Here is a 47,502-nt window from a genome sequence, read left to right as displayed (position 1 = left end):
CGGAAAACCTCCTGAACCCACAGCCGGACACCATGAGTATCCATATGTACACTGAGCGTCACAGAACGAAGGGCCCACACAACCGTCACCGCGCGTGGCGGCACCGTTCACCTGGCTGCCCTGCACGCCATGCCGGCACGCATAATGCACGTGACCGGCGTAGTCGATGCCCTGCCGGTGTTCGCCACCCTCACCGACGCGCTGGAGACCATCCGAGCGAAACGATCCCGCGGACCCTAGCTCGCCGCCGGCAACCGATGCGAAATCGCCGGACACGCCGGGTCGGGTGCCCGCCCGGCTGCGCCGGAGAGACCGGGCGGCGTGGCGGCGGTCTCGCCGGCCGCTCCCGTCCGCGGGCGGGAGGTGCTCCGGGAAGTATCTGCTCGCGCAATGTCGGCCCGTACGGCCTGACATCACAGCGGCACTACGCAAGGATGGAGGGCGTCCGCCGTGTGACGTGCAGGCCGCCGGAGTCTCCTCGGCCTGGAACGGTGGCATGCCGTCCTTGACGGCACGGGAAGGAAGCACGCATGGACGTGGTGTCGGTCGAGGCGAGGAACGACGGAACGCTGCGGGTGGTGCTGCGCGGCGAGATCGACTTCACCAACGCCGCCTACGTGGATGACGTGATCCGGGCCGGCGTGGCCGAGCAGCGCCCGCAGATGGTGTGCGTGGACCTGGCCGCGGTCACCTTCATCGACTCCACCGGGATCGGCGTGCTGGTGCACGCGATGCAGACGGCCACGGCCGGGCATGCGCGCTTCCAGGTGGAGAACCCGACCGGCCGGGTGCTGGATCAGCTGCGCACCACCGGGCTGGCGGCCGCGTTCGGCCTGGCCTGACGAGCCGATGAGGTGAGCGCCGTGTCAACACCCCCTGCTGAGATGAGCGGTTGAACCCATGGACCCCGTGCAGGACTATCGGGACCGTCTGGCCGACCTCAACGCCCAAGTCGACCAGGCCAGGCCTGCTCCCGAGGTCGTGCTCGGGCGGGCGTGCGGGTTGCTGGCCGGGCAGACGGGTTGCCGGATCAGCGAGGCTCACGCCTACTTGACGCGGTTGGCGTCCGCGCAGCACCGCTCGGTCTACGAGCTGGCCGCCGAACTGCTGACGGCGGTGGAGGGGCAGGCGACAGGCCCGGTCTCATCGATCTCCTCGGCGGTTCAGGCGGCCGCGCCCGGCACAGGCGTCGCCGCCGCCAAGGTGCCCATGACCGGCTCTGCGCCGGTCGCCGAGGAGTGGGTGGGAGTCGTGCAGCAGCTGCTGGGCGCGCTGGCCGAGCCGCACATGCTGCTGCTGCCGCACTACGGCGACGGCGGCCGGGTCGAGGACTACATCGTCGCCGCAGCCAGCCCCGGTGTAGTGGATCTGTCCGGGCGCCGCGGGGCCCAGCTGGTGGGGCGGCGGGTGAGCGAGCTGTATCCCGCCGTCGTGGACGGCTCGATCTGGCAGGCGTGGAGCCAGACCCTCAGCGACGGCCGCCCTCGCGAGGTGGGACCGATCGCCTACACCAGCGCCGCGGAGCGGGCGTCCGCGGAGGCGATGCTGACCGTCAAGATGTGGCCGGTCGGCTCGGGGCTGTTCAACAGCTGGATCCGCCACGATGAAGAGACCCGGCTGGCCGAACGCCTCGCCCACACCGAACGGCTGGGCAATCTCGGCTGGGGCGAATGGGATCTGGTCACCGGGCAGATCATCTGGTCGCCGGAGCTGTATCGCATCTACGAACGTGATCCGGCCGACGGGCCACTGCCCCGGCACGACAGCGAGGCCCTCACCGTGGCCGAAGACCTGCCGGTGGTGCAGCAGGCGACCGAGACCTTCGGGCGTGGCCAGCCCGTCGACATCACCTACCGGATTCGTCTGGGCGAGCGGATCAAGCACATCCGCGCCATCATCGACGCGGCTCGCGACGGCAACGGCCAGCCGATCAAGATCTACGGCATCATCCAGGACGTCACCGCCCGGGAAATCAGCCGGGTCAAATTCGATGAGGTGGAACGGCAGCTGCGCGAACACCAGCACCGCCTGGCGGCCGAACATCGGCTGGCCATCCAGCTCCAGCAGATCGTGCTGCCCGTTCCGCAGCAGCCGATCGACCTGCCGGGGCTGCGCGCCGCAGTCCGCTATCTCCCGGCCGAGCAGGCCAGCCGGGTCGGCGGGGACTGGTATCACGCCGCGCCCGCCGGTGACGGCACCGTCCTGCTGGCCGTGGGCGATGTGGCCGGGCACGGCCTGCAGGCCGCCGCCGCCATGGCACAGCTGCGCCACGCCATGGCGGCGATCTGTCTGACCACCACCAACGATCCGGGCCGGCTGCTCGGCCACCTCAACCGGCTGCTGTGCACCGGCACCGTCGCCTCCGCTCCAGGCGGCGATCGACTGCCCGTGACCGCGACCGCGGTGGTGGCCCGCTATGAGCCGGCCACCGGCAGATTGGTGTGGGCCCAGGCCGGACATCCGGCACCGCTGCTGGCCCGCGACGGCAGCACCGTCCAGTTGGAGCCGCCCGAGGGCCCCTTGCTCGGCGCGTTCGCCACCGCGGCCTACCCAACCGCCACCGTCCGCCTGCACCCGGGCGACCTGCTGCTGCTGTACACCGACGGGCTCATCGAAAACCGCCGGCACAGCCTGGAAGAAGGACTGGCGCCCGTGCTGACCGCCCTGAACCGCATCACCGCCGCGCCCGCCCCGCAGCCCTTGGCCGACCTGCTCGGTCGGCTGCACCGGGCCAACCCCGATGACGACACCTGCGTCCTGGCCGCCCGCGTACTTTCCGCCACCGCCCCCGCCAGCGCGCCGGCCACCGTCTCCAGCACCGCGACCGCCACAGTGTCCGGGCAGGAGGACCGTGATGAGTGAGCCTTCCCGTCCCGCCTCTTCACCGCCACCGCATGCGCCGTCCACACCGCCTGCCGAAACTCTTCTCCAGTGCGATTTCGATCTGTCCACCCTGGTGGTCCTCAGACACCACCTCGAGCGCCTGTGTCAACGCCATGGCCTGACCGACCTGGCCTTGTACCGCTTCATCGTGGCCGTCAACGAGATCACCACCAACGCGGTCCGGTACGGCGGCGGCAGCGGACACCTGCAGCTGTGGCAGGCCAGTGGGCAGTTGTCCTGCCGCATCACCGACCGGGGAGGCGGCATCTCCGCCCCCGGCGACCAGGTGCTCGCACCGCCCGACCAGGTGGGCGGCCGCGGACTGTGGCTGGCCCGGCACAACGTCGGCCGCTTCACCCTGCACACCGGCGCCGCCGGAACCACGATCACCCTGCACGCACTCTGAATCCCTGTGAGGTCCGGCGGGTTGACTCACGGGCGCCGGTACGGGGCAGGCCGGCGCCGGTCGCCGTGGCGGGCACCGTTGCGACGGCCGGTTGCGCCGGGAGCAGCGCCGGCCGCGTCCGTGCCGGCGCGAAGGGAGTGGATGCTCGCCACGACCCGATAGTGCTGCAGGCGCGCAGCAGGGTGCCAGTGCACATTGTCGGCCCAGCGCAGGCGTTCGAACAGGCCGATGAGAGCGGCCGAGGGGTCGATCTGGTGTCGGCCTCGACCGTGACGGGCGCAGTTGGGCCGGCTGTGGTGACCGTTGTGCCAGCTTTCTCCGAAGGACAGCACGGCCAGCGGCCACAGGTTGGTCGAGCGGTCGTGCGCGCGGGTGGCGTGGGGCCGGTCACCGATCAGGTGGCACAGGGAGTTGACGCTCCAGGTACGTGCTGCAGCAGGGCGATGCGGACCGGGCCGGCCCACACCAGTGCGGTCAGCCCGCCGTACAGGCTGCCGCTGATCGCCCATCCGGCCACGAACGGCAGGAGCAGGGAGGCCGCGCACAGCGCGGGGAAGGCCCGCGTGATGCGTACCATCATCGGGTCGTCGAGCAGGTCGGGGGCATAACGCTCAGCCGGGACGGGCGGGCCGGTGAACAACCAGCCGAGGTGGGCATGGAGCAGGCCGCGCAACTGCCCGCCGAGGTGGGCGCCGTAGCGGTAGGGCGAGTGCGGATCGCCGGGACGGTCGGTGAAGGCGTGATGGCGGCGGTGTACGGCCACCCAGTCGATGACGTTGCCTTGAAAACTCATCGATCCGGCCACCGCCAGCGTGGCGCGCAGCCAGGGGCGGGCGGTGAAGGACCGATGGGTCAGCAGCCGGTGGAAGCCGACCGTGACCCCGAACCCGGTGATGATGTAGAAGCCGGCGGCCAGTAGCAGGTCGGTCAGAGTGATCCCGTTCCCCCAGGCCAGCCAGGCCCCCGCGGCCAATGCCGCAAACGGGATCAGCACGATCGTGGCCGTGACCACCACCTGCCTGGTGTGGACGGCGGGGTGCTGGGCGGCCTGGGGGAACGGGGAGTGCCCGTCGTAGGCCGGTACGTGGGGGGAGGGGCGCATGTGATCACGCCGCCATCAGGATGCTGTGATCCAGGCCGGTGATGCGCAGGATCCGGGCCATGTTCGGGCGCGGTGCCCTCAGCACCAGGGTGATGCCTCGTGCCTGGGCGTGCTGCTGGATGTCGACCAGGAGCGACAGCCCGCAGGCGTCGCAGAAGGACACCTCCGACAGATCCACGATGAGCAGGTCGGTGCTGTAGTGCAGGGCGCTGAGCAGACGGCGGCGAAGCGCTGTGCGGGTGAGAATGTCGATCTCCCCGGACAGGCGGATGGTGGTGGGAGCCGGCGAGCCGAGCCGGCGGGGCGGGGCGGTGGTGATGACGGTCATGGGTTCTCCGATCGGAGAAGAGAAGAAAGAGACATCGGGCAGCCGCCGACTGGGGCGCCCAGTCGCGACATCGAAGCCGCTGGAGCCGGCTGCGTGGTCAGGCGGGGGAAGTCCTGGGTAGTCCGAACGTGGCCGGATGATCGGCGGTATATCCACCCTTGTTCTTCCGGCCGACCGGATGCATGCGGCGCCGGATGTGTTCCCAGGCGGTCAAACGCAGGCCGACGCGCAGGGTGTTGCGGCCGAGCCGCCGGCCGACGCGCAGGGTGTTGCGGCCGAGCCGCCGGCCGACGGCGGCGATGAGCCTGGGCAGTTCGCCGGCGGCATCACAGGAGCAGGGCCACCGGGCTCCGTCCACAGCACCTCGCCGGCCCGGACGGGTGTTCAGGCTGATCCGAACCGGTGAATCGACGGTGGGGACTCTGCCGGCAGTGGTGCTGAGCGGCGCCGGAGGAGAAAGCGGTGTCGGCGTCATGATCGCCTGGCCTATCCGGGCCCTGCGCGGGCCGAAAACGCTCTATCGCCGTGGGCGACGCCGACCCGAATGCCAACGCACGAAATGTCCTCGGTACCCCCAAGCTACCGCACTCAGGGAGTTTTTCCGAGGATGGCTCGGCTTCGAACGAAGGCAACGGACCGTGGACTTCCGGGCCGTTGTGGTCCCTGCTGCGAGCACGTGCCGGCGCGCGCCGTTGACGCGACGGCCCCGCTCCCGGTCGGCGCCAAAGGCCACCTACGACAACGGGGTGCTCGAGGTGAGCATCGCGCTCGCCGAGGAGAAAACCGCCGGGCGCCGAATCACCGTCGAGACCGCAAGCTGGTCCCTCATGCCGGACCAGACCGTCCGGCCGAAGCCCGACACTGCCTTCAGCTCAGGTCCGGGTCGAGCATGATGGCCCGGACCTGCACGGACTCTCACGGACCGGTGACGGACCAGAGATCCGAAACGTGCCTCAGAGCCGGTTTGCAGAATCGGGCGTTCTCAGCGGACGGGCAGGCCGGTGACCGCTCGGCCGATGATGAGGCGCTGGATCTCGGAGGTGCCCTCGAAGATGGTGTAGATCTTGGCGTCGCGGTGGAAGCGCTCGACCGGGTGTTCGCGGGTGTAGCCGGCTCCGCCGAGGATCTGGATGGCCTGTTCGGTCACCCAGACCGCGGTCTCGCCCGCCACCAGCTTGCACATCGAACCCTCGGCCTGGTCGAAGGACCTGCCGTTGCGGGCCATCCAGGCCGCGCGCCAGGTCATCAGGCGGGCGATGTCGACGCGGGTGGCCATGTCGGCCAGGAGGAAGGCGATGGCCTGGTTCTCGCCGATCTTGCGGCCGAACTGCTCGCGTTCGCGGGCGTAGTCGCGGGCGTACTCGAAGGCGGCGCGGGCGATGCCGACGGCCATGGCGGCCACCGAGGGGCGGGTCGTCTCGAAGGTGCGCATGGCGGCCTGCTCCCCGGAGCGTCCGCCCTCGCGCACCCGGGCCAGGCGGGCGTCGAGCTTCTCCTTGCCGCCGAGCAGGCACGATCCGGGCAGGCGGACGTTGTCGAGGACCACCTCGGCGGTGTGGGAGGCGCGGATGCCGTGCTTCTTGAACTTCTGGCCCATCGACAGGCCGGGCGTGCCCGGCGGGACGACGAAGGAGGCCTGGCCGCGGGTGCCGAGGGCGGGGTCGACGGAGGCGACCACGACGTGCACGTTGGCGATGCCGCCGTTGGTGGCCCAGGTCTTGACCCCGTTGAGGATCCAGTCGCCGGACGCCTCGTCGTAGACGGCGCGGGTGCGGATGGAGCCCACGTCGGAGCCGGCGTCGGGCTCGGAGGCGCAGAACGCGCCGAGCTTGACGTCGTCGGGGGTGCCGAACATCTCCGGGAGCCACGTGCCCATCTGCTCGGAGGTGCCGCTGGCCGACAGGGCCGCGGCGGCCAGGCCGGTGCCGACGATGGACAGGCCGATCCCGGCGTCACCCCAGAAGAGCTCCTCGAACGCCACGATCAGGCCCAGGCCGCTGGGCTCGAACCACTGCTGGGCGAAGAAGTCGAGCGAGTACAGGCCGATCTTGGCGGCCTCCTGGATGACCGGCCAGGGAGTCTCCTCCCGCTCGTCCCATTCGGCGCCGGCCGGGCGGACGACGGTGCGGGCGAACTCGTGCACCCAGTCGCGCACCTCGCGCACGTCGCCGCTCAGCTCCGGGCAGAAGCCGGTGTCGCTCATTCGTCCACTCCTCCGAGATGCGTTACCAACGGTAACACCCTTACCTTACTGGGCGGTACGGCCTCCGGCGCAAGGCGGCGCCGGTCATTTCCGGCGGCCCGCCGCCGGGCGGCGGAACCATGAATGATTCTCATCTACCAACCGGTTGGTCCCCTACACTCGGTGCATGTCGCGGGAAGCCACCAAGGACGCCTTACTCGCCGCCGCCCGCAGCGAGTTCGCCGCGTACGGCATCGCGGGAGCGCGCGTCGACCGCATCGCCGACCGCGCCGGGGTGAACAAGGAGCGCATCTACGGCTACTTCGGCAGCAAGGAGAAGCTGTTCGACCAGGTCGTGGCCGCCGCCCTGGACGAGGTCGTGGAGGCCGTGACGACGCCCGGCGACGACCCGGCGGAGTACGTCGGCAGGCTGTACGACTTCTGCCTCGCCCACCCCGACCTGACCCGGTTGCTGATGTGGGAGTCGCTGCACCACCGCGACGGCGAACTGGACGGGCAGCGGGCGCGCACGGCCTCCTGGCGCCGGAAGGCCGAGTCGCTCGTCCCCGGTCCCGCGGGGTCCTCGCGCGACGCGGCGCGCACGATGCTGACGCTGGTCGGCCTGGCGATGTGGCCGGCGGCCATGCCCCGGCTCCGCCGTCTCGCGCTCGGCGGGGAGAACATGGGCGGGGAGAACATGGGCGGGGAGAGCGCGGACGGCCGGGCCGTGAGCGAGGAGGACAGCGCCGCGATGCGCGAGCACCTCACCGCGTTCGTGCGGGCGGCGCTCGGCGGCTGAGGCGCTCGGCGGCTGAGGCGCTCGGCGGCTGAGGCGCACGGCGGCTGAGGCGCACGGCCGACGGCCCAGACATCGGTGACACGTACGGCCTGCCATGACCGCACGGCCACGGCCCGCGGTCAGCGGGCGGGGCCGGACCGGTAGCCGGGGACGGTGATCATCGGGGGGCGTTCGGCCACGGCCACGTCCCGCACCGTCGCCTGGTGGCCGGACGCCCCGCGGCGGAACTGGGCCAGGGTGGCGGACGGCTCGTGCAGGGGGATCATCATGTCCTGGCGCTCCAGCCGGGACCAGGCGGTCTGCAGGATCTGCGCGGCCATCCCGCCCAGGGCCTCGGTGGACTGGTGGGAGTGCACCCGGCGGCCCAGGTCCACCTGGGCCAGGGCGTCCAGGCCCGACAGCTCCAGCAGGTCGATCAGCAGGCCCAGCTCCACGCCGTACCCGGTGACGAACGGGACCCGCTCCAGCGCCGAACGCCGTCCGGCGTACTCCCCCGCCAGGGGCTGGACGAATCCGGCCAGCCGGGGCCAGTGCAGGTTCAGCAAGGGTCGGGCGACCAGCTCGGTGACCCGGCCGCCGCCGTTCTGCGCGTCGCGCAGCGGCCGGTCGTAGCAGCCCTTGACGTAGACGACGCCCGGATCGGCCAGCAGCGGGCCGAGCAGACCGGTCACGAACGACGTGCGGAACTCGCGCAGGTCGGCGTCGATGAAGACCAGCAGGTCACCGGAGGTCACGGCCAGGGACTTCCACAGCGCCTCGCCCTTGCCGTCGAAGGGCTTCAGGTCGGGGAGGATCTCGTCCTGCGCGATCACCGTGGCCCCGGCCTCCGCGGCGCGGGCCGCGGTGTCGTCGGTCGAGCGGGAGTCGATGACCACCAGCTCGTCGACGAGCGGGACCGCCTCCACCAGCTCGCTCCGGATCGCGGTGACGATCTCCCCGACCGTCTCGCCCTCGTCCCTGGCCGGCAGCACCACGCTGACCGTCGTGCCGCCCTTGGCCTTCAGCAATCCGGGCAGGGGCCAGTCATCCGATGATGATGTACGGCCGCGCAGCCATGCCTCCACTTCAGGCAGCACAGACCATCCTTCCCATCACCCCGGAATTCACAGGTATCACCCTATGGTGCGTTGATTCGGGCCGAGCACCGCCTCCCGTCCCCGGCCGTCAGGTGGGAAGATCGGTTCAAGGGGCGAGCGGGAGGAGACGGCATGGACCCGGTGGCCGTACTACGGGCGGCTCGGACCGTCCGCGCCGAGCTCGACGGGCTGCTGGGCGACTCGGCCGGTGAACTGCGCGACCGGCTCGACCCGATCCTGGCCGAGGAGGGCAGACGGGACCCCGAAGGGCTCTCGCACGCCGCCGTGATGCTGATCGCCCAGTACGGCCCCGCCTGGGAACGGCTGACCGTGCTGCTGCACCTGGACGGACCCGCGGCGGCCCCCGCACCCGGCCCTCCGGCCGTCCACGACTCCACCCATGAGCCCGCCCACGACCCCGCCGGACGGCCCGCCGCCCCGGATTCCGGACCCGCGGGCGTCCCGAGCTTCGCGGCCTGGAGGCCACCGGAGTCCCCGGACCCCCCGCACCGCGGGGAACGCCCCTCTCCCCCGCTGGAACCGTGGGAGGTGCCCGAACCGTGGGAGGAGGCACCGGAGTCGAAGGTCCCGGAGCAGCGGTACGCCCAAGAGCCGTGGCACACGCAGGAGCCGTGGCAGGAGCCGGAGCAGTGGCGGGTTCCGGAGTCGTGGCAGGCGCCCGAGCATTGGCAGGCCGCCGGCGCGGCCGAGCAGTGGCAGGCCGAGCAGTGGCAGGCCGAGCAGTGGCAGGCCGAGCGGTACACTCCCCCGCCGGACTCCCCGCCGCCCGTTCCCTCCCCCTCCCCGGGCCCGGCGCCCACCCCGCCGCCCGACCAGGCCCCGCCGCAAGCCTCACCGCAGGCTCCACCCCAGTCCCAATCCCAATCCCAATCCCAGTCCCAGTCCCAGCCTCAGGCGCGGTCCCGCTCCCAGTCCTCCGGCAGGGGCCCGCTGCAACGCCTGACCGGTGCCCTGCGCCGGCGGCACAAGAAGCCGGCGGGCACCGCGGAGTGGGAGGCATTCCCGCTGATCGAGGCCCCCGAGGAGGTCGTGGCGGGCTGGGGCCTGGAGGTCCGGGTCGGGATCACCGGCGCCGCGGGGCGGGAGGCGGAGTCCGTCTCGATCAGCGAGCCGTTCGACCTGGACGTCCAGGTGATCGCTGAGGGATTCGAGGCGCCGGACGGCTGGCGGGTGCGGTTGCGCGTGGAGGAGGGCTCGCCGTACCCCGCCGCGGTCCTGCGCCTGCGCGCCCTGCCCCTGGACCGCCGTCACTTCCAGGAGCCCGCGCCGCAGGAGGCCGGGGAGTCCGGGCAGGACGCGCAGACGGCGGGCCGGCGGATCCAGGTGGTCTACTCGGTGGGCGGCCAGGCTGTCGGCTTCGGTACGCGCGCGGTCACGGTCCTCGTCTCCCCCGGCCTGATCGGCCGGGAGACCGCCCCGGCGGAGATCGCCGGCACCCGGGTCCAGCCTCCCGCGCGGGGACGGTCCGGCGGCCGGCACAGCGGACGGCACGAAGAACGGTACGGGGAGCCGCACGGGGAGGGAGGCGAGCCGGGCGGGTTCTCCGCGGACGTCACGGCCGTCATCGTCCACGGCGACCGTCCCGGACGGCTGTGGTGGTCCTACCTGTCGCCGCACTTCGTCACCCCGGACCAGGCCGAGGCGTGCGAGCTGGGCACGCGGGCCTCGGCGTTCGGCCGGGAGCTGGTCGGGGAGGTCACCGCGCGGACCGGCCACGCGGACATGTCCCTGTACCTGCGCAGCGCCGGCCGCCGGCTCGCGCTGAAGGTCCCGCCCGGGTTCTGGGAGCTGCTGGAGGCGGTGAGCGCGCGGATCGCGCCGCGTCCCCCGACGGTGCTGCTGCTGTCGCAGGAGCCGTACGTCCCGTGGGAGCTGGCGACGCTGGAACGGCCGATCGACCCGTCGGCGCCGGCGTTCCTCGACTGCCAGGCGGCGGTGGGCCGCTGGGCCCTGGGCGGGCGACTGCCGGAGCTGCCGCCGCCCCCGGTGGCGGGCAGTGACGTCGCCCGGCTCCGCGAGGCCCTGGCCGCCTCCGGGGAGCAGCCCCGGGTACTCGGCCTGACCGTGCCCGGCGGGACCGGCATCCTGATCAGGGCCGACCGGCCGGCGCTCCCTCCGCGCCTGGTCGCCGGCCTCCGGCTGGGCGGCGCGCCGTTCGTGTTCCTGGCCGGGGACGGCGGCCCCGATGTGGCCCAGGCGTTCCTGCTCGCGGGCGCGGGCGGGGTGGCCGCCCCGCTCTGGCCCGTCCCGGACGGGGCCGTGCAGGACATGGCGATGGAGTTCTACCGGCGCTGCCTGGCCGGCGAGCCGCCCGCGGAGGTCCTGCGCTCACTGCGCTGCGCGGGGTCGGCCGCGGCGACGGCCTACCGGTTCTCCGGTCATCCGTCGGCCGTGCTGCCGCCCCAGCCGAAGGCCTGACGCCCCCGGGAACCAGCCGGAGGCCTGAGGCCCCGGAAGTCAGTCGGTGGCGTGACGCTCCAGGAAGGTGTAGACGTCGGCCTCGTCCACGCCGGGGAAGGAACCGGGCGGCAGGGCGGCGAGCACGTGGGAGTTGGCGCGGGCCGAGGGCCAGGCGTAGCCCTCCCAGCGCTCGGTCAGCTCGGCGGGCGGGCGGCGGCAGCACTCGCCCGTCGGGCAGTTGGACCTGGTGCGGTTGGTCGTCTCCCGGCCGCGGAACCAGCGCGACTCGCGGTACGGCACCCCGAGGGTGATGGCGAAGTCCCGCTCGCGGCTCGGGTCCACGTGGGCGACGCAGAAGTAGGTGCCGGTGGGCGAGTCGGAGTACTGGTAGAAGACGGAGAAGCGGTCGGGCGAGGCGAAGACCTGGCGTCCCGACCACTGCAGGCACATGCGCTGGCCCTCGATCGCGCCCTGCTCGTCGGCCGGGAAGACGATGCCGTCGTTCTCGTAGGCCTTGTAGATGATCCCGCCGGCGTCGTTGCGGACGAAGTGGCAGACCAGGTCCAGGAAGTGGGTGGCCAGGTTGGTGAAGCGGTGGGCGGCCATCTCGTAGGAGACGGCGAACACGTCGCGCAGGTCCTCCACGCTCAGCGCCCGGTCCTGCTTGGCCTCCCGCAGGTACGGCACCGCGGCGGCCTCGGGCACGAGGACCGCGGCGGCGAAGTAGTTGGCCTCGGTCCGCTGGCGCAGGAAGTCGGCGAAGTCGCGGGGCTTGTGGTGGCCGAGGGCCAGGTGGCCGATGGTCTGCAGCAGGATCGTGCGGGGGGTGTGCATGCCCAGCTGCTCGTGTTTGACGTAGATGCGCCGGTTGCGCAGGTCGGTGATCGAGCGGACCGTGCGGGGCAGGTCCTGCACCGTCTGCACGGTGTAGCCGAAGTGGGTGACCAGCGCCTGGACGGTGCTCTGGGACAGCGCCCCGCTCCGGTAGCCGACCGCGGACAGCGCCTCGGCCGCCGCCTGCTCGATCTCGGCGAAGTAGTTGCCCTGCTCGCGCTGCTTGCGGCGCAGCTCGGCGTTGGCGGCCCTGGCCTCCTCGGGGGTGGCGGTGCCCTTGGTCTCGCGTGAGCGCAGCTCGCCGTACAGGCCGAGGATGTGTTCGAGCACGTCGTTGGGCACGCGGGCGGAGACCTTGAGCTTGGCCAGTCCCAGCGCGGCGTAGAGGGGGTCGCGCTGCGCCTCCTCCAGGGCCATCTCGAGCTGGGCCCGCCGGTTGGGGGGCTGGCGGCGCAGCAGTTCCTCCACCGGGACGCCCAGCGCGGAGGCGAGCGACTTCAGCAGCGACAGCTTGGGCTCGCGCTTGCCGTTCTCCAGCAGGGAGAGCTGGCTCGGCGCGCGGCCGACGCGCTCGCCCAGGTCGGAAAGGGTGAGTCCACGCTGCTTGCGCAGGTGCCGCAGACGCTGCCCGAAGGCGATGAGATCGAGCTCATGCGTCAAAGAAAGCGGTTCTTCCCCCACCAAGGATCCCATGACATCGATCCTAGGCGAAATTTCCTCTTATTTTCCAGCTGGAGACCGTGTCCTCGGGCACTCATGGGGGCACAAGACACGGATCACTCCCCGGACTCGACCCCACCCCGATGATCTTCCCGTAGAGCACTGATTGTGGTCTGGACCACACAGTCGATTGGTCTAGTCCATAGCGAAAACTCTGAACTTCTTCTCTTCTGAATACTCATCAGTATTGACTGAAACAGAAGAAGCGTTGTTCTTTCCGATAAATCGACCTTGTTTGACCGTTTCAGCCGGGCACACACTCAGTGCAAGGCACCCAGGGGACGACAAGGAGTGAAAAAATGAACGATCGCCTCAAGGGAGCCGCAGAGGAACTGCGGCGCGAGTGGGAGACCAACCCCCGCTGGAAGGGCATCGAGCGGTCCTACACCGCCGAGGACGTGATCCGGCTGCGGGGTTCGGTCCAGGAGGAGCACACCCTCGCCCGGCTCGGCGCCGAGCGCCTGTGGAACCTGCTGCACACCGAGGACTATGTGCACGCGCTCGGTGCGCTGACCGGCAACCAGGCCGTTCAGCAGGTCAAGGCGGGCCTGAAGGCGATTTACCTGTCCGGCTGGCAGGTGGCGGCCGACGCCAACCTCGGCGCGCAGACCTACCCGGACCAGAGCCTCTACCCGGCCAACTCGGTCCCGGCCGTCGTGCGCCGCATCAACAACGCGCTGCTCCGCGCCGACCAGATCACCTGGTCCGAGGGTGACGAGAACGCGCCGCACTGGCTGGCCCCGATCGTGGCCGACGCCGAGGCCGGCTTCGGCGGCGTGCTCAACGCCTTCGAGCTGATGAAGGGCATGATCGCCGCGGGTGCGGCGGGCGTGCACTGGGAGGACCAGCTGGCCTCCGAGAAGAAGTGCGGCCACCTCGGCGGCAAGGTGCTGATCCCGACCGGCCAGCACATCAAGACCCTCAACGCGGCCCGCCTCGCGGCCGACGTCCTGGGTGTCCCGTCTCTGATCATCGCGCGGACCGACGCTCAGGCCGCGACCCTGCTGACCAGCGACGTCGACCCCCGCGACCAGCAGTTCGTCACCGGCGACCGTACGGCCGAGGGCTTCTACCGCGTGCGCAACGGCGTCGACGCCTGCATCGCCCGCGGCCTGGCCTACGCGCCCCACTCCGACCTGCTGTGGATGGAGACCTCCACCCCGGACCTGGACGTGGCCCGCGAGTTCGCCGAGGCGATCAAGGCGCAGTACCCGGACCAGATGCTGGCCTACAACTGCTCGCCGTCCTTCAACTGGAAGAAGCACCTGGACGACTCCACCATCGCCAAGTTCCAGCGCGAGCTCGGCCACATGGGCTACAAGTTCCAGTTCATCACGCTGGCGGGCTTCCACTCGCTCAACTACTCGATGTTCAACCTGGCGCAGGGCTACGCGGGCGACGGCATGACCGCCTACGTCGAGCTCCAGGAGGCCGAGTTCGCCGCCGAGTCGCGCGGCTACACCGCCACCCGCCACCAGCGCGAGGTCGGCACCGGTTACTTCGACCTGGTCAGCACGGCCATCGCGCCGGACTCCTCCACCACGGCCCTGAAGGGCTCCACCGAGGAGGAGCAGTTCGAGGCTCACTAAGCCCGGAGAACGGATCGGAGCGGAGATCCTCCGGCGTCAGACCGCGGACCGACGGCAGCTCTCAGGGCATGCAGAGCCCGCCCGTCCCCTTCTGACCCGACCCTGCACTCGGATCTCCGCTCCGGCTCCCCCCGGACTCGGACTCTTCGACCAGGCCGAAAAGACCCCGCCGCTCTTCCCCCCGGAGAGGCGGGGTCTCCTGGTGTCCGGCACCGTTTCCCGACGGCCGCAGGGTCCGGATCATCCCAGGACGCACACGCCGCTCTGCCCGGTGTCGTGGACGACGCGGTAGCCGGCCTCGGTCAGCACGCCCGTCACGGCGGCGTACACGGCCATGCGGACGGCGGGATAGCGGCTGCCGACGCCGGTGATCGACTTCCCTTCGGGGTCGGCGGGGCTCCAGTCCACCACCACCCCCCTGTCGGGGTCGTGGCGGACTCGGACGCCGTAGCCCTCGCCGCCCTCCCCCCGCTCATCGGCGAGGCCGGTCTGGGCCAGCAGGCGGCGCACGCGCGTCATGAGCTCGGCCAGGGCGTCAGGGTCAGGGACGTCCACCACTTCAACGTAACCGAAAGGCTGCTGTGCGCTATGGCCTCGACAGCCAGATGGCGCTGCCGTCCGGGTTCGCACGACGAGCCTCCTCCCCCTCGCGGAGGCGGGCGGTGCCCGTGACCGGATCCGGTCACGCTGACAACCGCGCCGGTGGCAGCCGCGTCACACACGCACTGCCACACCTCGGAGATGCCGTGAGCCACCCCCCGCACGTCCCGCCCCAGGGTCCTCCGCAAGACCGCTCCCAGCAGCCGTACGGCCGGCCTCCGCAAGGCCACCCCCAGCAGCCGTACGGCGGGCCTGCCCAGGGCCCGCCGTACCCTCCGCCCCCGCAAGGCCCGCAGCAGGGCCCGCCTCCGCAGACTCAGCCCATGCACCCCTGGCAGTCCCACGGACAGCCGCCGCAACAGCCGCAGCAGCCGTACGGCCGGCCTCCGCAGGGCCCGCCGTACCCTCCGCCGCAGGGTCACCCCTACGCCCCCCCGAGGCCGGGACCGCCGCCCAGGAGCAACACCGGCGTGATCGTCGCCCTCGTCGCCGGGCTGTCCCTCGTGCTGGTCGCCGGGGCCATCGCCGTCGTCGTCGCCGTGGGCGGCTCCACCGACGCCGGGGGTGCGTCGCCGTACGACATCGACATCACCCTTCCGGGCACCGCCGCCCCGCCCACGGCCGAGACCCGGCCGAGCCGGGCCGCCTCACCGGAGGCGGCGAAGGTGGGACAGACCGTCACCGTCCAGGGCCTGCAGCCCGGTGTCCGGGTGGCCGCGACCCTCACCCGGGTCGTCGACGAGGCCACACCGGCCAACCAGTTCCTCAAGCCCTCGGAAGGCTCCAGGTACGTCGCGGTCGAGCTCACCCTGGAGAACGTCGGCCAGGAGGTCTACAGCGACTCGCCGATGTTCGGCTCGACGCTGATCGACTCCGAGGGACGGCAGTACCAGGCGACGTTCGCCGAGGTGAAGGAGGGCGTGTCGTTCGGCGGAGCGGTGACCGTGAGCAAAGGCGACTCCCGTAAAGGAGTGATCGTCTTCGAGGTTCCCACCTCGGCTGCACCCGCGAAGTTCCAGTTCGGGACCATTCTGGGGGAGCAGAAGGCCGAGTGGACGCTCAAATAGCCGTCATCCACGTTCCATGCTGATATGTCCGGATAGTTACCCTACGCTTACTTCGCCCTCCGTAGTCTCGATCTCATGGGGATCTGGCTGGGACCGGAGGGCATCGAGGTCGAGGCGATCGTCCGCGACGATCGCCCGTGCCTGCGTGTCACGCGAACGATCGGCCGGGAGCGGACGCTGTTGGCGTACTGCGCCGACGTGACCGAGGTGGGCAAGTACGTGGACCTGGCCGAGCTGGTCGCGGCGGAGCCGAGCGAGCCGTCGGGCGCGGGGCGCGCCCAGGCCTGATCGGGCCGGGCCCAGTCCCGATCGGGCCGGAAGGTGAACCTCCGCGCCCACCTGGGCGTCGGTGTAGGCAGGGAGGCCCGAATGGAAGTCCTGGACGGCCTCGCCGACGAAGACCTCCGTCTGGAGCTCGTGCTCGTCGAGGCCCTTTACCTGGAGGCGGAACGGCTGGCCGCCCAGTCTCCCCGCCTCTGAGCGAACGGCACCTGCCCGCCGCCTCCCCCGGTGGCGGGCACGTGTTCGCCGGTGGAGTTCTCAGGCACGATCCTTGCCCGTAGTGTGGGCTCTCCCGGGCACACACGAGGAAAGAACATGAACAAGCGCGAGCTGATCGAGAAGGCCGCGGCGGAGGCGGGCCTCACCCGGAGGCAGACCGCCGCGGCGCTGGACGCGATCCTCGACACCATCCAGCACGCCGTCGCCAGCGAGGAGAAGGTCGCGATCCCCGGCTTCGGCTCCTTCGAGATCGTGCACAAGCCCGCGCGCACGGGGCGCAACCCGCAGACCGGCGAACCACTGGAGATCGACGAGACCTGGACGGCCAAGTTCAAGCCGAGCCCGGGGTTCATGGGGCTGATCCGCCAGCGGAAGAAGGACTGACCGGGGCCCGTCCCAGAGGCCGGTCACCCGGGGATCCCGGGATCACACGCTCCGGGCGCCGGACCCGCGCAGCGCACGGGCCGACCAGCGGCCGTCCAGGTGGTCGATCCGCAGCGCACGGCCGAAGCACTCCGACAGGTTCTCGCTCGTCAGGACGTCCCCCACCGGCCCCGCGGCCATCACCCGGGTGTCGCGCATCAGCAGGGCGTGCGTCGTCGTGGCCGGGACCTCCTCCAGATGATGCGTGACCGTGACGGTGGTCAGCGCCGGGCGGGTCCCGGCCAGTTCCTCCACGGCGGTGATGAGGTCCTCCCTGGCCGGCAGGTCGAGCCCGGCGAACGGCTCGTCCAGCAGCAGGATCACCGGATCGGCCATCAGCGCCCTGGCGACCCGGATCCGGGCCCGCTCGCCCTGGGAGCAGACGCGGAACAGCCGGTCGCCCAGCTCCTTGCAGCCCATGTCGTCCAGCAGCCGGTGGGCGCGCTCGTGCTCGGCCGGGCCGTACCGGTCCCAGAGCGGGGCGCTGGTGCCGGTGTGGCCGGTCAGGACGACCGTGTGCGCGGTGGCGCCCTCCTCCTCCAGCAGCTCCTCGTCCACCAGCCGCTGGCTGGCGGCGACCAGGCCGATGCGGCGGCGCAGCTCGCGCAGGTCGACGCGGCCCAGCCGCTGGCCGAGCACGACGGCCGTGCCCTGACTGGGATGCCGTACGGCCGCCGCCAGCGACAGCAGCGTGGTCTTGCCGGCCCCGTTGGGCCCGAGCACCACCCAGTGCTGGCCGTACTCCACCCGCCAGTCGATGTCCGCCAGCAGCGTCCGGCCGACGACCCGGACCCCGACGCCGCTCAGTTCGACCGCCCCCGGCACGGATGCCCCCCTCTGACTCGGTTAGCGCGGTTCACCTTAACGGATGAACCGGCCCCGTCCCCGGGAGTTCCCCCGATCCCGCGCCGCATCACCGGCCCCGGACCGCGTCACCGGCCCTGGACCGCGCCGCCGGGGCCGGTGCACGGTGCACAGTGCCTCCACCGCTCAGTCGCCGAGCTGGAACGACTGACCGGATGAGGGAGAGGGCGTGGCGACCGGGGTGGAGGTGGCCGGTGTCGGGGTCGGGCTCTCGCCGTCGCCGGTCTGCGGGATCTGGGTGAAGGAGGGTTTGGGACCGCTCGTGGGCGTGGGGCAGTTCCCGCCGCGGTTGCGCGCCTTCCCCTTCCCCTTGGCGCTGGTGTCCGCGCAGGTCTGCGGCTCTCCGGGGTCGTCGTCCGGCCGGTCGTCCGGGGCGTCCGGCCGTCCGGGGTCGTCACCGGGCCGGTCGTTCGGAGCGTTCGCGGAGGGGGGCCACCGATGGCCCGTCGCGTCGGGCACCGGGACGGTCCGCGTGGTGGTGATCATGATGGTGGAGGGCGTGACCGGGAGCGGCGCGTCCACCCGGCCGGCCGGTGGCCGGGTGGCGCGGAAGGTCGCGCCGATGGTGGTGCCCGCCGTGGGGATCACCATTGGCACGTTCTCATACTCGGGCAGCCCGATGCCGCCGCCGCGCGCGCTGCCGTTGCCCGCGGCGACCACGGTGAGCGCCACCAGGGAGATGGTGGCCAGGGCCGCGAACCCCGCCTGGGGCAACGCGGTACGGCGCGGCGCGGCACGGCGCGACGGCCTGGCCGAGGTGTCGGGCGAGTCGTCCCGCAACGGTCCCGCCTGTCCATGGGCCTGTCCGGGGACCTGCCCGGGAGCCTCACCGGGTCCGGCCTGCGGGGCCGCGGGGGGCCCGGCGGACGCCAGCCGCAGGTGTCCCCCGCCCGGCGGGTAGGGCACGGTCGTCCAGATCTCCCCGAGCACCTCGGCGACCGCCTCGCGCAGGTCCCACGGATCGCCGATCCCGCCGACGGCCAGCAGCGCGCCGAGCAGGTCGGCCGCCCGCGGCCGGCGGACGGGCTCCTTGGCCAGGGCCGCCTCCACCGCCGGGCGCAGCAGTTCGGGGACGGCCGACAGGCGGGGCGGCTCGATCAGGATCCTGCGGGTCATCAGGTCGGGCTCGGCCGCGCCGAACGGGTGGTGACCGGTGGCCGCGTAGGCGATCAGGCAGCCCCAGGAGAAGACGTCCGAGGCGGGCAGGGCCGGACCGCCGGTGAGCCGTTCCGGGGCCACCCAGCCGGGGCTGCCCATGACCTGGCCGGCCTGGGTGTGCACGGCCAGGGCGTCCACGTCCCTGGCGATCCCGAAGTCGATCAGCCGGGGACCGGTCTCCGACAGCAGCACGTTGCCCGGCTTCAGGTCGCGGTGGACCAGCCCGGCCTCGTGCACCGCGGTCAGCGCGCCGGCCAGGCCCAGGGCGACGCCGTACGCCAGGTCCGGGGTGAGCGGGCCCCGGGCGGCGACCACCTGCGACAGCGCGGGGCCGGGGATGTACTCCGAGACCAGGTAGGGCCGCTCCCGGTCGGTGCCGTCCTCCACCACCGCGGCGGTGCAGAACGGGACCACCCGCCGCGAGAATTCCACTTCCTCAGCGAAACGGGCCCGGAGCGTGGGATCGTTGAGATGCACCGGATGGGGCGTCTTCAGAGCCACCACTCCGCCCTGCGGATGCTCGGCCAGATAGACCACTCCCATACCGCCGGTTCCCAGGCGGCCCAGCAGGAGATAACGGCCGATGATGACCGGGTCCCCGACGGTCAGCGGCCGCACGCCAGGCGGCATGCCGTTCATGGGGCCAGTTCCGCCACGTGCCATCCGGATCGAGCCTCTCTGTACGGGCTACGGCAAGCACACTGTGACGGGATTCGAGTGCTGTTCGCTCCTGACTGGTCATAAGGGATATGACGGGTAAGGCCAATGATCCCTCAAGGTAAGGAACCACTGGGATCCGAGGGACTGGACATATGGGTGTGACCTGCGGGATCGCCGCGCCGGGATGTCAGGCGGCGGCCGAGTCGGCTTCGATCGCGTGGTCGCCGGCCGGAGCCTCGTCCGCCGGGCCGTCCTGCGCGGGCGCGGCCCGCACGGGGAGGCCCCCGTCGCGCAGGCGCTGGGCTGCGGCGACGAAGCGGGCGATGTGCTGGAAGACCAGGCGGGCCTCGGGCAGGATGTCGGCGAGGATCGGGAAGACGTGCGGCATCCGCCGCCACTCCTCGTAGGTGACCGGGACCCCGGCCGCACGGGCCCGCTCGGCCACGCGGCGGCCCTCGTCCCGCAGGACCTCCGTCGATCCGGTGATGAGCATCAGCGGCGGCAGCCCGGCGTAGTCGCCGAACACCGGCGAGACCAGCGGGTCGCGGGCGTCCAGGCCGGCGGTCCAGCGGCGGGCGAGCCAGTCGACGCGGCCGGCCGAGATCATCGGGTCGACCAGGCGGTTGGTCCGGCGCGGGGTGTCGGACAGGTCTGTCCACGGTGACATGCACACCGCGCCCGCGGGCAGTTCGATCCCCCGGTCGCGCAGCGCCAGCAGGGTGGCCAGGGTCAGGTGGCCTCCGGCGGAGTCCCCGGCGATCAGGACGTCGGCGGGGTCGTAGCCCTTCTCCAGCAGGCACCGGTAGGCCGCGACGGCGTCGTCGAGCGACTGGGCCAGCGTGTGCGCCGGGCCCTGGCGGTAGTCGACGGCCAGCACCGGGCGGCGGGTGGCGACCGAAAGGCGCCAGGTGATCGGGCGGTGGGTGGCCGGGGAGCAGACGAAGTACCCGCCGCCGTGCAGGTAGAGCAGCACCTTGCTCTCGTCGAGCCCCTGCCCGGCGCGGACCCACTCCCCCGCGCAGGCCCCGACGCGGTCGTGCACGAGCGTCACGTGCGCGGGCAGGCGGAGCGGCACCTTCCCGGCGAGCCCGACGATGTGCGAGGCGGCGAGAACGCTGAAGCCCGAGCGCAGCAGGAGCTCGGAGAGAGGTTTGACCGTGCTTCTCATGATCGTGTTGAGAGCCGAAGCCTGCCAGCTGACGGGGTACCCGGGACAGACGTCCACGTCGATCTCATGGCGCATGCGGAAACCTCCTGCAAAGAAGGTTCCCTGCCAGAACTTCCTTCTATCATGTAACAGGCATATCGCCGGGGTTACCACTATGTGTCGTACCGCCCCATGCGGTCCTCCGGCCCGCCAGGAGAGCCTCCCGCCCGGAGGGCACGCTTCCGCCCCGCTCCCGGCCGCCGGATAATCCGTTGCCCCGGTTCTGCGGGCCGAGGAAAATCGGAGGGTTGCCCGGACGCCAGCCGAGGAGGCCCCCGCTGCTGCTCTATCTGCGCATCGCCGGGTACGGCTTCCGCCGCCACTCCGCCTATCGCGCCGCAGCCCTGGCCGGAGCCTTCACCAACACCGTCTTCGGCATCCTGCGCGCCTACGTCCTGATCGCCCTGTGGCAGGCCCGTCCCGGCCTGGCCGGTTACGACGTGGCCGACGCCGTCACCTTCTGCTTCCTGAGCCAGGCCTTCATCGGCCCGATGCAGCTGTTCGGCGGCGGCATGCAGCTGTCGGAGCGCGTGCGCAGCGGCGACATCGCCGTCGACCTGCTGCGCCCGGCCTCCCTGCAGGTGTGGACCCTCGCCGACGACCTGGGCCGGGCCGGCTATCTGATGCTGCTGCGCAGCCTGCCGCCCACCGTCGTCGGGGCGGTGCTGTTCGGCCTCGTCATGCCGGACGACCCGGCGACCTGGGCCGCCTTCACCGTCAGCTTCCTGCTGGCCGTGGTGGTCAGCTTCGGCTGGCGGTACCTGATCGCGCTGTCGTCCTGCTGGATCCTCGACGAGCGGGGGATGCAGTCGCTGTCCGTCGTCATGATGATGTCTTCAGCGGCATGATCCTTCCGCTCAACCTCTATCCGGGCCTGCTCGGCGACATCGTGCGGGCCCTGCCCTGGGCGGCCGTCGTCCAGGTGCCCGCCGACGTCTACCTCGGCAAGCAGGACGTCGCCCAGGCGCTCGGCTTCCAGCTGCTGTGGGCGGTCGCGCTGTTCGCCCTGGGCGCCCTGGCCACCCGCGCCGCCCGCCGCAAGGTGGTGATCCAGGGTGGATGACCGCGCGACTACCCCGGAGGCGCACGGCCGTGGTTAGGACCTATCTGCTGCTCGCCTGGACGTGGATGCGCGCCTCGGCGCAGTATCCGGTGTCGTTCGCCCTGATGACGCTCGGCTCGTTCACGCTCACCGGGCTCGACGTGGCGGGGATCTGGATCATCTTCGAGCACACCGAGTCGCTGGGCGGGTTCGGCCTGTTCGAGGTCATGTTCCTGTACGGCACCTCGGGTCTGTCGTTCGCCCTGGCGGACATGCTCTTCGGCAACGTCGAACGGCTCAGCCAGCACGTCAGGGCCGGGAGCTTCGACACCATGCTCATCCGCCCGACCGGCGCGTTCGTCCAGATGGCCACCGACCGGTTCGGCGTGCAGCGCCTGGGCCGGATCGCCCAGGCCGCGCTGGTGCTCGGCATCTCCCTGCCCCGGCTCGACCTGTCCTGGAGCCGGATGTGGATGGTCCCGCTGATGGTCGCGTGCGGGCTCGTCATCTTCACCTCGATCTTCGCGCTCGGCGGGGCCCTGCAGTTCCTGCTGACCGACGCCCCCGAGGTCGCCAACGCCTTCACCTACGGCGGCAGCACGCTCACCCAGTACCCGCTGAGCATCTACGGCGGCGAACTCGTCAAAGGCGTGACGTTCATCGTCCCGCTGGCGTTCGTCAACTGGCAGCCCGCCCTGTACGTGCTGGACAGAGAGGATCCCTTCGGCCTGCCGTACTGGCTCCGCTTCGTCGCGCCCGTCGCCGCCGTCCTCCTCGCCGTCGCCGCCGCCCTGGCCTGGCGGGCGGGCATCCGCCGCTACCGCTCCACGGGGAGTTGATCGCCACATGATCGAAGTCGACCGCGTCGGCCGTTCCTTCACCGTCGGCCGCGGGCGGGCCCGCAGGACCGTGCACGCCGTACGGGACCTGTCGTTCACCGTCGGATCCGGGGAGTTCGTCGGCTATCTCGGCCCCAACGGGGCGGGCAAGTCCACCACCATCAAGATGCTCACCGGCATCCTCGCGCCGACCTCCGGCCGCATCCGGGTGGCCGGGCTCGACCCGACGCGCCGCCGTACGGCCCTCGCCCGCAGGATCGGCGTGGTCTTCGGGCAGCGGACCACCTTGTGGTGGGACCTGCCGCTGAAGGACAGCTTCGAACTGATCCGCCACCTTTACAAAGTAGATCGTGTTGATTTCCGCCGCAGACTCGACGAGCTGGCCGACCTCCTCGACCTCGGGGGGTTCCTGCACACCCCGGTCCGCCAGCTCAGCCTCGGCCAGCGCATGCGCGGCGACGTCACCGCCGCGCTCCTGCACGAACCGGCCGTCCTGATCCTCGACGAGCCGACCATCGGCCTGGACGTGGTGAGCAAGGTGGCCATGCGCGCGTTCCTGCGCCGCCTCAACGCCGAGCACGGCACCACCGTGCTGCTGACCACCCACGACCTGGGCGACATCGAGAAACTCTGCCGCCGGGTCATGCTCATCGACCACGGCCGCCTCGGCTTCGACGGCACCGTCGACGACCTGCGCGCCACGGCCCCGGGACGGGAGTCCCTCGAAGAGGTCGTCGCCCACCTCTACACCGCCTGAGCACCCGTCCCGGTACACCGACCGGGCACCCGTCCCGGGTGACCGCTTGGGCGCCCGTCCCGGCCGGCGTGCCGTTAGCGCGGCGGGGTCTCCTGGGGGCTCGCGGTCCGGGCGCGCACGACGACGCGGGCGCGCCGCGACGGCACGAGGGTGACGTGCTGCATGCGCTGACGCTCCGGGCGGCCGGGGTCGGCGGGCAGCGGCTCCACCCGGCGCAGCACTTCGGCGATGATGACCCGCATCTCCAGCAACGCCAGCTGCGCGCCCACGCAGTAGCGCCGCCCGCCCCCGAACGGCTGCCAGGCCCGGTTGGCCCGCGCCGCCTCGGGACCGAGGAAGCGTTCGGGGCGGAAGGCGTCCGGCTGCGGGAAGGCCTCGGGGTCGCGGTGGATCAGGGCGATCAGCGGTGAGGCGAACCAGCCGGCCGGCACCTCGTAGCCGCCCAGCCGCAGCGGGACGTCCACCAGCCGGGACACGTCCCACACCACCGGGCGGCAGCGCAGCGTCTCCTTGACCACGGCCTGCAGGTACTGGTCGTCGTCCCCGGCGGCCAGCTCCCGCCTCAGCCGTGCCAGCGCCTGCGGGGCGCGCGTCAGCCGCTCGAAGGCCCACGCCAGGCCGGTCGCGGTGGTCTCGTGCCCGGCCTGCAGCATGGTGATCAGCTCGTCGCGCAGCTCCCGGTCCGGCATCGGCCGCCCGTCCTCGTCGCGGGCCGCCATCAGCCGCGACAGCACGTCCGTGCCGGTCCCGCCGTCGGTCCCGTTCTCCGTCAGGGCGCGGCGGCGGGCGATCTCCTCGTACAGGATCCCGTCCACCTCGGCCCGCAGCGCCGCGAAACGGCCGAGGAACGGCACCCGCCGCAGCGGCGAGGAGGCGGCGCGCTCGCGCAGGTTCGGCGGGAGCATCAGCACCACCGTGCCCGCGGCCTCCAGCATCCGCGGGATCAGCACCCGCAGCCGCGCCAGCCGCCGCGCGTCGTCGATGCCGAACACCAGCCGCAGGATCACCTCCAGCGTGATGCGCTGCACCCGCTCGCGCAGCGCGAAGGGGGTGCCCAGCGGCCAGGTCTCGATCTCCTCGGCGGCGATGCGGGCGATGTCGTCCCGGTAGCCGGAGATGGCCCGGCCGTGCAGCGGCGGGGTGAGCAGCCTGCGGTGCCGCCACCACGGCTCATGGTCCAGGGTGAGCAGCGAGTGGTGGCCGACCATCGGCTCCAGGAAGCGGCGCCGTACCTCCCCCGCCCGCCCGCCTTCGGCGTCGAGCGCGTAGACCCGTTCGGCGAGCTCGGCGGTGGTCACGAACACCTCGGGCGGCAGCCCGGGGAAGCGGATCGCGAAGACCGGCCCGTAGCGGCGCCGCTGGGCCTCCAGGTAGGCGATGGGGTCGTGCAGCAGGCGCAGGGCCGGCAGCACCGGGATCCGCGGCCCCGGCGGTCTCCTCACCGGACCGTGCGCCCGGGATCCGGTGCTCCTGTCTCCCGCTCCAGTGGGCCCTCCCGCTCCCGGCCCTGCGATCTCCCCGGTCGCCTCGTGGCCGGGTGGCGGTGAAGACGGCTGGCTGGACGGCATCGCGGCTCCCGTTCTGCCCGTTCGAACCTGCACAGGCGGATCTATACGTACGTATAAGACGCTCGTATATGTGCTTAACATGGTCGGCGTGACGCGTAAAGACCCCTCCCCCGGACACCGGGACCGGTTGCTGGCCGCGGCGATGACATGCCTGCAGCACAAGGGTTACGCCCGGACCACCGCCCGCGACCTGGTGGCCGCCTCCGGGACCAACCTGGCCTCCATCGGCTACCACTTCGGGGGCAAGGAGGCCCTGCTGAACGCGGCCGTGGCCGAGTGCTTCCGCATCTGGACCGCCAGGCTGGAGGAGGCCGTGTTCGCCACGGCCGGCTCGGGACCGCGCGAGCGCCTGGAGCGGGCCCTGACCGTGATGCTCGGCAGCTTCGACGAGCTGCGGCCCCTCATCGCCGCCTGCGTCGAGGCCTTCCCCGCCGCCCTGCACTCCGAGCAGCTGCGCCGCCAGCTCGCCGACGCCTACGCCGACATCCGCACGACCACCGCCGGAATGATCACACGCTCCTGCGCCGAACTCGGCCTGCAGCCTCCCGGCCCACCGCAGACCACGGCCTCGGTGCTCATCGCCCTGTGCGACGGCCTGATGCTGCAGTGGCTCCTCGACCCCCTGGCCGTCCCCGACGCCTCCCAGGCCGTAGGCGCCCTGTCCGCCCTGTCCGCCGTCCTGACCCCGCCGGACGAGTAGTCCTCAACCTGAATGTCGTACGGCGCCCCGTCCCGGCCGGCGAGCCAGGCCATGAGACCTGTCCGCGGTGGACCGCCTGACGCCCACCCGTGAGACACGTCCGCAGTTGACCGGGTGTCGCCCACCCAAACTGCGCCCCACCACGGACGGGCCTGCCCACACCCCCAGAGGGCCGGCGGCGCACCACGTCGCGATGCCGCCCCGCTCAGGACAGATGGCGTTCCGTTCTAGGAAGATGGCGTTTCGCTCAGGACAGACGCCCTTCAGGACAGGGTGGAGACTCAGGGCTTGGGGTGGGCGGCGAAGAAGCGCCAGAGGGTCGTGGTGGCGTTCAGAGCGGTGGACGGGGGGTCGGCGCGGTCGCGGACCACCTTGCCGCCCGGCCACTGGTGGCCCGTGCCCTCGATGGTGATCAGCTCGACGGCGCGGCCGTGCCGGCATCGGGCGAGCGCGGTGGTGACCGGGCCCGAGCCGGAGACGGCGGGCCGGTCGCAGCGGGCGGCCGTGCGCCAGCCGGCGAGGACCTCGGGCACGGGTGGGCCGTCGATCCGGGCGGCTCCGGTGCCGGGTGAGCCGTCGAAGGGGACGTTGCGGTCGGCCGTACCGTGGATGTGCAGGACCGACAGCGGCGCCGGCGCGGGGCAGTGGCCGAGCCGGGTCGCGGCCACCGGCCCGATCGCCGCGAAGAGCCCGGTGTCGCAGGCCAGCCGGTAGGCCATCATTCCGCCGTTGGACATTCCCGTCGCGTACACCCGGGCGGGGTCCGTCCTCAGTTCGCGGGTGATCCGCGTGACCATCCGGCTGATGAAGGCGACGTCGTCGACGCCCTGCCGGCCCGGCCGGCCACAGCAGCCGTCACCGGCGTTCCAGGCTCTGCCGGACCCGTCGGGGTAGGCGACGGCGAAGCGACCCCGATCGGCCTCGGCGTTCCAGCCGTAGGACCTCTCGGCCTGCCGGGCCGAGCCGAACCCGCCGTGCAGCATCACCACCAGTGGCGCGTTCGCCGGAAGTGACGCGGGCCGGTAGAGCCGGTAGGAGCGTTCCCGGTCGTCGACGGTGATCGTGTGCACGGTGGTCGTGCCCCGTCCCCACGCGCTCGCCGCCGACCTGTCAACTGCGGCGGACGCCACCGCCGGTACGGCCAGCACCACCGCCGCGCACAGCCGTAGTACAGGCGACACAGACGGCACCCGCAGCGCAGGCGCATGCAGCGTCATCTGCGCGCTGGCACGGATACGTGTACGGATCATCCGCATGCCAGGCCTTCTCCCCATGAGCCCTCCGGTGGCTCTCCGCGAGTGGTCCTCCCCTTGCCGGGAGGACGGCGGCCGCCAGTCAACCGGGGCTTTCTGGCAAATCTCTGGGACTCCCGGAACGGGCGCCGGGGTGCCGTTCACCGTCTCCAGGCGTTCAGGAACCAGCGGGCCGCCACGGCGCGGGCCAGAGGCGGGGGGACCGTGCCCGCGCCCAGGCCGACCTCGACCAGCAGGTCGAAGACCTCGGAGCGCCGGGCGGCCACGTCGATCGCGGTGTCGATGAAACCGGGGAACTGGGCGAGGCGGGCGAGGACGTCGGTGGTGAGCAGGTGCCGTCCCAGGGCCGCGCGCAGGGCGCGCCGGTAGGCGGGCAGGGGGTCGGCCGCGGCGTGCACCGCGGCCTCGCCGGCGAGGCGGCCGGACAGCAGCGCGTAGTAGATGCCCTCGCCGGTGAGGGGGTTGATGAGGCTGGCGGCGTCGCCGGCCAGCAGGACCCGGCCGGCGCCGGGAACGGGCCGGCCGGGTGACAGCGGCAGGTGGTGGGCGCGCAGGTCCCGGGCCCTCAGGTGGGGCAGGAGCTCCGCCAGACGGCCGTGCAGGACCTGGCGGCCGGGCCGGCCGGTGGCGCGCAGGCGGGGCAGCAGCATTCCGAACCCGATGTTGGCGGTGCCGTCGCCGACCGGGAACGACCAGGTGTAGGCGGGCCAGCCGTCGCGCTGCATCGCGATGAGCTGGACGTCGTCGTCCTCGGGCACGTCGGCGTAGCCGCGTACGGCTATGGCGGTGTGCCGTTCGGGGGTCGCGGCGGCGCCGATGAGGCGGCGCACGGTGGAGTTGGCCCCGTCGGCGGCGATGACGACGCGCGCGGTGAAGCGGCCGTCGACCGTCACGTGGCCGTCGTGGGCGCTGAGCGCGCGGACCGGATGGCGCATGACACGGACGCCGCGCTCCTCGGCGGCCCGTACGAGCCGGGCGTCGAAGACCTTGCGGGGCACGACGCGGTTGGGCCGCGCCGCGGTGGCGGCGACGCGCGCCCCGCCGGGCGAGATCACCGACAGGCGCTGGATCGGCCGGTAGTCGGCGACCAGGTCGGGCACGCCGAGCAGGGCGAGCTCGTCCACGCCGTGGGCGGCGATGCCGTCCCCGCAGGCCTTGTCCCTGGGGAAGTCCGCCCTGTCGAGCAGGAGCACCCGTGCCTGCGGCCGCAGCTGCCTGACGCGCAGCGCCGCAGCCGAACCGGCGGGTCCGCCGCCGACGATGATCACATCCCACGTGCCCGCCATGACCCGGAACCTGCCACGTCCGTGCCGGACGAAACCGCCCCGGCGCGAGCGGTGCGGCGGCCGTACGGCGGAGCCGTCCCGCGCCGCGGGTTTTCGGAAGCTCGGGACCGGCCACGTGAGAGCGCCGCAGGTGGGTAGAGCTACCGGTGAGCGCGCACGAGTCACCGGGGACGGGTGGCGCACGGGGGAGTGAAGCGCTGTGGGAACCAGTGATCAGAGGCGGTACCGGCACGGGCCGGCCGCCGGACCGCAGAGCGGACAGGCCACCGGACGACAGGACGGACATGCCGCCGGACGGCCGAACGAGCCGTCCGCCGAATCGCGGGACGGGTCGGCGGACGGGGTGTTGCAGCGGCTGACCCACCTGGCCGCGGTGTCGCTGCACGCTTCGGCCGCGGTCATCTCTCTGGGCGTCGACGGCCATCAGAGGATCACCTGCCGGTCCGGGGCGGCCGAGGCGATGATGGGGGCGGTGTGCGAGCACGTCGCGGCCGACGACCACCTCCTGGCCGTCGACGACGTCCGTGCGGACGGCAGTCGGTACGACATCCGCGCAGGCGACGATCAGTACGACATCCGCGCGGGCGACGGCAGGAACGACGGCCGTGCGCGGAACGACGGGCGGGCCGGCGCCTGGGCGGGTGCGCCGCTGCACGCCGACGACGGCCGGGTCGTGGGAACCCTGTGCGCGCTCGACACCCGGCCACGCGAATGGCAGGACGCCGAGCTGGCGCTCGTCGGCGACCTGGCCCGCCTGGCCGAACACGAGATCGCCGCCCGGCGGCAGGAACGGGATCGGGAGAGGTGGCTTCGGGCCCTGCTGGAGCAGGCCTACGACGCGGTGATCGACATCGACGCCGACGGGCGGGTCGGCGAGTGGAGCACCACCGCCGAGCGGGCCTTCGGGTACACCGCCTCCGAGGCGCGTGGCCGGCCGTTGCAGGAGCTGATCGTCGATCCCTCCTCGCACTCCGTATGGCGGGACGCGCTGGAATGTGTCCGCCACGGCGGTGACGAGGGGGAACGCCCGGAGCCGACGGGGGAATTCCTGGAGCTGAGGCTGCGCGACCGCACCGGCCGCGCCTTCCCCGCCGAGGTGGGCCTGCGGCCCGTGCCGCGATCCGCACCGGCGGCCGAGGAACACGGCGGGCCCATGCCCGAGGCGCACGGCAGGTCCACGACCGGGGAACACGGCGGGCCCACTGCCGGGGAACGCAGCCGGCCCCAGCAGGCGGCGGTGTCGGTGCTGGTGCGCGACATCGGTGACCGGCGGGCCGCCGAGCGGCTGCGGGAGGAGCACACCTTCCTGCGGGCGCTGCTCGACAACCTGGACGCGGCGGTGGTCGCCGTCACCCCGGACGGGCGGCCGGTGTTCACCAGCGAGAGCATGCGGCGGATACACCCCGGGGAAACGCCGGGCTCCGCGCTGGAGGGGATGGCCGAGACCCTGCACCTGTTCGAGGCCGACGGCCACACCCCGCTGCGCGACGAGGACACTCCCCTGGCCCGCGCGCTGGCCGGGCAGTACGTCCAGGGCCGCCACCTGGTCACCCGTCCACCTGGCCAGGCCGCCCGCCACCTGTCGGCCAACGCCTGTCCCATCGTCGGCGACGACGGCCGCACCCTGGGCGCGGTGGTCGCCGTACACGACATCACCGCCCGGCACCGCACGCAGATCCTGCGCGCCGCCCAGCACGCGGTGACCCGGGCGCTGGGCGAGGCGGCGGACGTACGGCAGGCCGCCACCGGTGTGCTGGCCGCCGTCGCCGGCACGCTGGACTGCCTGTGCGCCGAGTACTGGCAGGTCGAACCCGGCGGCGAGGGCATCACCCGGATCGCCTCCTGGAGCGCGCCCGGCCGGGACATGTCGGCCTTCACCGGGGACGAACCGCTCACCTTCGGCCGCGGGCACGGACTGGCCGGGCTGGTGTGGGAGAGCGGGGAGGCGCTGTGGTCCGGCACCGTACCGGTCGACCGGCGTGACAGCGCCCGCATCGCCGAGGCCCGGAAGGCCGGGGTGCGCGGCGCGATCGGCCTGCCCGTCTGCAGCGGCGACCAGCGGGTCCTGGGCGTGCTGGCGCTGTTCACCGACGCCGGTCCGGAACCCGACAGCGATCTGGCCACCCTGCTGGACGGGGTGTGCGCGCAGGTCGGCCGCTATCTGGAACGGCGCCGCGCCGAGGAACTCGGCGCCGCCCTGGCCGAGAGCCGCCGCCAGCTGGAGCTGATCGTCTCCCACCTCAGCGACAACGTCTGGAGTACGGAGGTCACCGCCGACGGCCGGATCCTGCCGGTGTACCGCAGCCCCGGCGAGGTGAAGATATTCGGCGGGCCGCTGCCCGACCGGATCGACATGGCCGCGTTCCTGGCCGAGCGCGTCCATCCCGACGACCTGCAGATCCTCCGCGACTACCACACCGCCTCGGTGTCCGGCCGGCCCGTACAGGCCGAGTTCCGCCTGCGCGGCCTGGACGGCGTCACCCGGTGGATCTGGAACCGCGCCCTGCCCCGCCGGGAGGGGAACCGGCTGTTCTTCGACGGTATCTCCACCGACGTCACCGACCGTCACCGCGCCGACGACCTGCGCGCCGCCCGGCACGCGGTGACCCGGGCGCTGGCCGAGGCCGCGGACAGCACGCAGGCCGCCACCGGCGTGCTGTCCGCCATCACCGGCGCGCTGGGCTGGGCCTGCGGCGAGTACTGGCAGGTCGAACCCGGCGGCGAGGGCATCACCCGGATCGCCTCCTGGAGCGCGCCCGGCCAGGACGTGCCGCTCGCCCCCGCCTCCCGGAGCGCGCTCAGCCGGGACGCGCCGGACTCCACCGGGGACGAGCCGCTCGTCCTCGGGCACGGGCTGGCCTCGCAGGTGTGGGAGAGCGGGGAGGCGATGTGGAGGACCGGTCCGCAGGACCTCCCCGGTGGGGTGCGGGCGCCGCAGGTGGGCCTGCCCGTCTTCGGCGGCGACCAGCGGGTCCTGGGCGTGCTGACGTTCTTCGCCGGTACCGTCCACGAGCCCGGCACCGTCCAGGGATCCGGCACCGTCCAGGGATCCGGCACCGTCCAGGGATCCGGCACCGTCCAGGGATCTGACGCCATCCAGGAACCCGGCGCCGCTCTGATGGACATGCTGCAGGGAATGTGCGCGCAGGTCGGCCGCTATCTGGAACGGCGCCACGCCGAGGAGCTCGCCGTCGCCCTGGCCGAGAGCCGCCGCCAGTTCGAACGTCTCGTCGCCCAGGTCAACGACAACATCTGGAGCGTGGAGATCATGGCCGACGGCAGGGCCCGGCCGGTCTATCTCAGCTCCGCCGGGGTGGGCGTGCTGGGGCAGCGGGCCGCCGGCGAGTCCGGAGACATGATCGCCTTCCTGGCCCGCCGGATCCATCCCGACGACCGGCCCGCCTTCGACGCCTTCTGCGCCCGGCTGATCAGCGGGGAGACGGCCCAGCTGGAGTACCGGCTCACCGGGCTGGACGGCCGTACCCGGTGGATCTGGACCCGCGCCCTGCCCCGCCGCGAGGGCGAGCGGCTGTTCGTCGACGGGGTGTCCACCGACATCACCTCACGCCGCCAGATCATGGAAGAGCGTGAGCACCTGCTGGCCCAGCAGCAGGAACAGGTACGGCGGCTGCGTGAGCTGGACGCCATGAAGGACGAGCTGATGGCCCTGGTCACCCATGAGCTGCGCAACCCCATCGGCGCCGTGCGCGGCTACGCCGAGATGCTCACCGACGACCCGCACCTGTCGGACGAGCAGCGGCACTGCGTCGAGGTCATCGACCGCAAGGGCACCCACCTGCAGCGCCTGGTCGACGACCTGCTGGAGCTGGCCCGCTTCGAGTCCGGCCGCCTCGCCGTCACCCCGCAGCCGGTGGCGCTGGACGAGCTGGTCGCCGAGGCCGTCGTCGAGCACCGGCCCGCCGCAGAGGACAAACAGCTCACCGTCACCGTCGACGCCGCCGGATGCACCGAGGTGCACGGCGATCCGGTACGGCTGCGCCAGGTGCTCGACAACCTGCTGTCGAACGCGATCAAGTACACCCCCGCCGGGGGAACGGTCACGATCTCCGTCGGTCCCGGCGACACTCACGGCGACACGGGTGGCGGCACAGGTGGCGATGCGGACGGTGACACGGACGGTGACACGGGTGGCGATGCGGCGGAGACGGGCGAGGACGTCCCCGGCGCCGCAGGCGATCACGGGCGCGTGGTGCTGCGTGTCGCCGACTCCGGCATCGGCATCCCGGCCGAGCAGTACGACCGCCTGTTCACCAGGTTCTTCCGCGCCTCCACCGCCACCGAGGCCGGGATCAAGGGCACCGGCCTCGGACTGTCGATCACCAAGGCCATCGTGACCGCGCACGGCGGCACCGTCACCGCTTGTCCCGGACAGGGGGCGGCACGGTCTTCACCGTCTCCCTGCCCCGCCCGTGAAGGCTCCCTGCCCGTGAAGCAGAGACCCGCCGGTGCCCGGGGACGGGCGCTCAGAAGTAGGCCGGGTCTCCGGCGCTCTCCTCGTACTCCTCGGACTCCCGCCGGGCAGGCCCGCTCCAGCGGGAGGGGATCAGGACGGGCACGAAGAGTGCGACGCCGAGCATGGCGTAGATCCCGCTGCTGAGCAGGGCGCCCATGCCCGCGGGCGCCTGGGCGAGGGACTCGTGGAAGATGGGCACCTCGGGCAGCAGGCTCAGTGCGCGCCCGGCGTCGAGGATGTAGATCACGGTCCAGGCCAGCAGGACCATCGACGGGACGAACCCGGCCAGCGGGGAGACCCGGCCGGCGATGATCAGGCCGAGCAGCAGCCCGATCCCGGCCATGACGCCCAGGGCGATCCAGAGCTTCGTGTCGCCCGGGGGAAGGGGCGTCCCGCCCGGGGTGGGCGCGGGCCGCGTCAGAGCCGTCGCCGCGGCCCATCCCCCGCCGAGAAGAAGGACCGCCGTCATCAGCAATCCGATGAGCAGCCCGACGACGTGCCGCATCGCCATCACCTCGGCTCCATGTGCTTTCACGGTCGCGGCAACCCTAGCCACAAAAGTGGCAAAGTGTGAGGCATCGCGCACCTTTGGTCAACCGGATCGAGGACCGGCGGCAGGCCGTGAGAGCATGTCTGCCGTCATGCGCGCCCGTCTCCCCTTACGCCTCCTGCGGGCGGCCGCCTTCTCGGCCGTCTGTGTGACGCTCGCCGTCCTCGGCCACGTGGCCGCGGGCGGTTCGGGCCCCGAGGCGTGGGCCGTGGCCGCCGGTGTGTCGGCGACCATGACCGCGGCGGCCGCGCTCGCCGGGCGCGAGCGGTCCGCCACCGCGGTCGGCGTCGTGCTCGGCACCGCCCAGCTGCTCCTGCACGAGCTGTTCGCCTTCGGCGACCCCGCTGGGATCTCTCTCGCCCTGCATCCCCACGAGCGCGGGCTGGGCGAGGACCTGGGCATGCTCCTGGCCCACCTCACCGCCACGGTGATCACCGGCTGGTGGCTGGCCCGCGGCGAAACCGCCCTGTGGTCCCTGCTGCACGCGGCCGGCCGCCACCTGGGATCGGCCGGGCACCGCCTGGCCGCGGCCTTCCGCCTCCTGGCGGTCCCCGCGCGTCCGGCCGCCCCGGCGCCCACGGCCCCGTCCGCAGCCGGGCCCGTCCGTGTCCCCGTCCTTCTCCGGCACACCGTCAGCCGGCGCGGTCCTCCGCTTCCCGCCGCCTGACCTCGCCTTTTCCCGTCTCAGCCATCAAGTGGAGATTTCCGTGCCCCTTTCTTCAGCGTTCTCTTCGGCGTGCCGTCGTACGGCGGCCGTCGCCGCCGGCGCCGCCGCGCTCACCCTCGGTCTGGCCCTCCCCGCCCTGGCACACGTCACCGTCAACCCCGGCAGCGCCGAGCAGGGCGGCTTCACCAAGGTCGCCTTCCGGGTGCCCAACGAGCGTGACGACGCCTCGACGAACAAGGTCGAGGTCGCCTTCCCCACCGACCACCCGCTGGCGTTCGTCTCGGTCAAGCCGGTGCCCGGCTGGAAGGTCGAGGTCACCGAGGGCAAGCTCGACAAGCCCGTCGCCACGGAGTACGGCGAGATGACCGAGGCGGTCACGAAGATCACCTGGTCGGGCGGGGAGATCGGGCCCGGCCAGTTCCAGGAGTTCGAGGTGTCGATGGGCATGCTGCCCGAGGACACCGACCGGCTGGTCTTCCCGGCGACCCAGACCTACAGCGGCGGCGAGGTCGTGAAGTGGGACCAGGAGCCCGCCGCCGACGGCTCCGAGCCCGAGCGCCCGGCCCCGGTCCTGAAGCTCACCCCCGCCTCCGCGGAGGGCGACGGCCACGGCCACGGCGGTTCGTCCGCCTCACCGGCCCCCGCCGCGGCCGACGCGGCGCCGTCGGTGTCGCCGGTCGCCGTCGTGCACGAGGCGCCCGCCGACGGCACCGCCCGCCTGCTCGGCATCGGCGGCCTGCTCGTCGGGCTCGTCGGGACCGTGATCGGCGTGGTCGGCCTGCGTCGTGGGAGCCGTACGACCTCCTGACCGGCACATCCTCGCGAGAGCCGTACGACCTCCTGACCGGTTCACCCGGCGGGAGCCGTACGGCCTCCTGATCGGCCGGCCTCCGCGGAAACCGGGCGGCCGGGGGCGGTGGGAACCGCCTCCGGCCGCCCGGATCTCAGGAGGTCAGGAGGTCAGGAGGTGATGTCCTTGCCGGTGAAGCGGGCCCAGGCGACCGAGCCGAAGATCGCCGTGTAGGCGGCGAAGACCAGCAGGCCCCGGCCCATCTCCGCGGTGGCGATCGGGTCGCGCAGGACCCCGTCGAATCCGTTCCACCAGTGCGTCAGCAGGTACGGCTGGAGCCAGGACAGCTGCGGGATCACACCGATGACCTGCACGACGATGACCGTCACCACGGTCGCGGCGATGGCGCCGATCGCCACCTCCGTCAGCGTGGACAGCGCCAGCGCGACGGCGGCCAGCGCGGCCATCCCGGCGGCGACGTACAGGACCACCAGGCCGATCCTGAGCAGCCCTTCGGCGAAGGGGATCGTCGTCCCCGACAGCAGGGTGATCGGTCCGGCCGGGAACAGCACCAGCCCGGTCACCAGGGCCGACACGGCGATGAGGCTGACGGCCGCCAGGCCGAAGACGACCGCGTTGCCGTACTTGGCGGCCAGCAGGCGGGTCCGGCCGGCCGGGGCCGTGAGCAGGTAGCGCAGGGTCCCGCCGCCCGCCTCGCCCGCGACCGCGTCGCCGGCCACCACCGCGACGGCGACCGGCAGCAGCAGCTGCACCAGCACGGACAGCGCGGCGAAGGTCAGGAACAGCCCGTTCCCGGTGATCTGCGTGAAGATCCCCCCGCCGCCCTCGGCCTGGGCCTCGGCGGAGATCGGCTCGGCGAACAGGCGCATCACGACGCCGATCACCACCGGGATGGCCGCGAGCACGGCCAGCATGGCGATGTTGCGCGGCCGGCGGAAGGTCAGCCCGGCCTCCGAGCCGAACAGCCGCAGCCAGGACCGCACCGCCCCGGGCGCCGTCCCGGAGGCGTCAGGGGAGGTGGGGACGGGCCCCGGTGCCGTCCCGGACGAGCCCGTGGAGGCGGGAGCGGATTCCGGCGCCGTCCCGGAGACAGACGCGGGCTCCGGCGCCGTGCCGGAGGCGGAGTCCTCCGTGGGGGCGTGCTCCGCGGCGGGCCGTACTCTCTCAACCGTCGACATCGAAGCCCTCCCCGGTCAGGCGCACGAACACGTCCTCCAGGCTCGGCCGCTGCACGGCCAGCCCGCGTACGGCCACTCCTGCGGTCACCAGCTCGGCGGTGACCGTCTCGGGGGCCAGCGCCCCCAGTTCAGCGACGGTCTCCCCGTCACCGGTCCGGACCCCGGCCAGCCCGAGTCCGGTCAGTACGGCGGCCGCCACGGCGGTGTCCGGGGTCTCCACCCGGATCATGACCGTCTCCCCCGCGCTCAGCCGGCGGAACTCGTCGATGGGTCCCTGGGCGACCAGCCGCCCGGTCCGCATGACGCCGACGTGGGTGCACATCTGCTCCACCTCCGCCAGCAGGTGCGAGGAGACGAACACCGTCGTCCCGTCGGCGGCGATCTCCTTGACCAGCGCCCGGACCTCGCGGGTGCCCTGCGGGTCCAGGCCGTTGGTCGGTTCGTCGAGGACCAGCAGCTCCCTGGGGCCCAGCAGCGCGGCGGCGATGGCCAGGCGCTGGCGCATTCCCAGCGAGTAGGCGCGGTAGCGCTTGCGCGCCGCGGCGGTCAGCCCGACCCGTTCCAGCGCGAGCCCGATCCGCCGGGAGGCGGTGCGCGGGTCGGCGGCCGGGTCGGCGGCGTCGTAGCGCCGCAGGTTGGCCTCGCCCGACAGGTAGGGATAGAACGCCGGCCCCTCGACCAGCGCCCCCACCCGGGGCAGCACGGCGGGGATCGCACCCGGCATCGGCCTGCCGAGCATCTCCCAGGTGCCCTCCGTCGGCGTGACGAGGCCGAGCAGCATGCGGATGGTCGTGGTCTTCCCCGAGCCGTTCGGGCCGAGGAAGCCGAAGACCGAGCCGCGGGGCACCGCCAGGTCGAGGCCGTCCACGGCCACCTGGCCGCCGCGGAAGCGCTTGGTCAGCCCCCGGGTGACGATCGCCTGCCCCTGCGCGGCGGTCGTCCCGGGCCCTCCTCCGCCGGCCCGCTCCAGGACGGTCACCTCGGGTCCTCGTCCGCTCGCCCGCTCCAGGACGGTCACTTCGGGCGCTCCTTCAGCCGTCCGCTCCCGGGCGGTCGCCTCGGGAGTTCCTTCAGTCGCCCGCTCCCGGGCGGTCGCCTCGAGGGCTCCTTCGGTCGTCCGCTCCCGGGCCGGGGAGGCGGGGCTCTCGGCGAGCCCCGCGGCGCCGCGAGGGCCGGCGTCGCGGCCCTCGCGGCTCCCTGCCAGGAGCCGGGTGTTGTCTCCCGGCATCTCGCTCACTTCCGTCCGGCCGCCTCGGCCAGCTTCTCGGGGGTGACCGCGCCGACGAGCAGGCGCCCGTCATCGGTCAGCAGAGCCGACACCAGCTTGGTCTGGATCACCTTGCCGCTCCCCCACGGCCCGCTGATCGGGGTGGCGGACTTCAGCAGGGCCTCGGCCGTCGCGGCGGCGGTCTCGGACTCCGCCCCGTCGCCCTCGGCGGGCTTCGCCGTGAGGTCCTCGACGGAGAAGGGCACCACCGCGACCGTGGTCCAGCCCTCGCCGACGGTCTTGACGTCTCCCTTCAGCTCCTCGCCCTTCTCACGCCGCTCCTGCGGGTCGGCCCCCATCTCGCGCCCGAGCTCGTTGAGCGACTGCTCCTTAACCGTGGCTCCGGGCGGCGGGGTGAAGGTGAAGTTCTCCGGAGCGGGCGGGGTGAAGGCGACCGAGGTGAAACCGACCTCGAAGGCCGGCTCCGCCGCGCTCTTGGCGTAGACCTGGACCCGCAACGGGACGAAGGTCTCCCCGTCGAGCGCCACCTTGACCTCCTTGACCAGGGACGAGGCGTCCTTGGGAGCGAGGGTGAGCTGGTAGGCGTCCCGTCCGGCGACCTTCTCGTTGGCGGTCACGCCGATGGCGGTGCCGTCCTCGACCCGCTCCAGCACCTCCTGGGCCAGCTGCTGCGGCGTGGTCGCCGTGGGCAGCGCCTTCGGCGCCTCGGTGGCGTGCTTGTCCGGCGTGAGGTCGCCCTTGATCCGGGTGGCCGTGTTACCGGCGCTCTCCCACAGCCACGCCTGGTCACCGCTGACGATCAGGTCGGTCTCGCTCATCCGGCCGGCCAGGGCCAGGCGGATCTTGTTCTCACCGCCGTACCAGACCTTCAGCTCGTGGGAGCCCGCCAGCAGGGCCGCCGGGGAGGTGCTCCCACCGGGCGCGGCGGTCTGCGGCAACCCCGGCAGGCCGAAGGAGGCGGTCTGCAGCAGCGTGCCCGACATGGGCCGGGGACCCGTCTCGGCGGCCCGCAGCGCGTCGGCGAGCAGCTGCTCGGCGGTGCGCTCGGGCAGCGCCGGGCCGCCCTGGACCGCCGCGATGACGGGACCGGCCCCGATGGCCCCGGCGACCAGCGCGGTCACGGCGATCGGCACACCCCACCTCACGGCGCGGCCTCTCCGCGTCGGCTGCCGGGTCGGTTGTGGTGTTCCCTCTGACATGTCACTCCTTAACGGTATTGCGTGCATCCCTTCTTCTCGCAGCCTGCGTGAGAGGTCCTGTGCCGACGCTGAGACAGGCTGAGAGTGCTCACAGGCTTCTCAGCCGGGTCTCAGCCGCGCTGCCCGAAGATATGGTGACGACCGGAGAAGAGGGGGCGCACGATGCGGGTTCTCGTCGTGGAGGACGAGCGGCGGATGGCCGCGGCGCTGCAGCGCGGGTTGCAGGCCGAGGGGTTCGCGGTCGATCTCGCGCACGACGGCGAGGAGGGCCTGCACCTGGCCAGGCACGGCGACTACGACGTGGTCGTGCTGGACATCATGTTGCCCAGGCTGTCGGGCTACAACGTCTGCAAGCAGCTGCGCGCCGAGGAGAACTGGGTGCCGGTCCTGATGCTGTCGGCCAAGGACGGCGAGTACGACATGGCCGACGGGCTCGACCTGGGCGCCGACGACTACCTCACCAAGCCGTTCTCCTACGTGGTGCTGGTGGCCAGGCTCCGGGCGCTGCTGCGGCGCGGCGCGAGCCGCCGGCCCGCCGTGCTGCGGGCCGGGGACCTGTCCCTGGACCCGGCCCGGCGGAAGGTGAGCAGGGGCGAGACCCCGGTGGAGCTGACGCCCAGGGAGTTCGCCCTGCTGGAGTACCTGCTCAGGCGCCACGACGAGGTGGTGTCCAAGGCCGAGATCCTGGAGCACGTCTGGGACACCTTCGACACCGATCCCAACGTGGTCGAGGTCTACGTCGGCTACCTGCGCCGCAAGATCGACGTGCCGTTCGCCCGCAACGCGCTGCAGACCGTCCGGGGCGCCGGGTACCGGCTGGCCGGCGATGGCGGCTGAGCCGGTCACCGCGGGCGCCCGCCGTACGGCCGGGTGGTGGCGGCGCAAGAGCCTGCGCTTCCGGCTGGTCGCGGTCGCCTCGGCGGTGCTGGCGGTGGCGCTGGGCCTGTCGGCCTACGTGATGGTCGGGGTGCTGGGCAGGACGCTGATCGCCACGATCGACGAGTCGATCTACCAGCGGGCCCGGGGGACCGTCTCGCAGGCCGACTCCGGGCAGCTGCCCGACGAGCTGACCTCGCCTGACGGCACCCTGATCCAGGTGATCGACTCGGCCGGGCGCATCACCCACGCCACCGCCGGAACCGACCGGCTGGTCCCGCTGCTGAACGCGGCGGATCGCTCGGCGGCGATCTCGCAGCGGCGGGCGCGCTTCCTGGACGGCGCGCCGTACGGGATCCCGCACCTGCTGCGCGTGCGCGTGCTCAGCGCCGACCGGGGGCAGACGGTGATCGCGGCCCGGCCCTTCAGCGAGGTCGAGACGAGCATCAGCACCGCCGGTCACGTGCTGGTCATCGGCACGCCGCTGCTGCTCGTGCTGCTGGCCGGGGCCAGCTGGGTGATCATCGGCCGGACCCTGCGGCCCATCACCGAACTGCGCCGGGGCGCCGAGGTGATCACCGGTACCGCCCGCTCCCGCCGCCTGCCGGTCCCCGAGTCGCGCGACGAGGTGCACCACCTGGCCACCACGCTCAACGCCATGCTGGACCGGCTGGAGCGGGCCGACGCCCGCCAGCGCGCGCTGGTGTCGGACGCCGCCCACGAGCTGCGCAGCCCGCTGGCCAGCATCCGGCTCCAGCTGGAGGTGGCGCTCGGCCATCCGGGCGGCCAGGACGACTGGCGGGAGACCGCCGAGGGCGTGCTGGAGGACACCACCCGCCTGACCCGGCTGGCCGAGGACCTGCTGGCCCTGGCCCGGCTGGACGAGCGCGGGGGCGCGCTCGCGCGCAGGGAGCCGGTCGAGCTGGACGAGCTGGTCGCCCAGACCCTGGAACGGTACGGCCCGGCCGTCACGTTCGAACCGGGAGCGCCGGTCGTGGTCTCCGGGGACGCGCTGGACCTGGGCCGCGTCCTGGTCAACCTGGTCGACAACGCGCTGCGGCACACCGTCGCTCCGGTGGCGGTGGAACTGCGGGCCGAGGGCGCGGACGCGGTGCTGACCGTGACCGACGACGGGCCCGGCATCCCCGAGGAGGACCGGGAGCGGGTCTTCGACCGGTTCACCCGGCTGGACAGCGCGCGCAGCCGTGACGAGGGCGGGGCCGGGCTGGGCCTGGCGATCGTCCGCGAGACGGTCAACGCCCACGGCGGCGCGGTCCATCTGGAGGACGCCCGCCCCGGCCTGCGCGCGGTGGTACGGCTCCCGCTGTCCTGACCCGGCCCGGCCCGCCTCCGGTCCGACCCGGTCCGGCGGTACGGGCCCTGTCGCCCTGGCCCGGCGGCGCGGCTCCCGCTGTCCTGATCCGCCTGATCCGGTGGTACGGCTCCGCCGGGTCGCTTTTATGAGCAGGGCTCGTTCTTTTCCGGCCGGGGTGGTTGACTGGCCGGGTCCGGTCTCCGCCGCCGGGCTCCGCGTCACCGGCTCCACCGGCCCGCGGGAGCCGTACCCCGAAGGAGTTCCATGAGCCTGCCTGAGAAGGGCCGCGACATCGACGAGCTGGTGGCCGAGATCGCCCGGCTCAGGGAGGGCGACCTGCCCGTGCGGGGCGGGAAGGTGACCGCGTACGTGTACGACACCGGCCGGCCGGAGGTGCACGAGGCGGCGACCCGGGCCTACGTCGAGATGCTGGAGGTCAACACCCTCGACCCCACGGCGTTCCCGAGCGTGGTGGAGATGGAGAGGCAGGTGGTCGGCGCGGTCGCGGAGCTGCTCGGCGGCGGCACCGGGATCTTCACCAGCGGCGGCACCGAGTCGATCATGCTGGCGGTGAAGGCGGCGCGCGACTTCCGGCGGGTCGCGGGCCGTCCCCGGATGGTCGTGCCGGTCACCGCGCACCCGGCCTTCCACAAGGCCGCGCACTATCTGGGAGTGGCGGTGGACGCGGTGCCGGTGGACCCGGTGACGTTCCGGGCGGACGCCGCGGCGGTGGAGGCGGCGATCACCGGGGACACGGTGCTGGTGGTCGTCTCGGCGCCCTCCTACCCGCAGGGCGTGATCGACCCGGTCGGGCGGATCGCGGGGATCGCCGCCGCGCGCGGCGTGCCGTGCCACGTGGACGCGTGCGTGGGCGGCTGGCTGCTGCCCTGGCTGCGCGAGGCCGGGGCCGAGATCCCGCCCTTCGACCTGTCGGTGCCCGGGGTCACCTCGCTCTCGTGCGACCTGCACAAGTTCGGCTACTCCCCCAAGGGCGCCTCGGTCGTGCTGTTCGCCGACCCGGCGATGCGCCGCAGGGCCTACTTCGCCTCGGCGTCCTGGCCCGGCTACACCGTCATCAACGCCACCGTGCAGAGCTCGAAGTCCGCCGGGCCGCTCGGCGGCGCCTGGGCCACCCTGCAGTCCCTGGGCCGGGAGGGCTATCTGGAGCTGGGCCGTACCACCCTGGCCGCGACCCGCCGCCTGCGCGAGGGCCTGGCCCGGATCCCCGGCCTGCGGGTGCTCGGCGATCCCGAGTCGTCGCTGGTCGCCTTCACCTCCGACGAGGCCGACGTGTTCGTGCTGTCCGACGAGGCCAGGAGGCGCGGCTGGTTCCTGCAGCCGCAGCTGTCCTACGCGGGCATCCCGGCCAACATCCACATCACCGTCACGGGGGTGACCCTGCGGGGTGTGGACGCGATGCTGGAGGTGATCGCCGAGTCGGCCGCGGCGGCGCGGGAGCGGGGGCCCGTGGAGCTGCCCGGGGGACTGGTGGAGCTGGTGGCCGGGCTGGACCTGGAGGCGCTGGACGACGCGGCCTTCGGCGAGCTGGCGGCTGCCGTCGGGGTGGACCTGGGCGGCTCGGGGCAGCCGGAGATGGCCGTCGTCAACGCGGTGCTCGACGCCCTGCCCGCCGACAAGCGGGAGGCGGTCCTCATCCGCTTCCTGTCGGTGATCTACAGCTAGGGCACCGGCGGTTCTGTCCGGAGGAGAGTATGTAACAAATCAATTTACGCCAGTAAGAATATTGCAGTAAACATGATGGCGGTTCACGATGGGGGCGCTCGCCCTCCGCCCGCGCAGCCCCACGAGGGCGCCGGGTTCACCCCCCACCAGGAGGACCGCCATGAGCACCACCTCCACCATCCGATTAACCGGACTCACCGCCGCCGCACTGGCCCTCGTCCTCGGGACGGCCTCGCCCTCCTCGGCCGATCCGGCCCCGCCGTCCTCCGAGGAGTCCCCACCGGCCGCGATCACCGCCGCCGGAAGTCCCACCGCGATCACGGGCAGCTACATCGTGGTCTTCAAGGACCAGGTCACCCGCTTCGGCCGGGACCGCAGAGCGCGTGAGGCCGCCGCCGCCCAGGGCGCCTCGGTGAGCGCCGTCTACCAGAGCGCGCTCAACGGCTTCGCGATGAAGGCCACCGAGGCCCAGGCCAGGGCCGTCGCGGCCCGTTCCGATGTGGCCTACGTCGAGCAGGACCAGGAGTTCACCCTGGTGGAGCAGGACCTCGCCGCGACCCGGCAGGCCGTGGCGTCGTGGGGCCTGGACCGGGTCGACCAGCGCAACCTGCCGCTGGACGGCGCCTACACCCCGCCGAACAACGGCTCGGGCGTGCGCGCCTACATCATCGACACCGGCATCCGGATCAACCACGCCGACATCCGGGGGCGCGCGTCCAGCGGGCGCGACCTCTACGACAACGACAACGACGTGGCCGACTGCAACGGCCACGGCACCCACGTCTCGGGCACGGTCGGCGGCACCCAGTACGGCATCGCCAAGGGCGTCTCGCTCGTCGGCGTCCGGGTGTTCGGCTGCGGCAGCACCACCTCCACCTCGATCATCATCGCGGGCGTGGACTGGGTGACGGCCAACGCGGTCGAGCCCGCCGTGGCCAACATGAGCCTGGGCGGCAGCGCGAGCACCGCGCTGGACACCTCCGTGCGCAACTCCATCAACTCCGGCGTCGTCTACGCGCTGGCCGCGGGCAACGAGAGCACCAACGCCTGCAACCGCTCCCCCGCCCGGGTCGCCGAGGCGATCACCGTGGGCGCCACCACCAGCAGCGACGCCCGCTCCTCCTTCTCCAACTACGGCACCTGCCTGGACCTGTTCGCGCCCGGCTCGTCCATCACCTCGGCCTGGCACACGAGCGACACGGCCTCCAACACCATCAGCGGCACCTCGATGGCCTCCCCGCACGTCGCGGGGGCCGCGGCGTTGCTGCTGAGCGCCGCCCCGACCGCCACCCCGGCGCAGGTCCGCGACACGATGGTCAACGCGGCGACCACCGGCGTGGTGGGCAACCCGGGCACCGGATCCCCCAACCGGCTGCTGTTCACCGGCGCCGGCGGCGGCGGTCCCGACCCGGTCGTGGTCTACTCCGACGACTTCGAGGCCGAGCGCGGCTGGACGATCAACCCGGGCGGCTCCGACACCGCGACCACCGGCCGCCTCCAGCGCGGCGACCCCGGGCAGACGAGCAGCGGCGGCACGGTCACGCAGCCGGGCACGACGCCCAGCGGTAGCAACGCCCTGGTCAGCGGGGCCGCGGCCGGAGCGAGCGCGGGCGAGAACGACATCGACGGCGGCGTGACGAGCGCCCGGTCACCGGCCATCGCGCTTCCCGCGAGCGGCACGCTGACCCTGTCGTTCTCCTGGTACCTCGGTCACCTCAGCAACGCCAGCAGCTCCGACTACATCCGGGTCCACGTGGTCGGCTCGACCACCACGACCGTGCTGAACCAGCCCGGAGCGGCCGCCAACCGCGCCGCCGCCTACGCCACCGCAAGCTTCGACGTCTCCGCCCACGCCGGGCAGACCGTCCGCATCCTGGTGGAGGCCGCCGACGCCTCCGGCGCCAGCCTGGTCGAGGCCGGGATCGACGACGTCAGGATCACCGCCGGGTAGGCGCGGGAGACCCCTCGGGAAAGGACCGCCGCAGCAGACAAGGACCTTCGGAAAACAGGTGAGGCGCTTCACTCCCGCCTCACGATCGGGCCACCCGTTCCCCCCACGGGTGGCCCGGTCCTTTCCCGGGGCGGCGCCGTACCGCACGGCCTCCGGCGATCACACGCCCCGGACGGCCGACCGCGGGATCCGGGCGGGCCGACCGCGGGATCCGGGCGGGCCGACCACGGGATCCGGGCGGGCCGATCACGGGGCGCGGCGCGGGTCAGGGGAGCTCGGCGAAGCGCTCCACGTCCTTGATCTTCCCCGCGATGATGATCACATCGCCGTAGCCGAGGACGGTGTCCGCACCCGCGTAGGTGAACTCCTCGTCCTGGCCCTTGACGCAGACCACCGTCACGCCGTACTTGCGGCGCACGTTGGTCTCCCCGAGCGGGACGCCGATGTAGTCGCGGGGCGGACGGGTCTTGACCAGCGCGTAGTTGGCGTCGACCTCCATGTAGTCGAGCATCCGCCCGTTGAGCAGGTGCGCCACCCGCTCGCCCATGTCGTGCTCGGGCAGGATCACGTGGTGGGCGCCGACCCGGTCCAGGATCCGGCCGTGCTCGCGGCTGATCGCCTTGGCCCAGACGTCCTCGATCTCCAGCTCCACCAGCAGGGAGGTGGTCAGGATGCTGGCCTCGATGTCGGTGCCGATGGCCACCACGGCCCGGTAGAAGTCCGGCACGCCGAGCTGGCGCAGCGCCTCCAGGTCGGTGGAGTCGGCGGCGACGACGTGGGTGAGCTTGCCCGCCATGCTCTGCACCACCTTGGGGCGGCTGTCGATCGCCAGCACCTCGGTGCCCCGGCGCACCAGCTCCGCGGCCAGCGAGCTGCCGAACCGGCCGAGCCCGATCACCACGACCGGGTCGTTCCTGGCGTCAGGCAACGGTCGTCCTTTCCTGTGCGAGCCCGTGACCGCGCAGGCGGGTGATCACAGCCAGGGCCGCGCGGGCCGAGGCCGCGTCGTGGACGCGGAAGACACGGGCGCCCTGCCAGGCGGAGACGGCGAGGGTGGCCATGGTACCCGCGCGGCGCTCCTCCACGGGAAGTCCGCCCAGCGTCTCCCCCACGAAGTCCTTGTTGGAGACCGCGACCAGCACCGGCCAGCCGGTGGCCACCATCTCGTCGAGACGGCGGCTGACCTCCAGTGAATGGTAGGTGTTCTTGCCGAAGTCGTGCGCCGGGTCGATGAGGATCGACTCGCGGGGGACGCCGGCGGCCACCGCCCGCTCGGCCAGCTCGGTGGTGTAGGCGATGACGTCGGCCGTCACGTCGGCGTAGGCGATGCGGTGCGGGCGGGTGCGGGGGGCGACGCGGCCGGCGTGCGCGCAGACCAGGCCGATGCCGTGCGCGGCGGCGACCCCGGCGAGATCGGGATCGACCCCTCCCCAGGTGTCGTTGAGCAGGTCGGCGCCCGCGGCGGCCACGACCTCGCCGACCTCGGCCCGCCAGGTGTCGACGCTGATGATCAGACGGGGATGGCGCTCGCGGACCGCGGCGACCAGATCGGCCACCCTGCGGATCTCCTCTGCCGGATCCACCTCGTCACCGGGACCGGCCTTGACGCCGCCGATGTCGACGATGTCCGCACCGGCGCCGACCGCCCCGTCCACCGCCTCCAGGGCGGCGTCGAAGCCGTAGGTTCTCCCCCTGTCGAAGAAGGAGTCGGGAGTGCGGTTGACCACCGCCATGATCGCGAACTCGCCCGGCCGGAACTCACGGCCGCGAAGGCGCAAGATAGTCATCGAGACCGAGCCTATCGCCCGGTGTCGGAGAGGCCGGCGCTCCCACCTGCGCCGCCTCTGGGTTTCGCTGGAAGACGTGCTTGACTACGCGGCCGACCCACCCTCGGCCACGGTCAGGAACTCCTGCGCGATGGCGGGCAGACGCCGCCTCGCGTGGACGATGGCGATCACCCGGCGCACCGAGGGATCGAGCGGCCGGACCACCAGGCCGGCCCGGGCGGCCTGCTCGGCCATCCCGCGGTACCACAACAGGGAGGCCGTGCCCGCGCGGACCGGCCCCAGCCAGTTTCCGCGCTCTTCGGCCTCCAGTGCCGCCACGGGGGCGACGCCGTACTTGGCGAACAGCGAGTCGAACTCCCTGCGCCGGGCGCTGCCGGGGGTCGGCAGCACCAGCCGCATGCCGTTGAGCCTGCTCATCGGCACCGGATCGGGCAGGTCGAGGCCGGGCGGGGAGATCAGCACGATCTCCTGACGCTCCAGCGGATGGCTGATGAGGTCGGTGGGGACGGGCAGGTCCGTCAGGCCGAGATCGGCCCTCTGGCTCCTGATGGCGCTCACCACGCCGTCCCGTCCGTCACAGCGGACGATGTGCACACGCACCCCCGGATGTTCGGCGGTGTAGGCGGGGAGGATGCGACCGGCCAGTCCCGGCTCGAGGCTGGGTGTCGAGGCGATGCGGAGCTCCGCCTCGGACGGATGGCCATGGGTCGACAGAGCCTCGATCTCATGAACGGCGTCGAGCGCCTCCCGGGCCAGCTTGACCACCCGGCGCCCCTGCGCCGTGACGACCACGCCGCGCCCGGAACGGGCGAACAACGTCATCCCGAGCTCTCGTTCCAGGTCCCTGATCGCACGGGAAAGCGCCGGTTGTGCGATGTAGAGAGACCTGGCCGCGTCGGTCATGGTGCGGTGCTCCGCCGTCGCTACCACGTAGCGGAGCTGCTGCAGATTCATGGCTTGAAGCTAAGACACCGTGCCCCGCCTGGTCCGGCACATCGCGGAGATCACCTCGGGTGATTTCGGAACGTAGTCGAATGCGGTCACATCCGTGACGGGTGATAAATCAGTATGCTTACGCCCCAAATTTGGCAAACGTCCGGGCCTATCGGCCATATCGGACGCCAAGGCCTACGGGGAGACAGCGTGACAGCCAACGGGCAATATCCTCCACCGCCACCACCGCCTCAGGGATACCCGCGTCCGGTGCCGCCGGACGGGGCCAGCGACGGGTTCACCCGTCACATGCCGGCGCCGGACGCCGCGCCCGAGGGGGGCCATGGGGCCTGGTCTCCCGCGCAGAGCGCCTCCGGTCATCCGTACCCGCCCGCCCCTCCGCCGAGCGCCGCTCATCCGTACCCGCCCGCCCCTCCCCCGGGCACCGCCACCCCCTATCCGCCCGCACACCCGCAGGGCGCCGCTCAGCCGTACCCGCCCGCACCCCCGCAGGGCCACCCGGCCCCGCCGCCGAACCAGGGCCATCCCCCCGCGCCGCCCGGCCGGGGTTATCGGCCTCCACCG

General features: G+C 72.6%; 40 protein-coding genes and 1 pseudogene. 21 read left to right on the top strand and 20 right to left on the bottom strand.

The genetic code is table 11. The features are described 5' to 3' along the window. Positions 1–530 precede the first annotated feature (530 nt). The 3 genes from Psi01_RS34305 to Psi01_RS34295 are packed head-to-tail and all read left to right on the top strand — an operon-like array spanning position 531 to position 3,289. Positions 531–842 (top strand): STAS domain-containing protein, encoded by a 312-nt coding sequence (locus Psi01_RS34305; RefSeq protein WP_204068309.1) that lies wholly within the window; start codon positions 531–533, stop codon positions 840–842. Between the two features lie 58 nt (positions 843–900). Next, positions 901–2,862, top strand: coding sequence for a SpoIIE family protein phosphatase (locus Psi01_RS34300; protein WP_204068308.1), 1,962 nt, complete (start codon positions 901–903; stop codon positions 2,860–2,862). After that, positions 2,855–3,289 carry an ATP-binding protein gene (locus Psi01_RS34295; RefSeq protein WP_204068307.1) on the top strand — a complete coding sequence of 145 codons (435 nt, stop codon included), beginning with the start codon at positions 2,855–2,857 and terminating at the stop codon, positions 3,287–3,289. Before Psi01_RS34300 ends, Psi01_RS34295 begins: the two co-directional genes overlap by 8 nt. Before the next feature lie 394 nt (positions 3,290–3,683). On the opposite strand, the gene Psi01_RS34290 is transcribed toward Psi01_RS34295, so the two are convergent. The 4 genes from Psi01_RS34290 to Psi01_RS34275 form a co-directional block, all read right to left on the bottom strand. After that, positions 3,684–4,391: a fatty acid desaturase gene (locus Psi01_RS34290; protein WP_239128239.1), complete on the bottom strand. Its 708-nt coding sequence runs from the start codon at positions 4,389–4,391 to the stop codon at positions 3,684–3,686. 4 nt (positions 4,392–4,395) lie between these two features. Beyond that, positions 4,396–4,719, bottom strand: coding sequence for an STAS domain-containing protein (locus tag Psi01_RS34285; RefSeq protein WP_204068306.1), 324 nt, complete (start codon positions 4,717–4,719; stop codon positions 4,396–4,398). A 97-nt stretch (positions 4,720–4,816) separates the two neighbouring features. Continuing rightward, on the bottom strand, positions 4,817–5,194 hold the full coding sequence (locus Psi01_RS34280) for a DUF5994 family protein (protein ID WP_204068305.1): 378 nt from the start codon (positions 5,192–5,194) through the stop codon (positions 4,817–4,819). 507 nt (positions 5,195–5,701) lie between these two features. Continuing rightward, positions 5,702–6,922, bottom strand: coding sequence for an acyl-CoA dehydrogenase family protein (locus tag Psi01_RS34275; protein ID WP_204068304.1), 1,221 nt, complete (start codon positions 6,920–6,922; stop codon positions 5,702–5,704). Positions 6,923–7,088: 166 nt separating this feature from the next. On the opposite strand from Psi01_RS34275, the gene Psi01_RS34270 reads away from it, so the two are divergent. Beyond that, positions 7,089–7,700 carry a TetR/AcrR family transcriptional regulator gene (locus Psi01_RS34270; protein ID WP_204068303.1) on the top strand — a complete coding sequence of 204 codons (612 nt, stop codon included), beginning with the start codon at positions 7,089–7,091 and terminating at the stop codon, positions 7,698–7,700. Positions 7,701–7,819: 119 nt separating this feature from the next. On the opposite strand, the gene Psi01_RS34265 is transcribed toward Psi01_RS34270, so the two are convergent. Next, positions 7,820–8,776: a glucosyl-3-phosphoglycerate synthase gene (locus Psi01_RS34265; RefSeq protein WP_204068302.1), complete on the bottom strand. Its 957-nt coding sequence runs from the start codon at positions 8,774–8,776 to the stop codon at positions 7,820–7,822. Positions 8,777–8,908: 132 nt separating this feature from the next. Between Psi01_RS34265 and Psi01_RS34260 the strand changes: the two genes are divergently transcribed. Next, on the top strand, positions 8,909–11,215 hold the full coding sequence (locus tag Psi01_RS34260; RefSeq protein WP_204068301.1) for a CHAT domain-containing protein: 2,307 nt from the start codon (positions 8,909–8,911) through the stop codon (positions 11,213–11,215). Positions 11,216–11,254: 39 nt separating this feature from the next. Here the strand turns inward: Psi01_RS34260 and Psi01_RS34255 are convergent, their stop codons facing one another. Beyond that, the gene (locus Psi01_RS34255) at positions 11,255–12,724 is read right to left on the bottom strand and encodes a helix-turn-helix domain-containing protein (protein WP_373872529.1); all 1,470 of its coding nucleotides are present in this window, start codon (positions 12,722–12,724) and stop codon (positions 11,255–11,257) included. A 326-nt stretch (positions 12,725–13,050) separates the two neighbouring features. Between Psi01_RS34255 and aceA the strand changes: the two genes are divergently transcribed. Continuing rightward, positions 13,051–14,340 (top strand): isocitrate lyase, encoded by a 1,290-nt coding sequence (gene aceA, locus Psi01_RS34250; RefSeq protein ID WP_204068300.1) that lies wholly within the window; start codon positions 13,051–13,053, stop codon positions 14,338–14,340. Between the two features lie 240 nt (positions 14,341–14,580). On the opposite strand, the gene Psi01_RS34245 is transcribed toward aceA, so the two are convergent. Beyond that, complete coding sequence (locus tag Psi01_RS34245; protein ID WP_204068299.1) at positions 14,581–14,895, bottom strand: hypothetical protein; 315 nt, start codon at positions 14,893–14,895, stop codon at positions 14,581–14,583. A gap of 368 nt (positions 14,896–15,263) precedes the next feature. Between Psi01_RS34245 and Psi01_RS34240 the strand changes: the two genes are divergently transcribed. The 3 genes from Psi01_RS34240 to Psi01_RS34230 all read left to right on the top strand — a co-directional run bounded on the left by Psi01_RS34240 (position 15,264) and on the right by Psi01_RS34230 (position 16,892). Further along, entirely contained in the window at positions 15,264–16,007 is a 744-nt protein-coding gene (locus tag Psi01_RS34240) for a DUF4352 domain-containing protein (RefSeq protein WP_204068298.1), read from the top strand. A gap of 75 nt (positions 16,008–16,082) precedes the next feature. Next, entirely contained in the window at positions 16,083–16,295 is a 213-nt protein-coding gene (locus Psi01_RS34235) for a hypothetical protein (RefSeq protein WP_204068297.1), read from the top strand. Between the two features lie 309 nt (positions 16,296–16,604). After that, the gene (locus tag Psi01_RS34230) at positions 16,605–16,892 is read left to right on the top strand and encodes an HU family DNA-binding protein (RefSeq protein WP_204068296.1); all 288 of its coding nucleotides are present in this window, start codon (positions 16,605–16,607) and stop codon (positions 16,890–16,892) included. 42 nt (positions 16,893–16,934) lie between these two features. Here Psi01_RS34230 and Psi01_RS34225 read toward each other — a convergent pair whose 3' ends face one another. From Psi01_RS34225 to Psi01_RS34215, 3 genes are all read right to left on the bottom strand, one after another. Further along, complete coding sequence (locus Psi01_RS34225) at positions 16,935–17,756, bottom strand: ABC transporter ATP-binding protein (protein WP_204068295.1); 822 nt, start codon at positions 17,754–17,756, stop codon at positions 16,935–16,937. Positions 17,757–17,921: 165 nt separating this feature from the next. Then, complete coding sequence (locus Psi01_RS34220) at positions 17,922–19,583, bottom strand: serine/threonine-protein kinase (protein WP_204068294.1); 1,662 nt, start codon at positions 19,581–19,583, stop codon at positions 17,922–17,924. 217 nt (positions 19,584–19,800) lie between these two features. After that, the gene (locus Psi01_RS34215; protein WP_204068293.1) at positions 19,801–20,856 is read right to left on the bottom strand and encodes an alpha/beta hydrolase; all 1,056 of its coding nucleotides are present in this window, start codon (positions 20,854–20,856) and stop codon (positions 19,801–19,803) included. 212 nt (positions 20,857–21,068) lie between these two features. Between Psi01_RS34215 and Psi01_RS34210 the strand changes: the two genes are divergently transcribed. Genes Psi01_RS34210 through Psi01_RS34200 form a run of 4 tightly spaced genes read left to right on the top strand, consistent with a single transcriptional unit; the run spans position 21,069 to position 23,458 of the window. Continuing rightward, complete coding sequence (locus tag Psi01_RS34210; protein ID WP_307819293.1) at positions 21,069–21,668, top strand: ABC transporter permease; 600 nt, start codon at positions 21,069–21,071, stop codon at positions 21,666–21,668. Next, the gene (locus tag Psi01_RS44435) at positions 21,665–21,883 is read left to right on the top strand and encodes an ABC-2 family transporter protein (protein WP_307819292.1); all 219 of its coding nucleotides are present in this window, start codon (positions 21,665–21,667) and stop codon (positions 21,881–21,883) included. The genes Psi01_RS34210 and Psi01_RS44435 overlap by 4 nt, the downstream gene beginning before the upstream one ends. A gap of 29 nt (positions 21,884–21,912) precedes the next feature. Next, on the top strand, positions 21,913–22,701 hold the full coding sequence (locus Psi01_RS34205) for an ABC transporter permease (RefSeq protein WP_204068292.1): 789 nt from the start codon (positions 21,913–21,915) through the stop codon (positions 22,699–22,701). Positions 22,702–22,708: 7 nt separating this feature from the next. Then, positions 22,709–23,458 carry an ABC transporter ATP-binding protein gene (locus Psi01_RS34200; RefSeq protein ID WP_204068291.1) on the top strand — a complete coding sequence of 250 codons (750 nt, stop codon included), beginning with the start codon at positions 22,709–22,711 and terminating at the stop codon, positions 23,456–23,458. A 74-nt stretch (positions 23,459–23,532) separates the two neighbouring features. Here Psi01_RS34200 and Psi01_RS34195 read toward each other — a convergent pair whose 3' ends face one another. After that, positions 23,533–24,900, bottom strand: a complete 1,368-nt coding sequence (locus tag Psi01_RS34195) for a cytochrome P450 (protein ID WP_204068290.1) — start codon at positions 24,898–24,900, stop codon at positions 23,533–23,535. 214 nt (positions 24,901–25,114) lie between these two features. Between Psi01_RS34195 and Psi01_RS34190 the strand changes: the two genes are divergently transcribed. Then, positions 25,115–25,726: a TetR/AcrR family transcriptional regulator gene (locus Psi01_RS34190; RefSeq protein ID WP_204068289.1), complete on the top strand. Its 612-nt coding sequence runs from the start codon at positions 25,115–25,117 to the stop codon at positions 25,724–25,726. Positions 25,727–26,007: 281 nt separating this feature from the next. On the opposite strand, the gene Psi01_RS34185 is transcribed toward Psi01_RS34190, so the two are convergent. Beyond that, on the bottom strand, positions 26,008–26,907 hold the full coding sequence (locus tag Psi01_RS34185) for an extracellular catalytic domain type 1 short-chain-length polyhydroxyalkanoate depolymerase (protein WP_204068288.1): 900 nt from the start codon (positions 26,905–26,907) through the stop codon (positions 26,008–26,010). A gap of 212 nt (positions 26,908–27,119) precedes the next feature. Next, the gene (locus tag Psi01_RS34180) at positions 27,120–28,265 is read right to left on the bottom strand and encodes an NAD(P)/FAD-dependent oxidoreductase (protein WP_204068287.1); all 1,146 of its coding nucleotides are present in this window, start codon (positions 28,263–28,265) and stop codon (positions 27,120–27,122) included. Between the two features lie 199 nt (positions 28,266–28,464). Between Psi01_RS34180 and Psi01_RS34175 the strand changes: the two are divergent. After that, positions 28,465–32,649: pseudogene (locus Psi01_RS34175) on the top strand (PAS domain S-box protein); the annotation flags it as partial. A gap of 100 nt (positions 32,650–32,749) precedes the next feature. Here the strand turns inward: Psi01_RS34175 and Psi01_RS43720 are convergent. Further along, a complete protein-coding gene (locus tag Psi01_RS43720; RefSeq protein WP_239128238.1) occupies positions 32,750–33,274 on the bottom strand; it encodes a hypothetical protein in 525 nt (174 codons plus the stop codon). Positions 33,275–33,380: 106 nt separating this feature from the next. Between Psi01_RS43720 and Psi01_RS34170 the strand changes: the two genes are divergently transcribed. Together Psi01_RS34170 and Psi01_RS34165 are read left to right on the top strand one after the other, a co-directional pair. Further along, positions 33,381–33,956: an MFS transporter gene (locus Psi01_RS34170; RefSeq protein ID WP_239128241.1), complete on the top strand. Its 576-nt coding sequence runs from the start codon at positions 33,381–33,383 to the stop codon at positions 33,954–33,956. A gap of 40 nt (positions 33,957–33,996) precedes the next feature. After that, positions 33,997–34,764 (top strand): YcnI family copper-binding membrane protein, encoded by a 768-nt coding sequence (locus tag Psi01_RS34165; RefSeq protein ID WP_239128237.1) that lies wholly within the window; start codon positions 33,997–33,999, stop codon positions 34,762–34,764. Between the two features lie 152 nt (positions 34,765–34,916). Here the strand turns inward: Psi01_RS34165 and Psi01_RS34160 are convergent, their stop codons facing one another. The 3 genes from Psi01_RS34160 to Psi01_RS34150 are packed head-to-tail and all read right to left on the bottom strand — an operon-like array spanning position 34,917 to position 38,306. Continuing rightward, positions 34,917–35,945: a DUF2705 family protein gene (locus Psi01_RS34160; protein WP_204068283.1), complete on the bottom strand. Its 1,029-nt coding sequence runs from the start codon at positions 35,943–35,945 to the stop codon at positions 34,917–34,919. Further along, positions 35,932–37,173, bottom strand: a complete 1,242-nt coding sequence (locus tag Psi01_RS34155) for an ABC transporter ATP-binding protein (RefSeq protein ID WP_239128240.1) — start codon at positions 37,171–37,173, stop codon at positions 35,932–35,934. Before Psi01_RS34155 ends, Psi01_RS34160 begins: the two co-directional genes overlap by 14 nt. A gap of 5 nt (positions 37,174–37,178) precedes the next feature. Then, positions 37,179–38,306, bottom strand: coding sequence for a LolA family protein (locus tag Psi01_RS34150; protein WP_239128236.1), 1,128 nt, complete (start codon positions 38,304–38,306; stop codon positions 37,179–37,181). A 228-nt stretch (positions 38,307–38,534) separates the two neighbouring features. Between Psi01_RS34150 and Psi01_RS34145 the strand changes: the two genes are divergently transcribed. From Psi01_RS34145 to Psi01_RS34130, 4 genes are all read left to right on the top strand, one after another. Next, positions 38,535–39,209 (top strand): response regulator transcription factor, encoded by a 675-nt coding sequence (locus Psi01_RS34145; RefSeq protein WP_204068281.1) that lies wholly within the window; start codon positions 38,535–38,537, stop codon positions 39,207–39,209. Beyond that, entirely contained in the window at positions 39,199–40,581 is a 1,383-nt protein-coding gene (locus Psi01_RS34140; protein ID WP_204068280.1) for a sensor histidine kinase, read from the top strand. Before Psi01_RS34145 ends, Psi01_RS34140 begins: the two co-directional genes overlap by 11 nt. A gap of 246 nt (positions 40,582–40,827) precedes the next feature. Beyond that, complete coding sequence (locus tag Psi01_RS34135) at positions 40,828–42,246, top strand: pyridoxal phosphate-dependent decarboxylase family protein (protein ID WP_204068279.1); 1,419 nt, start codon at positions 40,828–40,830, stop codon at positions 42,244–42,246. A gap of 160 nt (positions 42,247–42,406) precedes the next feature. Continuing rightward, positions 42,407–44,197, top strand: coding sequence for a S8 family peptidase (locus Psi01_RS34130; RefSeq protein WP_204068278.1), 1,791 nt, complete (start codon positions 42,407–42,409; stop codon positions 44,195–44,197). A gap of 265 nt (positions 44,198–44,462) precedes the next feature. Here the strand turns inward: Psi01_RS34130 and Psi01_RS34125 are convergent, their stop codons facing one another. The 3 genes from Psi01_RS34125 to Psi01_RS34115 form a co-directional block, all read right to left on the bottom strand. Beyond that, a complete protein-coding gene (locus Psi01_RS34125; RefSeq protein ID WP_204068277.1) occupies positions 44,463–45,125 on the bottom strand; it encodes a potassium channel family protein in 663 nt (220 codons plus the stop codon). After that, complete coding sequence (folP, locus tag Psi01_RS34120; RefSeq protein ID WP_204068276.1) at positions 45,118–45,984, bottom strand: dihydropteroate synthase; 867 nt, start codon at positions 45,982–45,984, stop codon at positions 45,118–45,120. The genes Psi01_RS34125 and folP overlap by 8 nt, the downstream gene beginning before the upstream one ends. Before the next feature lie 84 nt (positions 45,985–46,068). Then, positions 46,069–46,938, bottom strand: a complete 870-nt coding sequence (locus Psi01_RS34115; protein WP_203877907.1) for a LysR family transcriptional regulator — start codon at positions 46,936–46,938, stop codon at positions 46,069–46,071. Positions 46,939–47,502 lie beyond the last annotated feature (564 nt).

The sequence above is a fragment of the Paraplanobispora siamensis genome, from assembly GCF_016863175.1.
Lineage (GTDB): Bacteria > Actinomycetota > Actinomycetes > Streptosporangiales > Streptosporangiaceae > Planobispora > Planobispora siamensis.
This window is presented reverse-complemented; position numbering and strand designations above follow the sequence as displayed.

What these genes read in the sequence shown, in the direction of transcription:
- Psi01_RS34275 (WP_204068304.1), bottom strand. Translation starts at nt 6,922, where the DNA reads ATGAGCGACACCGGCTTCTGCCCGGAGCTGAGCGGCGACGTGCGCGAG.
- aceA (WP_204068300.1), top strand. Translation starts at nt 13,051, where the DNA reads ATGAACGATCGCCTCAAGGGAGCCGCAGAGGAACTGCGGCGCGAGTGG.
- Psi01_RS34300 (WP_204068308.1), top strand. Translation starts at nt 901, where the DNA reads ATGGACCCCGTGCAGGACTATCGGGACCGTCTGGCCGACCTCAACGCC.
- Psi01_RS34285 (WP_204068306.1), bottom strand. Translation starts at nt 4,719, where the DNA reads ATGACCGTCATCACCACCGCCCCGCCCCGCCGGCTCGGCTCGCCGGCT.
- Psi01_RS34280 (WP_204068305.1), bottom strand. Translation starts at nt 5,194, where the DNA reads ATGACGCCGACACCGCTTTCTCCTCCGGCGCCGCTCAGCACCACTGCC.
- Psi01_RS34230 (WP_204068296.1), top strand. Translation starts at nt 16,605, where the DNA reads ATGAACAAGCGCGAGCTGATCGAGAAGGCCGCGGCGGAGGCGGGCCTC.
- Psi01_RS34135 (WP_204068279.1), top strand. Translation starts at nt 40,828, where the DNA reads ATGAGCCTGCCTGAGAAGGGCCGCGACATCGACGAGCTGGTGGCCGAG.
- Psi01_RS34260 (WP_204068301.1), top strand. Translation starts at nt 8,909, where the DNA reads ATGGACCCGGTGGCCGTACTACGGGCGGCTCGGACCGTCCGCGCCGAG.
- Psi01_RS34295 (WP_204068307.1), top strand. Translation starts at nt 2,855, where the DNA reads ATGAGTGAGCCTTCCCGTCCCGCCTCTTCACCGCCACCGCATGCGCCG.
- Psi01_RS34220 (WP_204068294.1), bottom strand. Translation starts at nt 19,583, where the DNA reads ATGCCGCCTGGCGTGCGGCCGCTGACCGTCGGGGACCCGGTCATCATC.
- Psi01_RS34130 (WP_204068278.1), top strand. Translation starts at nt 42,407, where the DNA reads ATGAGCACCACCTCCACCATCCGATTAACCGGACTCACCGCCGCCGCA.
- Psi01_RS34290 (WP_239128239.1), bottom strand. Translation starts at nt 4,391, where the DNA reads ATGCGCCCCTCCCCCCACGTACCGGCCTACGACGGGCACTCCCCGTTC.
- Psi01_RS34255 (WP_373872529.1), bottom strand. Translation starts at nt 12,724, where the DNA reads ATGGGATCCTTGGTGGGGGAAGAACCGCTTTCTTTGACGCATGAGCTC.
- Psi01_RS34200 (WP_204068291.1), top strand. Translation starts at nt 22,709, where the DNA reads ATGATCGAAGTCGACCGCGTCGGCCGTTCCTTCACCGTCGGCCGCGGG.
- Psi01_RS34155 (WP_239128240.1), bottom strand. Translation starts at nt 37,173, where the DNA reads ATGCCGGGAGACAACACCCGGCTCCTGGCAGGGAGCCGCGAGGGCCGC.
- Psi01_RS34270 (WP_204068303.1), top strand. Translation starts at nt 7,089, where the DNA reads ATGTCGCGGGAAGCCACCAAGGACGCCTTACTCGCCGCCGCCCGCAGC.
- Psi01_RS34215 (WP_204068293.1), bottom strand. Translation starts at nt 20,856, where the DNA reads ATGCGCCATGAGATCGACGTGGACGTCTGTCCCGGGTACCCCGTCAGC.
- Psi01_RS34305 (WP_204068309.1), top strand. Translation starts at nt 531, where the DNA reads ATGGACGTGGTGTCGGTCGAGGCGAGGAACGACGGAACGCTGCGGGTG.
- Psi01_RS34140 (WP_204068280.1), top strand. Translation starts at nt 39,199, where the DNA reads ATGGCGGCTGAGCCGGTCACCGCGGGCGCCCGCCGTACGGCCGGGTGG.
- Psi01_RS34170 (WP_239128241.1), top strand. Translation starts at nt 33,381, where the DNA reads ATGCGCGCCCGTCTCCCCTTACGCCTCCTGCGGGCGGCCGCCTTCTCG.
- Psi01_RS34180 (WP_204068287.1), bottom strand. Translation starts at nt 28,265, where the DNA reads ATGGCGGGCACGTGGGATGTGATCATCGTCGGCGGCGGACCCGCCGGT.
- Psi01_RS34160 (WP_204068283.1), bottom strand. Translation starts at nt 35,945, where the DNA reads ATGTCGACGGTTGAGAGAGTACGGCCCGCCGCGGAGCACGCCCCCACG.
- folP (WP_204068276.1), bottom strand. Translation starts at nt 45,984, where the DNA reads ATGACTATCTTGCGCCTTCGCGGCCGTGAGTTCCGGCCGGGCGAGTTC.
- Psi01_RS34145 (WP_204068281.1), top strand. Translation starts at nt 38,535, where the DNA reads ATGCGGGTTCTCGTCGTGGAGGACGAGCGGCGGATGGCCGCGGCGCTG.
- Psi01_RS44435 (WP_307819292.1), top strand. Translation starts at nt 21,665, where the DNA reads ATGATCCTTCCGCTCAACCTCTATCCGGGCCTGCTCGGCGACATCGTG.
- Psi01_RS34115 (WP_203877907.1), bottom strand. Translation starts at nt 46,938, where the DNA reads ATGAATCTGCAGCAGCTCCGCTACGTGGTAGCGACGGCGGAGCACCGC.
- Psi01_RS34240 (WP_204068298.1), top strand. Translation starts at nt 15,264, where the DNA reads ATGCACCCCTGGCAGTCCCACGGACAGCCGCCGCAACAGCCGCAGCAG.
- Psi01_RS34235 (WP_204068297.1), top strand. Translation starts at nt 16,083, where the DNA reads ATGGGGATCTGGCTGGGACCGGAGGGCATCGAGGTCGAGGCGATCGTC.